The 57,671-nt window shown below is 49.4% G+C and carries 53 protein-coding genes, 1 tRNA gene and 1 pseudogene (2 of these 55 cut by a window edge); 27 read left to right on the forward strand and 28 right to left on the reverse strand.

Annotated elements, in window-relative coordinates; translation table 11 throughout:
• A protein-coding gene (locus tag WG891_RS18255) for a YcbK family protein (RefSeq protein ID WP_337264018.1) crosses the window boundary here: on the forward strand, window positions 1-545 show its 3' portion. The gene continues 4 nt to the left of window position 1, outside the view; the window shows 545 of its 549 coding nt (coding positions 5-549); its start codon lies beyond the left edge, outside the window; the stop codon is at window positions 543-545.
• Between the two features lie 66 nt (window positions 546-611).
• Window positions 612-1,259, forward strand: coding sequence for an MBL fold metallo-hydrolase (locus tag WG891_RS18260; protein ID WP_337264019.1), 648 nt, complete (start codon window positions 612-614; stop codon window positions 1,257-1,259).
• A 73-nt stretch (window positions 1,260-1,332) separates the two neighbouring features.
• Here the strand turns inward: WG891_RS18260 and WG891_RS18265 are convergent, their stop codons facing one another.
• The 5 genes from WG891_RS18265 to WG891_RS18285 all read right to left on the reverse strand — a co-directional run bounded on the left by WG891_RS18265 (window position 1,333) and on the right by WG891_RS18285 (window position 8,988).
• Window positions 1,333-2,523 (reverse strand): amino acid aminotransferase, encoded by a 1,191-nt coding sequence (locus WG891_RS18265; RefSeq protein ID WP_337264020.1) that lies wholly within the window; start codon window positions 2,521-2,523, stop codon window positions 1,333-1,335.
• A gap of 245 nt (window positions 2,524-2,768) precedes the next feature.
• Window positions 2,769-3,860 (reverse strand): porin OmpC, encoded by a 1,092-nt coding sequence (ompC, locus tag WG891_RS18270; RefSeq protein ID WP_337264021.1) that lies wholly within the window; start codon window positions 3,858-3,860, stop codon window positions 2,769-2,771.
• 299 nt (window positions 3,861-4,159) lie between these two features.
• The gene (asnS, locus tag WG891_RS18275; RefSeq protein WP_337264022.1) at window positions 4,160-5,560 is read right to left on the reverse strand and encodes an asparagine--tRNA ligase; all 1,401 of its coding nucleotides are present in this window, start codon (window positions 5,558-5,560) and stop codon (window positions 4,160-4,162) included.
• A gap of 214 nt (window positions 5,561-5,774) precedes the next feature.
• Window positions 5,775-6,980: a nicotinate phosphoribosyltransferase gene (gene pncB / locus WG891_RS18280; protein ID WP_337264064.1), complete on the reverse strand. Its 1,206-nt coding sequence runs from the start codon at window positions 6,978-6,980 to the stop codon at window positions 5,775-5,777.
• Window positions 6,981-7,287: 307 nt separating this feature from the next.
• The gene (locus WG891_RS18285) at window positions 7,288-8,988 is read right to left on the reverse strand and encodes a GGDEF domain-containing protein (protein ID WP_337264065.1); all 1,701 of its coding nucleotides are present in this window, start codon (window positions 8,986-8,988) and stop codon (window positions 7,288-7,290) included.
• 257 nt (window positions 8,989-9,245) lie between these two features.
• Between WG891_RS18285 and pepN the strand changes: the two genes are divergently transcribed.
• Window positions 9,246-11,861: an aminopeptidase N gene (gene pepN, locus WG891_RS18290; protein WP_337264023.1), complete on the forward strand. Its 2,616-nt coding sequence runs from the start codon at window positions 9,246-9,248 to the stop codon at window positions 11,859-11,861.
• A 34-nt stretch (window positions 11,862-11,895) separates the two neighbouring features.
• Here the strand turns inward: pepN and ssuB are convergent, their stop codons facing one another.
• The 5 genes from ssuB to ssuE are packed head-to-tail and all read right to left on the reverse strand — an operon-like array spanning window position 11,896 to window position 16,208.
• Window positions 11,896-12,672: an aliphatic sulfonates ABC transporter ATP-binding protein gene (ssuB, locus tag WG891_RS18295; protein WP_337264024.1), complete on the reverse strand. Its 777-nt coding sequence runs from the start codon at window positions 12,670-12,672 to the stop codon at window positions 11,896-11,898.
• A complete protein-coding gene (ssuC, locus tag WG891_RS18300) occupies window positions 12,672-13,463 on the reverse strand; it encodes an aliphatic sulfonate ABC transporter permease SsuC (RefSeq protein WP_337264025.1) in 792 nt (263 codons plus the stop codon). Before ssuC ends, ssuB begins: the two co-directional genes overlap by 1 nt.
• Before the next feature lie 11 nt (window positions 13,464-13,474).
• On the reverse strand, window positions 13,475-14,623 hold the full coding sequence (gene ssuD / locus WG891_RS18305; RefSeq protein ID WP_337264026.1) for an FMNH2-dependent alkanesulfonate monooxygenase: 1,149 nt from the start codon (window positions 14,621-14,623) through the stop codon (window positions 13,475-13,477).
• Between the two features lie 16 nt (window positions 14,624-14,639).
• Entirely contained in the window at window positions 14,640-15,614 is a 975-nt protein-coding gene (locus tag WG891_RS18310) for a sulfonate ABC transporter substrate-binding protein (RefSeq protein WP_443006172.1), read from the reverse strand.
• Window positions 15,615-15,629: 15 nt separating this feature from the next.
• Window positions 15,630-16,208, reverse strand: coding sequence for an NADPH-dependent FMN reductase (gene ssuE, locus WG891_RS18315; RefSeq protein ID WP_337264028.1), 579 nt, complete (start codon window positions 16,206-16,208; stop codon window positions 15,630-15,632).
• A 153-nt stretch (window positions 16,209-16,361) separates the two neighbouring features.
• Between ssuE and WG891_RS18320 the strand changes: the two genes are divergently transcribed.
• The 3 genes from WG891_RS18320 (at window position 16,362) to WG891_RS18330 (ending at window position 18,471) form a co-directional block, all read left to right on the forward strand.
• Entirely contained in the window at window positions 16,362-16,553 is a 192-nt protein-coding gene (locus tag WG891_RS18320; RefSeq protein WP_337265222.1) for a hypothetical protein, read from the forward strand.
• Window positions 16,554-16,742: 189 nt separating this feature from the next.
• Window positions 16,743-17,753, forward strand: a complete 1,011-nt coding sequence (gene pyrD, locus WG891_RS18325; protein ID WP_076942207.1) for a quinone-dependent dihydroorotate dehydrogenase — start codon at window positions 16,743-16,745, stop codon at window positions 17,751-17,753.
• Between the two features lie 169 nt (window positions 17,754-17,922).
• Window positions 17,923-18,471, forward strand: a complete 549-nt coding sequence (locus tag WG891_RS18330; RefSeq protein WP_337264029.1) for a cell division protein ZapC — start codon at window positions 17,923-17,925, stop codon at window positions 18,469-18,471.
• 2 nt (window positions 18,472-18,473) lie between these two features.
• Here WG891_RS18330 and WG891_RS18335 read toward each other — a convergent pair whose 3' ends face one another.
• Window positions 18,474-19,577, reverse strand: a complete 1,104-nt coding sequence (locus WG891_RS18335) for a YcbX family protein (RefSeq protein ID WP_337264030.1) — start codon at window positions 19,575-19,577, stop codon at window positions 18,474-18,476.
• Window positions 19,578-19,681: 104 nt separating this feature from the next.
• Between WG891_RS18335 and rlmKL the strand changes: the two genes are divergently transcribed.
• From rlmKL to rmf, 6 genes are all read left to right on the forward strand, one after another.
• Window positions 19,682-21,802 (forward strand): bifunctional 23S rRNA (guanine(2069)-N(7))-methyltransferase RlmK/23S rRNA (guanine(2445)-N(2))-methyltransferase RlmL, encoded by a 2,121-nt coding sequence (gene rlmKL / locus WG891_RS18340; protein ID WP_337264066.1) that lies wholly within the window; start codon window positions 19,682-19,684, stop codon window positions 21,800-21,802.
• A 5-nt stretch (window positions 21,803-21,807) separates the two neighbouring features.
• A complete protein-coding gene (locus tag WG891_RS18345) occupies window positions 21,808-23,712 on the forward strand; it encodes an ABC transporter ATP-binding protein (protein WP_156292934.1) in 1,905 nt (634 codons plus the stop codon).
• A 68-nt stretch (window positions 23,713-23,780) separates the two neighbouring features.
• Window positions 23,781-25,097, forward strand: a complete 1,317-nt coding sequence (gene pqiA, locus WG891_RS18350; protein ID WP_337264031.1) for a membrane integrity-associated transporter subunit PqiA — start codon at window positions 23,781-23,783, stop codon at window positions 25,095-25,097.
• The gene (pqiB, locus tag WG891_RS18355; protein ID WP_337264032.1) at window positions 25,084-26,730 is read left to right on the forward strand and encodes an intermembrane transport protein PqiB; all 1,647 of its coding nucleotides are present in this window, start codon (window positions 25,084-25,086) and stop codon (window positions 26,728-26,730) included. The genes pqiA and pqiB overlap by 14 nt, the downstream gene beginning before the upstream one ends.
• Window positions 26,727-27,284 (forward strand): membrane integrity-associated transporter subunit PqiC, encoded by a 558-nt coding sequence (gene pqiC, locus WG891_RS18360; protein WP_337264033.1) that lies wholly within the window; start codon window positions 26,727-26,729, stop codon window positions 27,282-27,284. Before pqiB ends, pqiC begins: the two co-directional genes overlap by 4 nt.
• A 269-nt stretch (window positions 27,285-27,553) precedes the next feature.
• Complete coding sequence (gene rmf / locus WG891_RS18365; RefSeq protein WP_072010836.1) at window positions 27,554-27,721, forward strand: ribosome modulation factor; 168 nt, start codon at window positions 27,554-27,556, stop codon at window positions 27,719-27,721.
• Between the two features lie 66 nt (window positions 27,722-27,787).
• Here rmf and fabF read toward each other — a convergent pair whose 3' ends face one another.
• From fabF to WG891_RS18385, 4 genes are all read right to left on the reverse strand, one after another.
• Entirely contained in the window at window positions 27,788-29,062 is a 1,275-nt protein-coding gene (gene fabF, locus WG891_RS18370) for a beta-ketoacyl-ACP synthase II (protein ID WP_337264034.1), read from the reverse strand.
• Window positions 29,059-29,583: a winged helix-turn-helix transcriptional regulator gene (locus WG891_RS18375; RefSeq protein WP_337264035.1), complete on the reverse strand. Its 525-nt coding sequence runs from the start codon at window positions 29,581-29,583 to the stop codon at window positions 29,059-29,061. Before WG891_RS18375 ends, fabF begins: the two co-directional genes overlap by 4 nt.
• 131 nt (window positions 29,584-29,714) lie before the next feature.
• Complete coding sequence (gene fabA / locus WG891_RS18380) at window positions 29,715-30,233, reverse strand: bifunctional 3-hydroxydecanoyl-ACP dehydratase/trans-2-decenoyl-ACP isomerase (protein WP_337264036.1); 519 nt, start codon at window positions 30,231-30,233, stop codon at window positions 29,715-29,717.
• 67 nt (window positions 30,234-30,300) lie between these two features.
• Window positions 30,301-32,049, reverse strand: a complete 1,749-nt coding sequence (locus WG891_RS18385; protein ID WP_337264037.1) for a Lon protease family protein — start codon at window positions 32,047-32,049, stop codon at window positions 30,301-30,303.
• Window positions 32,050-32,258: 209 nt separating this feature from the next.
• Here WG891_RS18385 and matP point away from each other — a divergent pair, with 209 nt between their 5' ends.
• Window positions 32,259-32,717 (forward strand): macrodomain Ter protein MatP, encoded by a 459-nt coding sequence (matP, locus tag WG891_RS18390; protein WP_337264038.1) that lies wholly within the window; start codon window positions 32,259-32,261, stop codon window positions 32,715-32,717.
• A gap of 73 nt (window positions 32,718-32,790) precedes the next feature.
• Here matP and ompA read toward each other — a convergent pair whose 3' ends face one another.
• Window positions 32,791-33,876 carry a porin OmpA gene (ompA, locus tag WG891_RS18395; protein WP_337264039.1) on the reverse strand — a complete coding sequence of 362 codons (1,086 nt, stop codon included), beginning with the start codon at window positions 33,874-33,876 and terminating at the stop codon, window positions 32,791-32,793.
• A 359-nt stretch (window positions 33,877-34,235) separates the two neighbouring features.
• A complete protein-coding gene (gene sulA / locus WG891_RS18400) occupies window positions 34,236-34,736 on the reverse strand; it encodes an SOS-induced cell division inhibitor SulA (protein WP_337264040.1) in 501 nt (166 codons plus the stop codon).
• A 298-nt stretch (window positions 34,737-35,034) separates the two neighbouring features.
• Between sulA and WG891_RS18405 the strand changes: the two genes are divergently transcribed.
• Window positions 35,035-35,697, forward strand: a complete 663-nt coding sequence (locus tag WG891_RS18405; RefSeq protein ID WP_337264041.1) for a TfoX/Sxy family DNA transformation protein — start codon at window positions 35,035-35,037, stop codon at window positions 35,695-35,697.
• Here WG891_RS18405 and yccS read toward each other — a convergent pair whose 3' ends face one another.
• Both yccS and WG891_RS18415 read right to left on the reverse strand, forming a co-directional pair.
• On the reverse strand, window positions 35,698-37,833 hold the full coding sequence (gene yccS, locus WG891_RS18410) for a YccS family putative transporter (RefSeq protein WP_337264042.1): 2,136 nt from the start codon (window positions 37,831-37,833) through the stop codon (window positions 35,698-35,700).
• A gap of 25 nt (window positions 37,834-37,858) precedes the next feature.
• Window positions 37,859-38,311, reverse strand: a complete 453-nt coding sequence (locus WG891_RS18415) for a YccF domain-containing protein (protein WP_337264043.1) — start codon at window positions 38,309-38,311, stop codon at window positions 37,859-37,861.
• A gap of 144 nt (window positions 38,312-38,455) precedes the next feature.
• Between WG891_RS18415 and helD the strand changes: the two genes are divergently transcribed.
• Entirely contained in the window at window positions 38,456-40,510 is a 2,055-nt protein-coding gene (helD, locus tag WG891_RS18420; RefSeq protein WP_337264044.1) for a DNA helicase IV, read from the forward strand.
• A gap of 32 nt (window positions 40,511-40,542) precedes the next feature.
• Here the strand turns inward: helD and WG891_RS18425 are convergent, their stop codons facing one another.
• A complete protein-coding gene (locus tag WG891_RS18425) occupies window positions 40,543-41,001 on the reverse strand; it encodes a methylglyoxal synthase (RefSeq protein ID WP_337264045.1) in 459 nt (152 codons plus the stop codon).
• Between the two features lie 127 nt (window positions 41,002-41,128).
• Window positions 41,129-41,800, reverse strand: a complete 672-nt coding sequence (locus WG891_RS18430; protein WP_337264046.1) for a DUF2057 family protein — start codon at window positions 41,798-41,800, stop codon at window positions 41,129-41,131.
• A gap of 225 nt (window positions 41,801-42,025) precedes the next feature.
• Between WG891_RS18430 and WG891_RS18435 the strand changes: the two genes are divergently transcribed.
• The gene (locus WG891_RS18435) at window positions 42,026-42,439 is read left to right on the forward strand and encodes a CoA-binding protein (protein WP_337264047.1); all 414 of its coding nucleotides are present in this window, start codon (window positions 42,026-42,028) and stop codon (window positions 42,437-42,439) included.
• Between the two features lie 67 nt (window positions 42,440-42,506).
• Here WG891_RS18435 and hspQ read toward each other — a convergent pair whose 3' ends face one another.
• The gene (gene hspQ, locus WG891_RS18440; RefSeq protein ID WP_076942185.1) at window positions 42,507-42,824 is read right to left on the reverse strand and encodes a heat shock protein HspQ; all 318 of its coding nucleotides are present in this window, start codon (window positions 42,822-42,824) and stop codon (window positions 42,507-42,509) included.
• 62 nt (window positions 42,825-42,886) lie between these two features.
• Complete coding sequence (gene rlmI / locus WG891_RS18445) at window positions 42,887-44,077, reverse strand: 23S rRNA (cytosine(1962)-C(5))-methyltransferase RlmI (protein ID WP_337264048.1); 1,191 nt, start codon at window positions 44,075-44,077, stop codon at window positions 42,887-42,889.
• Between the two features lie 93 nt (window positions 44,078-44,170).
• Between rlmI and yccX the strand changes: the two genes are divergently transcribed.
• Window positions 44,171-44,449 carry an acylphosphatase gene (gene yccX, locus WG891_RS18450; protein WP_076942183.1) on the forward strand — a complete coding sequence of 93 codons (279 nt, stop codon included), beginning with the start codon at window positions 44,171-44,173 and terminating at the stop codon, window positions 44,447-44,449.
• 3 nt (window positions 44,450-44,452) lie between these two features.
• Here yccX and tusE read toward each other — a convergent pair whose 3' ends face one another.
• Both tusE and yccA read right to left on the reverse strand, forming a co-directional pair.
• Window positions 44,453-44,782, reverse strand: a complete 330-nt coding sequence (tusE, locus tag WG891_RS18455; protein WP_076942182.1) for a sulfurtransferase TusE — start codon at window positions 44,780-44,782, stop codon at window positions 44,453-44,455.
• Between the two features lie 111 nt (window positions 44,783-44,893).
• A complete protein-coding gene (gene yccA, locus WG891_RS18460) occupies window positions 44,894-45,553 on the reverse strand; it encodes an FtsH protease modulator YccA (RefSeq protein ID WP_076942181.1) in 660 nt (219 codons plus the stop codon).
• Between the two features lie 230 nt (window positions 45,554-45,783).
• Between yccA and WG891_RS18465 the strand changes: the two genes are divergently transcribed.
• The 6 genes from WG891_RS18465 (at window position 45,784) to WG891_RS18490 (ending at window position 50,107) form a co-directional block, all read left to right on the forward strand.
• Window positions 45,784-45,871 (forward strand) — tRNA-Ser (locus tag WG891_RS18465).
• 87 nt (window positions 45,872-45,958) lie between these two features.
• Window positions 45,959-47,164 (forward strand): site-specific integrase, encoded by a 1,206-nt coding sequence (locus WG891_RS18470; RefSeq protein ID WP_337264049.1) that lies wholly within the window; start codon window positions 45,959-45,961, stop codon window positions 47,162-47,164.
• 237 nt (window positions 47,165-47,401) lie between these two features.
• Window positions 47,402-48,199, forward strand: a complete 798-nt coding sequence (locus tag WG891_RS18475; protein ID WP_337264050.1) for an OB-fold protein — start codon at window positions 47,402-47,404, stop codon at window positions 48,197-48,199.
• A 27-nt stretch (window positions 48,200-48,226) separates the two neighbouring features.
• Window positions 48,227-48,505: a hypothetical protein gene (locus tag WG891_RS18480; RefSeq protein WP_337264051.1), complete on the forward strand. Its 279-nt coding sequence runs from the start codon at window positions 48,227-48,229 to the stop codon at window positions 48,503-48,505.
• Window positions 48,506-48,716: 211 nt separating this feature from the next.
• Window positions 48,717-49,385, forward strand: a complete 669-nt coding sequence (locus WG891_RS18485) for a hypothetical protein (protein ID WP_337264052.1) — start codon at window positions 48,717-48,719, stop codon at window positions 49,383-49,385.
• A 434-nt stretch (window positions 49,386-49,819) separates the two neighbouring features.
• On the forward strand, window positions 49,820-50,107 hold the full coding sequence (locus WG891_RS18490) for a hypothetical protein (protein ID WP_337264053.1): 288 nt from the start codon (window positions 49,820-49,822) through the stop codon (window positions 50,105-50,107).
• 42 nt (window positions 50,108-50,149) lie between these two features.
• Here the strand turns inward: WG891_RS18490 and WG891_RS18495 are convergent, their stop codons facing one another.
• Window positions 50,150-51,718 (reverse strand): DEAD/DEAH box helicase family protein, encoded by a 1,569-nt coding sequence (locus tag WG891_RS18495; protein WP_337264054.1) that lies wholly within the window; start codon window positions 51,716-51,718, stop codon window positions 50,150-50,152.
• 885 nt (window positions 51,719-52,603) lie between these two features.
• Here WG891_RS18495 and WG891_RS18500 point away from each other — a divergent pair.
• A pseudogene (locus tag WG891_RS18500) lies at window positions 52,604-53,154 on the forward strand (recombinase family protein).
• 541 nt (window positions 53,155-53,695) lie between these two features.
• Window positions 53,696-54,445 (forward strand): hypothetical protein, encoded by a 750-nt coding sequence (locus WG891_RS18505; protein ID WP_337264055.1) that lies wholly within the window; start codon window positions 53,696-53,698, stop codon window positions 54,443-54,445.
• Between the two features lie 940 nt (window positions 54,446-55,385).
• Here the strand turns inward: WG891_RS18505 and WG891_RS18510 are convergent.
• Together WG891_RS18510 and WG891_RS18515 are read right to left on the reverse strand one after the other, a co-directional pair.
• Window positions 55,386-55,997, reverse strand: a complete 612-nt coding sequence (locus tag WG891_RS18510) for a hypothetical protein (RefSeq protein WP_337264056.1) — start codon at window positions 55,995-55,997, stop codon at window positions 55,386-55,388.
• A 2-nt stretch (window positions 55,998-55,999) separates the two neighbouring features.
• On the reverse strand, window positions 56,000-56,233 hold the full coding sequence (locus tag WG891_RS18515) for a DUF2188 domain-containing protein (protein ID WP_337264057.1): 234 nt from the start codon (window positions 56,231-56,233) through the stop codon (window positions 56,000-56,002).
• Between the two features lie 456 nt (window positions 56,234-56,689).
• Between WG891_RS18515 and WG891_RS18520 the strand changes: the two genes are divergently transcribed.
• Window positions 56,690-56,947 carry a hypothetical protein gene (locus tag WG891_RS18520; RefSeq protein ID WP_337264058.1) on the forward strand — a complete coding sequence of 86 codons (258 nt, stop codon included), beginning with the start codon at window positions 56,690-56,692 and terminating at the stop codon, window positions 56,945-56,947.
• A 662-nt stretch (window positions 56,948-57,609) separates the two neighbouring features.
• Window positions 57,610-57,671, forward strand: the beginning of a protein-coding gene (gene tssB, locus WG891_RS18525; protein ID WP_337264059.1) for a type VI secretion system contractile sheath small subunit. 439 nt of this gene lie beyond the right edge of the window; only the first 62 of its 501 coding nucleotides appear in the window; its start codon is at window positions 57,610-57,612; the stop codon falls past the right edge of the window.

Genomic DNA, 57,671 nt, shown 5'->3' on the forward strand with positions numbered 1-57,671 from the left:
ACAACATTGATCATCATCGCCGGAAATGGCTAACGCTAGGTAGTGCGGCTATGGGCATAGCTTTGCTCCCCGGGCAAGCCTTTGCCAGCCTTTCTACTGCTCGCCCACGTATTCTGGTACTCAATAACTTGAATACCGGTGAATCTATCAAGGCCGAGTTTTTCAACGGCAAAGGTTACAACCGGGAAGAGTTAGCGCGGTTGAACCATATTTTCCGTGATTATCGTGCCAATAAGGTCAAAACGATCGATCCTCAGTTGTTTGACCATCTCTATCGCCTTCAGGGCTTGCTGGGAACGACCAAGCCGATTCAGTTGATTTCGGGTTACCGTTCCTCATCAACCAATAATGAAATGCGTGAGCACAGCCGTGGTGTGGCTAAACAGAGCTACCATACCAAAGGGCAGGCGATGGATTTCCATATTGAAGGTATCCAACTGAGTAATATCCGCAAAGCGGCGTTAAAGATGCGCGCTGGCGGCGTAGGGTATTATCCGCGTAGCAACTTTGTACACATTGATACCGGCCCGGTGCGGACCTGGTAACACTGTGCACCATGAGTGAATAGCGCCAACCTTGATCGGGTATGGCGCTTTTGTCGTTGGAGCTTTATGAAATACCACATTATCCCCGTCACGGCGTTTAGCCAAAACTGTACTCTGATCTGGTGTGATAAAACACAGCAGGCTGCTTTGGTTGACCCTGGTGGTGAGCCTGAGAAATTGAAAGCTGAAGTAGCGAAGAAAGGCGTGAAGATTAGCCAGATTCTGCTGACGCATGGCCATCTCGATCACGTCGGTGCGGCGGCTGAATTAGCTGAATATTATCAGGTGCCGATTTTGGGGCCGCATAAAGAAGATGCTTTCTTGCTTGAAGGCTTGCCTGCTCAGAGCCGTATGTTTGGCCTGGCAGAATGTGCCCCCTTTACGCCAGCGCAATGGCTGGAGGAAGGGGAGATTGTGCAGGTGGGTGAGATGTCATTGAGGGTGCTGCATTGTCCTGGTCACACGCCTGGGCATGTCGTTTTTATCAACGAGAAGGCACGTCTAGCATTGGTTGGCGACGTGCTATTTTGTGGTGGTGTGGGCCGAAGCGATTTCCCTCGTGGCGATCATCAAACGCTGATTGCTTCGATTCGTACCAAGCTATTACCGCAAGGTGATGATATGGCGTTTATTCCAGGGCATGGACCGATGTCCACTTTTGGGCAAGAACGCCAAACCAATCCTTTCCTGCGGGAAGAACCGGCAGTCTGGTGACGGGATGAACTCCCGGTAAGACAAGAATGGCAAAGGGGCGCAGTGCGCCCCTTTTCAATGCTGAATTTTCAGCTTACAACACGGCGACGATGGCTTCGCACAGCGGTGCCATATTGTCTGGCGTCATGCCTGCCACGTTGACGCGGCCAGAGTTAACGGCATAAACACCAAACTCATCACGCAAGCGGAGAACCTGCTCCTTGGTCAGCCCGCTGAAAGAGAACATGCCATTTTGGTTGATGATAAAGCTGAAGTCTTGCTTTGCCCCTTTCTCCTGCAAGGTATTCACGAACAACTGGCGCATACGGTGAATACGCTGGCGCATGTCCGTCAGTTCCTGCTCCCAAGTGGCGCGCAGTGCTTCGTTACCCAGAATGGTGGCAACTACGGCGGCACCGTGCGACGGTGGGTTAGAGTAGTTGGCACGGATTGCGGCTTTAACATGACTGAATGCGCGATCGGCGGTTTCAGCATCGGCAGCAACCACCGTACAAGCACCAACACGCTCGTTGTAAAGGCCGAAATTCTTCGAGTAAGAACTGGCAACAATCAGTTCCTGATGCTTGGCTGCAAAAATGCGCAGGCCTTGAGCATCTTCCTCTAAACCTTTGGCAAAACCCTGATAGGCAAAGTCGAACAGGGGTAACCAGCCCTTGGCGGCGGAAAGCTCAGCCAACTGGGTCCATTGTGCTTCGGTTGGGTCGATGCCGGTTGGGTTATGGCAGCAGCCGTGGAATAACACCACATCGCCAGCCTCAGCCTGTTTCAGGCTATTGAGCAAGCCATCAAAGTCCAATGCATGGTTGGCGGCATCGTAATAGTCATATTCCAACACTTCCAGGCCAACTGCGCCGAACACATTTTTGTGGTTAGGCCAGGTTGGGTTACTGATCCAGATACGCTTGGCGCTGGTTTGGTTGGCAATAAAGTCTGCTGCTACACGCAGGCCGCCGGTACCACCAGGTGTTTGCGCGGTGCGCGCACGCTTGCTGGCAATAATCGGGCTTTGCTTGCCGAACAATAACTCTTGCGTGCAGCTAGCAAACGCAGGGATACCCTCAATGCCAAGGTAGTTTTTGGTGGTTTCATTTTCCAGCAGGTATTGCTCAGCCTTCTTCACGCTGGTCAATACCGGCGTCTTACCGGTTTCGTCTTTATAGACGCCAATCCCTAAGTTGATTTTGTTCGGACGGGCGTCCGTGCGGAAAATATCGGTCAGACCCAGAATCGGATCGGCAGGTGCTGCGGTGATTTTTTCAAACATGTCAGATTGCTTCCATGGCCTAGAGTTAAGCAGACAGAAGCATCAGGGTAGCGCCAGTTATCGCCTTTGCCAACCGTTTGCGAGAAAAACACATCGATCTTGTGATGGCGGCAGATTCAGCACAAAAAATGACGGAGAAGCGGGAATTGGTAGGATAAAAAACGGCGGAGTAATCAAACAAAAACAGGGCCGAAGCCCTGTTTTTTTAACTTATCTGGCAGCGAACCGCCATTAAGCGTAACAACTTAGAACTGGTAAACCAGACCGGTAGCTACGATGTTATCGGTGTTGATACCGTTAGCATTGTAGAACGCAGAGTCATTGTCGTTCAGCAAGTTGATTTTGTAATCAACATAGGTAGACATGTTTTTGTTGAAGTAGTAAGTAGCACCGATATCAACATACTTAACCAGGTCTTTGTTGTTGCCGTAAACAGTGTTCAGGTCTTTACCTTTAGACTGCAGGTAAGCGATAGATGGACGCAGACCGAAATCGAACTGGTATTGAGCAACAACTTCGTAGTTCTGGGTTTTGTTTGCGATAGTATTAGAACCACTGCCGTATGGGGTCATGTTACGTGTTTCAGCGTACATGGTAGCAAAGTAGACGTTGTTCGCGTCGTATTTAGCACCCAAGGTCCATGTATCAGCAACATTACCACCAGCGGTGGTTTTATTCTTCTGATCAAGAGTACGGTTAGAAGAAGAGTAAGCTGCACCTAAGCTGATGCCGGTATCCATGATGGCATAGCTGGTAGAAACACCTACGCCATCACCGTTAGAAGTTTTAACATCGCTACGATCGTTTTTACCTTGATACTGCAGTGCGAAGTCCCAACCATCAACCAGACCGAAGAAGTTCTTGTTACGGTAAGTTGCTACACCAGTGGCACGCTGAGTCATGAAGTTATCAGTGTTGGTGTAAGTATCGCCGCCGAACTCAGGCAGCATATCGGTCCAACCTTCAACGTCATATACAACGCCATAGTTACGACCATAGTCGAATGAGCCGTAATCAGCGAACTTCAGGCCAGCAAAGCCCAGACGAGTCTTGTTGCCTTTGGTACCTTGGTCTTCGCTGTTGTTAGTTGCGAAGTTATATTCCCACTGGCCATAACCGGTCAGTTCGCTATTGATCTGGGTTTCACCTTTGAAGCCAAGACGAGCGTAGGATTTGTCACCATCGCTACTTTTGTCACTAGAGAAATAGTGCAAGCCAACAGCTTTACCGTACAAATCCAGCTTGTTACCGTCTTTGTTGTAGATTTCTGCTGCGTTTGCTGCACCAGCTGCTAACAGAGCTGGGATTACTACTGCAAGAATATTGCGCTTCATCATTATTACCTCATTGGTGTTATTCGGACACCTTGCCACTGCCGCCAATAATTCTTTTGGAACTATTGTTGATAGTTTGGTGTCGTCCTGTGTCTGAACGCAGTGTTCCATTCACAGCCGGGTTAATCTAGAACGAAAATGCTACTAATGTCGCAATCTGGTTTCAAAAGGAAAGTATGTGTTACTAAATGTAAAAATAAGGGAACTTTGTGACCTGGATCAAGAATAGAAAAGACAAAAGGCCAGCAGTGCTGGCCTTAAAATTGTACAGAAATAGGTTAAAAAACGTTCTCGAAGTCTAACTAGAAGCTGGCATTACGTGGTGTACGAGGGAATGGGATCACATCACGTACGTTTTGCACACCAGTGACATAAGCGATTAAACGCTCAAAACCCAAGCCAAAACCAGAGTGTGGCACGGTACCGTAGCGACGCAGATCGCGATACCACCAGTAATCTTCTTTATTCAGCCCCATTTCCTTCAGGCGCTGATCCAGCACATCGAGGCGCTCTTCACGCTGTGAACCACCAATGATCTCACCAATCCCCGGTGCCAGAACGTCCATCGCCGCGACGGTCTTACCATCTTCATTCATGCGCATATAGAATGCTTTGATATCTTTCGGGTAGTTCTTCACTACCACTGGCGCTTTGAAGTGCTTCTCGGCCAGATAGCGTTCGTGCTCAGAAGAAAGATCGATCCCCCAGGAAACCGGGTTCTCGAAGGTTTGGCCAGAGGCGATCAGAATTTCAACCGCTTCTGTGTAATCCACTTGGGCGAAGTCGGAAGAAACAAAGCGTTTCAGGCGATCAACGGCGTCTTTATCTACGCGTTCTGCGAAGAATTGCATATCGTCAGCACGTTCATCAAGCACGGCCTGGAAGACATACTTCAACATGCTTTCGGCCAGGTCTGCGACGTCATCCAGAGTAGCGTATGCCACTTCGGGTTCGATCATCCAGAACTCAGCCAGGTGGCGGCTGGTATTGGAGTTTTCGGCGCGGAAGGTTGGGCCAAAGGTGTAAATTTTTGACAACGCACAGGCATAGGTTTCGCCGTTCAACTGACCAGAAACGGTCAAGAAAGCTTCTTTGCCAAAAAAATCCTGGCTGAAGTCGACCGCGCCTTTGTCGGTGCGTGGCAGATTCTCCATATCCAGCGTGGATACGCGGAACATTTCACCGGCTCCCTCGGTATCAGAAGCGGTGATCAGCGGGGTCGATACCCAGAAATAACCATTTTCATGGAAGAAGCGGTGAATCGCCTGCGCCAGAGTATGACGAACGCGGGCAACGGCACCGATCAGGTTAGTGCGTGGGCGCAGGTGGGCCACTTCGCGCAGGTACTCAATGCTGTGGCGCTTGGCCGCCATAGGATAGGTATCGGGATCGTCAACCCAGCCAACAACCTTAACCGCCGTCGCCTGCAGTTCAAAGCTCTGCCCCTCGCCTGGAGAGGCAACCACATTCCCGGTCACTTCAACGGAACAGCCGGTAGTCAGATGCAGAACCTCATCCTGATAATTCGGCAGAGAATGATTAACAACGGCCTGTAACGGATCAAAGCAGGAGCCGTCATAAACGGCGAGGAAGGAGATACCAGCTTTAGAATCTCTCCGGGTACGTACCCAACCGCGCACGGTGACTTCACTGTCAACCGCAGCACGACCTTGCAGTACGTCGACTACAGGCACTACGCTCATAGATTTCTCTCTTTATAAGTTTTGGTTCAGGAACGGCTAACAACCCAAGAATTTGGGGATAATGCTATGTTACTTGCCGCGTTGCAGAGCACAAGTAGAAATCATCAGAATGGCGCAACATTTCTTGTGGGCGGGTAAAAGAGGCGGGAATTTTGTTGCTATATAAAGGAAGAAAAAGAAAAGCCGGCTGCAAGGATTCAACCGGCTTACATCATCAACTGGCTTTTTTCACCAGTGGCAGCGCGAAGGCTTTGCGCAAGGCTTTCACGAACGCTTGATCCTGGCAGATGGTTTTGCCTGGGCTATCAGAAAGTTTCGCCACCGGTTTGCCCTTGCATTCAACCAGCTTGATCACAATATTCAGCGGTTTGACGCCGGGAATATCGCAGGTCAGGCGAGTCCCGATGCCAAAGACCAAATTGATGCGCCGATCAAAATGGCGGTAGAGGGCCAGGGCTTTGTCGAGATCCAGATTGTCTGAAAACACCAGCGTTTTGCTCATGGGGTCGATCCCCAATGCCTGATAGTGTGCGATAGCTTTCTCGCCCCAGGCGAACGGATCGCCAGAGTCATGACGCAACCCTTGATAAGGTTGGGCGAACTTCGGGCCGAAGTCGCGCAGGAAGGCATCCATGGTAATACAGTCGGTGAGCGCAATGCCCAACTGATCGGGATATTCATCCAGCCAAGCCTGTAACGCTGCACGCTGGCTGTTGGCAAGCTCCGGGCTGATCTGCTGGTGGGCCTGGAACCATTCATGAGCCTGTGTACCGACCGGCGTCAAGGCCAACCGATGAGCCAGATCGTAGTTACTGGTGCCGACCAGATAGGGGAATTCACGTTTCAGCGTGCTAACGACGGCCTGCTGCACGCCACGTGAGAAACGGCGGCGGGTGCCGAAGTCCATCAGCTTGAAGCGGGAGATATCAATATCTCCGGCCATACGTTTGAACTGTGCCAGCTTACTGCGCAACTGGCTCACGGCCATTTCTGGCGTCACTTGTGGCGAGTGGTGGCGATGCACCACTTCACTGATCACGGCGAGCAGCGGCACTTCCCACATAATCACTTCGAGCCATGGCCCGGCGATGCGGATCTGCAGCTTGCCGTCGCGATTATCGATGGTGACCTGTTGGGGGTCATAACGGAACTCACGCAGCCAGTTCAGGTAATCTTGCTGAAAGAACGGCAAACCGGAAAGGTACTGAAACTCGCCCTCGGTCAGTGCCAACTGACTCATCATGGTAACCTGCGCGCGGATCTCGTCGGCATAGTCACCCAGCAACTCGTCGCCACGGCAACGAAACTCCGCCGCAACGGTAATGGCGGGGTAGCGATGGAACACTGCTTGCTGCATATGAAGCTTGTAGGCATCAGTATCAAGCAGCGAGGTTAAAATCGGGGAGGCGTATAGAGTCATAGCGCGTAACAGCATCCTCTTCAGGCGCGTGTCCAAATCCGGATATCCCTGTCTTATTTGACGCTGCTATCTCGCGGCAACGGCAAATACGTTGGGTACTATCGTAAAAGTGGGGGGAGTATACCCGGATTATCCTGTTATTGAAGCCTCATCACACCACAAATGGCGGGAACGGGTCGAGGATTAAACGTGCCTTTATGGGATTGAGGCAGCGCTGCTGGCAAGAAAAGCCAGATAATCCAATAAGCTGGGCTGTTTAGTCTATTTAATGATAAAAATTATAATGTTAATTATTTTAAACACTGATTCAGATAAACCCGCTTGGCGTGTAGATGCTGACCTTGTTTTTGCCGCTCTTTTTACAGAAATACAGCGCTTCGTCGGCCTGCTTGATGCCCGGGTGCAGTGCTTGGAAGTGGTTGACCGTTGCGATGCCACAACTGGTGGTAAAGCGCACTGTCTTGCCATTGTCCAGCGCCAGGCTGAGTTGACAGGTTTGCTCCCGCAGATTATCCATGATGCTGCGGGCGTTTTCCAACGTACAGTGGTTGAGCAGCACCGCGAATTCTTCTCCGCCGTAGCGGCAGAAGATATCACTGGAACGGAAGGTGTTGCGCAGCAATTGTGCGAACATCACGAGTACTTGGTCGCCAATGTCGTGGCCATAGGTATCGTTGAGCCGCTTGAAGTTATCGACATCAAGCAGGCAAAAAGCGTGTGGATAACTGTTGGCGGCCAACTGCTCACATTCGAGGAAGAATTTGCGACGGTTATAAATGTTGGTTAACGGATCGAAGAAAGATGAGGCTTCAAGCTCTTTTATCAGCTGATGTTTTTCATTTTCCAGCGCAATTTTTTCCTGATGATATTGTTTGAGCTGCGTGATGGCGTCGCTGATGGCGATCAGTTCTTTGCTATAAAACGCCTCGTTGTTATCAATATTCATTTCACCTCGTGACAGGCGCAGAATATTGTTATGGGTCTTGGTCAGCCAGCGGCTGATATTTGAACAGAATATCAGCGAAGGTAACAGCACAAACAATACGATCAGCCAACCGAGCGAAATCATGCCGTAAATAGCGGCCTGGCTGTGGTGCATTTGGGCTTCAGAGGCGGCAATTTCCAGTTCAAAACTACGCTGATATAGCAGTTGAGAAAGTTGGCTCAGCTCTTTGATATACTGGTAGATAACGCCTGAGTTATAGCCGGTGTTATGAGTAATGGCCTGATGCAAATCTTCCGAAATACGGTTAACCCGATCGCTGGAGATCTTTTCCAGAATATCATCCACGGCGGCTGAAATTTGCGCATCGCCGTAGGCCAGTTTCATAAACACCAAGCGGGTGTTAAGGGCATTAAGAGCGCCGGTGAGTTGGATCGCCTTCAGGTAAAGGGTTTTATGCTCCTGCCCACCCAGGTTAATGTCAATAATCTGATCCAGCAATTCGGCCAGGGTCATATTCAGCCGATTATTGAGACGGATCGCTTCCAGAAACAGAAAGGAATCGGCGGTGATCATCCGGGTATCATAGGTATAGCGATAAAAGGTTTTGGTAGCCTGGACGATATAATAGGCGCTGTTGATATTGAATAAATTGGTGTTGGCTTCATTGATCAGCGATATCTGGCGGGAGTCGTTATCCAACAATTTCTCCATCAGGTTGACCATAGAGAGCAGGGCGAATTTCTGCTGAATCCCCAGCCGTTGAGAGATCTCGCTGTCGATATGTGATTTGACGATCGCTATTTTTTGGCGTGCCTGAGCATCATCGTGTTGCCATTGGTCTGCGGTAATCTCTTTATTCACCAGGCTTAATCTTTTTGAACGGTGTGCACGCAGCGCGGCCTGAAAGGCTGCGGACACTTCTTTGGCGCGATGGGTTTTATACAGGTTTTCCTGGCTCTGAAGATAGCTGTCATGCGCCTCGACCAGCCCATCGGAAATAAATATGGCAAAAGAGAACGTTAGGGCAAAAGTGAAAAAATAGATTAGGTATTTTACTTTCATGCCAATCCGTTTCTCCAGCGAGACGAGGGTGAAATTATAACATCGTGTCGAGCGCGTCGCTGCAGTAATGTTGTAGGTGCTGCGCAATTGCGCAGCTATTTCTGTCGCTGGCGCGGCCATCTCTGGGTTTTTTTCGTGGCTGTGATAGAGTTTATTCACTATCGGGCCGCGGAGCTCAACGTTATGCAACAGGCTAAGGCCGGTATGACGTTACTTGAGCCAGTACCGGCAACTTACTGAAACGTCGAAGGGTTTTTATGACACAACAGCCACAGGCGAAGTTTCGCCACGATTATCGCGCACCGGATTACACCATTACCGATATTGATTTGGATTTTGAGCTGGACGCTGAGAACACACGCGTCACTGCCGTCAGCCAGATCAAGCGCCAAGGGGCCGTAGGAACCTCTTTAATCCTCAACGGCGAAGATTTAACGCTGGTGAGTATTCAGATTGACGGGCAACCATGGGATGCCTATCAGCAGCAGGATAATCAACTGGTTATTGATAAACTTCCAGCACAATTTACCCTGACCATCGTCAACGATATCCACCCGGCCAAAAACACCGCGCTGGAAGGGTTATACCTGTCCGGTGAAGCGCTGTGTACCCAATGCGAAGCCGAAGGGTTCCGCCACATTACCTATTATCTCGATCGCCCAGACGTTCTGGCGCGGTTTACCACCCGTATCGTGGCGGATAAAGCGCGCTATCCATTCTTGCTCTCCAACGGTAACCGGATAGCTGAGGGAGAACTGGACGATGGCCGTCACTGGGTGCAATGGCAGGATCCGTTCCCTAAGCCTAGCTACCTGTTTGCCTTGGTTGCTGGCGATTTCGATGTGCTGCGCGATAGTTTTACCACGCGTTCCGGGCGCAAAGTGGCGCTGGAGCTGTTTGTGGATCGCGGCAATCTGGATCGCGCCGATTGGGCCATGACCTCGTTGAAGAATTCAATGAAATGGGACGAAACCCGTTTTGGTCTGGAATACGATCTGGATATCTACATGATTGTGGCCGTGGATTTCTTCAACATGGGCGCGATGGAAAACAAAGGGTTAAATATCTTTAACTCGAAGTATGTGCTGGCCAAGGCCGAAACGGCCACCGACAAAGATTACCTGAATATTGAAGCGGTGATCGGCCATGAATATTTCCATAACTGGACGGGCAACCGTGTAACCTGCCGTGACTGGTTCCAGCTCAGCCTGAAAGAAGGGCTGACAGTATTCCGCGATCAGGAGTTCAGCTCAGATCTGGGTTCACGTTCAGTTAACCGCATCGACAACGTGCGGGTAATGCGCGGCGCACAGTTTGCCGAAGACGCCAGCCCGATGGCGCATGCCATTCGGCCAGACAAAGTGATCGAAATGAACAACTTCTACACCCTGACGGTGTACGAAAAGGGCTCAGAAGTGATCCGCATGATGCACACCCTGCTGGGGGAGCAGCAGTTTCAGGCGGGTATGCAACTGTACTTTGAGCGTCACGACGGCAGTGCCGCAACCTGCGATGACTTTGTTCAGGCGATGGAAGATGCCTCAAATGTCGATCTTTCTCTGTTCCGCCGCTGGTACAGCCAGTCGGGTACGCCACTGCTGACGGTACGCGATGAGTATGACGCGGAGCATCAGCAATATCGCCTGCACGTCAGCCAGAAGACTGCGCCAACTGCCGATCAGCCAGAAAAGCTGCCGCTGCATATTCCGCTGGATATCGAACTGTACGATAGCGAAGGGAAGGTGATCGCCCTGCAGAAAGGCGGTGCGCCGGTAAACAATGTGCTGAACGTGACCGAGGCGGAGCAAACGTTCGTGTTTGACAGCGTTCCCCATCAGCCAGTGCCTTCGCTGCTGCGTGAATTTTCCGCGCCGGTGAAGCTGGATTATCCGTACAGCGATCAGCAACTGACTTTCCTGATGCAACACGCGCGCAATGAGTTTGCCCGTTGGGATGCCGCACAAAGCCTGTTGGCTACCTATATCAAACTCAACGTGGCCAAGTACCAGCAGAAACAGCCGTTGACCTTGCCGTTGCACGTTGCCGATGCGTTCCGCGCCGTGTTGCTGGATGAGAAACTGGATCCGGCCCTGGCGGCACAGATCCTGACGTTGCCTTCAGAGAACGAAATCGCTGAACTGTTTACCACTATCGATCCAGAAGCGATCGCCGCGGTGCATGATGCGATCACCCGTTGTCTGGCACAGGAAATGGCCGATGAGTGGCTGGCGGTGTATCGCGCTAATAAAACGGATGGCTACCGTGTTGAGCACCATGACATTGCCAAACGTGCGTTGCGCAATGTGTGTCTGAGCTATCTGGCATTTGGTGATGTAGAGCAGGCGAATCAACTGGTAATGAAGCAGTTCCAGCAGGCGGACAACATGACCGATTCACTGGCTGCGCTGTCGGCGGCGGTGGGCGCACAATTGCCATGCCGTGATGCCCTGATGAGCGAGTTTGATGAGCGCTGGCATCAGGATGGCCTGGTGATGGACAAATGGTTTGTGCTGCAGGCCACCAGCCCGGCGGCCGATGTGCTGACCAAGGTGCGTACTTTGCTGCAGCATCGCTCCTTCAGCCTCGGTAACCCGAACCGTACCCGCTCACTGATTGGCGGTTTCGCTTCGGCCAACCCGGCGGCGTTCCATGCGGCGGATGGCAGCGGGTATCAGTTCCTGGTGGAAATCCTCAGCGATCTCAACCAGCGCAACCCGCAGGTGGCTGCCCGGTTGATCGAACCGCTGATCCGCCTGAAACGTTACGACGCTTCCCGTCAGGCGTTGATGCGCAATGCGTTGGAGCAACTGAAAGGGTTGGAAAACCTGTCTGGCGATCTGTATGAGAAGATCACCAAGGCGTTAGCGGCCTAAAAAGAGCAGGGACGGGCGATGCCGTCCCTGCAAGCTAACTTGTTGCCACCCGGCGTGCTGTTTCCTGCGCCTGCGGTGGCGACAACACCCTGTCCAGCACTTCAGCTTCCAGCTCAGCCAGCCTGGCCGAACCTTTGCGGCGTGGCCGTGGTAAATCGATAGTCAAATCCAGCCCGATCCGCCCCTCTTCAATGAGCAACACCCGATCGGCCAACGCAATGGCTTCACTGACATCATGCGTGACCAGCAGCACGGTGAACCCCTGTTGCTGCCACAGGCGCTCAATCAGCCCCTGCATCTCGATACGGGTTAACGCGTCCAGTGCGCCCAGCGGTTCATCCAACAGCAATAGGCGAGGGCGATGAATCAGCGCTCTTGCCAGTGCAACACGCTGCTTTTGCCCACCGGAGAGTGCCGTAGGCCAGTCGTTAGCGCGATCGGCCAAGCCGACGGTGGCTAAGGCTTGTAACGCGTCATCACGCCAGTTACCGCGTAGACCAAGCCCGACGTTATCGATCACCTTTTTCCACGGCAGCAGGCGGGCGTCCTGAAACATCAAACGCGTATCGTCTTTGGCACTGCTGAGCGGTGCACTACCGGCCAGCAGTGCGCCACCGTTGGCGCTTTCCAGCCCGGCCAGCAGGCGCAGCAGGGTGCTTTTGCCACAGCCGCTGCGGCCCACCACGGCGATAAACTGGCCCGCGGTGATGCGCAGTTGCAGGTTATCCAGCACGGTGCGGTTGCCATAGCGTTTGGCAATGGATTCCAGGGTGACCGGAATGCCTGGTGGAATACGAGTGGGAGCCGTCATCACGCTTCTCCTGATTTCAGTTGATAGGCCGGATGCCAGCGCAGCCAAAGGCGCTCGAGCCCTTGTGCGCTGGCATCGGCCAGCTTGCCGAGCAGGGCATACAGAATAATGGCCACCACCACCACATCGGTTTGCAGGAATTCACGTGCGTTCATTGCCAGATAACCGATGCCGGAATTGGCTGAAATGGTTTCAGCGACGATCAACGTCAGCCACATAAAGCCAAGGGCGAAGCGCACGCCGACCATGATCGAAGGCAATGCGCCGGGCAGCACCACTTGGCTGAACAAACGGAAACCGTTCAGGCCGTAGCTGCGTGCCATCTCCAGCAGGCCGCGATCGAGATTCTTGATACCGTGATAGGTATTCAGGTAGATCGGGAACAGCGTCCCGAGTGCCACTAAAAAGATCTTGGCCGATTCATCAATGCCGAACCACAGGATCACCAACGGGATCAGCGCCAGGTGGGGCACGTTGCGGATCATCTGGACCGAACTGTCGAGCAGGCGTTCCCCCCAGTGTGATAAGCCGGTGATAAACCCCAGCACCAGCCCGATGCTGCCGCCGATGCTAAAGCCAATCAGCGCGCGCCAACTGCTGATCGTCAGGTGTTGCCACAGTTCACCGCTTTTGGTTAGCGTCCAAAAAGCGGTGATAACCGCGCTGGGGGCGGGCAGGATACGATTTGACAGCCAACCGGCCTCAACGGCTGCCTGCCAGATCACCACCAGTACTACCGGCAAAACCCAAGGAGCGAGCCGTTGCAGGAAACGCTGAGTGCCGATTGCCATCATAATGCTCCTTAGCTTTGCGCCACTTTCTGAGGTGAATAAATATTGGCGACCCTTTCCCCTTGCGGTTTGATCGCCCGCAGCTCTGTTGGTGGTTCGTTTTTCACCAGATCCAGATGCGGGAACAGCAGTTCGCCAACTCGATAGGCTTCTTCAAGGTGTGGATAGCCGGAGAGCACGAAGGTATCGATACCCAGATCGGCGTATTCCTGTATACGCTGCGCCACCGTTGGGCCGTCGCCCACTAATGCCGTACCCGCACCGCCGCGCACCAGCCCGACACCGGCCCACAGATTGGGGCTGATTTCCAGATTGTCTTTCCTGCCGCCGTGCAGTGCTGCCATCCGTTGTTGGCCTACAGAGTCGAAGCGTGCAAAAGCCTTTTGCGCCTCGGCAATGGTTTGGTCATCGAGATGAGAGATCAGACGATCGGCCGCGCGCCAGGCTTCTTCGGTGGTTTCGCGTACGATCACGTGCAGACGTATACTGAAGCGGACTTTGCGCCCAACGGCTGCCGCTTTGGTACGTACTTCCTCGATTTTTTCTTTCACCTGTTCCGGTGTTTCCCCCCAGGTCAGATACAGTTCGACCTGTTCAGCGGCCAGATCTTGTGCGGCGGCGGAAGAGCCGCCGAAGTAAAGGGGAGGGCGCGGCTGTTGTACCGGCGGGAACAGCAGCTTGGCCCCTTTCACGTTAATGTGCTTACCGGCGAAATCAACCGTTTCACCCTCCAGCACTTTGCGCCACACGTGGGTAAATTCGGTAGAGGCTTCGTAACGTTCCGCGTGATTCAGGTGCAACCCCTCTGCGGCTAGCTCTTCTGGATCACCACCGGTCACCAGATTGAACAGCGTGCGGCCATTGGAAAGCCGATCCAGCGTTGCGGCCTGCCGTGCTGCCACGGTCGGCGAAATAATACCGGGACGCAGCGCTACCAGGAACTTCAAGCGCTGCGTGATCGGGATTAACGATGCGGCCACCAGCCAGGAATCCTCACAGGAACGACCGGTGGGGATCAACACCCCGCCAAACCCAAGCCGATCGGCCGCTTGGGCAATCTGTTGCAGATAACTGTAATCGACCGTGCGGGCGCCTTCAGCACTGCCTAGATAGTGACCATCTCCATGGGTAGGTAAAAACCAGAATACGTTGATACTCATAATGATGTGCTCCTGCTTATTGTGAGTTTGTGTGCCAGACACGTTGAGAAATATCCACCTTGACCGGCACCAGCCGGTTGGCGAAGAACAGGTCGGCGGTTTGCTGCTGGGCGGCAATAGTCTTCGCATCCAGCGGTTTGATCGCGGTAATGGGGCGATGATCCAGATAAGAGGCAATCACCGGTTCTGGTAATCCCATCGCATTCGCCAGCAGCGTGACGCTTTTTGCCCGATCGCTACGGGTTAACGCATCGGCCTGCGTCAGGGTATCCAGAACCTGTTGGATGAATGGGCCATTGGCTTCGGTGTAGGGGCGAGCGGCCAGGTAGAATGAACCGGTCTGGTTCAATTGGCTGCCGTCGGTCAGCACCCGGACGCCGCCTTGCAGCAACGCAGCGGAATAGTAAGGCTCCCAGATCGCCCAGGCATCGACGTTACCCTGCAGGAAGGCCGCGCGAGCGTCGGCAGGCGTTAGGTAAATTGGTTTGATATCGGTAAACGTCAGGCCAGCCCGTTGCAAGGCACGTAGCAGCAGGTTGTGCGAACTGGAACCTTTCTGGAAGGCGACTCTGCGCCCTTTCAGCTCGGCAACGCGGTTAATCGGGCTGTTTTCCGGCACCAGGATCACTTCCGCTTGCGGCTTTGGCGGTTCTACGCCGACATACAGCAGATCGGCTCCGGCGGCCTGAGCAAAGATCGGCGGGATATCGCCGGTGCTGCCCAAATCGATACTGCCGACGTTCAGTGCTTCGAGCATCTGCGGGCCTGCCGGGAATTCGATCCAACTGATTTGCGTGCCGGGGAAACGCTTCTCTAGCAATTGGTGCGTTTTTGCCAGCACCAGGCTGACGGAACCTTTCTGATAGCCAATGCGGAACTGGGCTGGGGCATTCTCCTGTGCGCCGGTGGCCTTAGCGGTCGCCAAGGAAAAAATTGCCAGCAGTGCAGCCGTAGTGAACCCGCGGCGAAGAGTTGAGAGTCGCTTCATCATTGTTTCCTTTTATCTTCAGGCGGTTTGCTGGGCTAACAACGAGGAGGGGAGGTTTAATGCAGGGGATTTGCTGCGGCCCAGCGCCCAGTAAAAGCTTTCCAGCGCCTGTTCCAAACGGGTGGAAACAGGGGCAGACAGGGTGAACTGTTCACCGCTGAGTAGGATCTGGCTATCGTCGGCAAAAACGCCGTGCAGCACTTCCTGGGCTTTCAACGCCGCCAACACCGGTTTTAACGCGTAATCCACCGCCAGCATGTGGCCGGGAGAACCGCCGGTTGCCAGCGGTAACACCACCTTGTGGTCTAATGCGCGCTCTGGCAGCAGATCGAGTAAGGTTTTCAATGCACCAGAAAATGAGGCTTTATAGACCGGCGTGGCAATCAGTAGGCCGTCCGCCAGCGCGAGTTGGGCGGCAAAGGCTTTGATGTCAGGGCTGTTGAAATTGGCATACAGCAGATCGTCGGCAGCGAAGTCGCGCAAGGTATAAGCAATCACTTCCACACCCTGTTGTTGCAGCCAGCGTTGGCTCTGATGTAGCAGGGTTGCTGAACGTGACGGAACTCGTGGGCTGCCGGCCAGTGATATAACGCGCATTGCCGCTCCTTATAGCTATACCCTTCATACTTCAAGTTGCATGTGCGTTGGCTTTGTTACTCGGCCCATCCGTGGGCCTCGCCCCTTCGGGGCCGCTGCAAGCAGCGTTCAAATCTGCTCCTGGCAGATTTGTCGCTCACCCCAGGAACGATCTTGAGTAAGCTCCTGGGGATTATGAGCCTCAAAGAGGCTCACCCTGCGGGCCAGCGCAAGCGCTGTTCAAATCGGTCAAAGACCGATTTGTCTCTGCGTCGCCGCCTTCCTGCAACTCGAATTATTTTGGGTATAAAAGTTATCAATGTTAAAATAATGTTTGTTGAGTGTTTTAAAGCTAACAGCAAGTGAGGGCGTTTTTTAAATCTCAATTTCTGATTTTGATATGCGTAAATAGAGGAACGCAGGGGCTTCAAGGGCGGGTTCGGGAAAACGGTGGCGTTAAAAACGTTTTTTTTGCCTTTAATCAATTCCAATTGATGGCAGGATACCGGAGAATATGCCCCCGGCTTGCAACTAACCGGGAAATCAGGAGAGTACATGTACTACCCCCTCATCAGGAAAGCGTTGTTTCAGCTCGATCCCGAGCGTGCGCATGAATTGACCTTCAGTCAGCTCCGCCGGATCACCGGCACTCCGTTAGAGTTTCTTATCCGTCAGTCCGTGCCGACCAAGCCGGTGAACTGCATGGGGCTCTCTTTTAAAAATCCGTTAGGCCTGGCCGCCGGTCTGGATAAAGACGGTGAGTGCATTGATGCTTTTGGTGCGATGGGGTTTGGCTTTGTTGAGGTGGGAACCGTTACCCCACGTCCACAGCCCGGTAATGATAAACCACGCCTGTTTCGCATTGTTGAAGCTGAAGGGCTGATTAATCGCATGGGATTCAATAACCATGGCGTGGATAATCTGGTTGAGAACGTTAAAAAATCCCATTTTGGCGGCATTCTGGGGATTAATATTGGCAAGAATAAAGATACGCCGGTAGAACAGGGTAAAGATGATTACCTGACCTGTATGGATAAAGTGTATCCCTATGCCGGTTATATCGCGATTAATATCTCTTCACCCAATACGCCGGGATTACGCTCGTTGCAGTATGGCGAAGCATTAGACGATCTTTTGCTGGCCATTAAAAATAAGCAGGCCGAATTGCATGCCCGCCATCACAAATATGTGCCGGTGGCGGTAAAGATCGCGCCGGATCTTTCAGAAGAAGAATTGATCCAAATAGCCGACAGTCTGGTGCGGCATAATATCGATGGTGTGATTGCCACTAATACGACCCTCGATCGTAAATTGATCCAGGGCTTGAATTACTGTGAGCAAACCGGCGGGCTCAGTGGTCGCCCGGTACAATTACGCAGCACTGAAGTGATCCGCCGCTTGTCACAGGAGCTACAAGGGCGCTTGCCGATTATCGGCGTGGGGGGAATCGACTCCCTGACCGCTGCGCGGGAAAAAATGGCGGCGGGGGCAACGTTGGTGCAAATTTATTCCGGATTTATCTTCCATGGTCCGCGTTTGATTAAAGATATCGTTACCCATATCTAATATTTTTCCCTTCATTTCTGGCCGGGGGTTTATTTCTGCTCCCGGCTCGTCTATATTTTGTTCGTCAGTCTAAATATCGTTCGTAGAATTAGCGGCTGTAGGGGTGATAAAATCATCTGTTAGGGTATCGCGTTGTTAAGTAGCACGTTGGCAAGAGGGATAAGCAATAATGAAGATAAAACCAGACGATAATTGGCGTTGGTATTTTGACGCTGAACACGATCGAGTCATGCTCGATCTCGCTAATGGTACTCTCTTCCGTTCGCGCTTTCCGGCAAAAATGCTAACGCCGGATGCGTTTGCTGAATGTGCTTTCTGTGTTGACGATGCGGCACTCTATTTTGATTACGAAGAGCCCTGTAAACAGCTGCAGCTCAGCCATGAGCAGCGCGCCGAACTGGTATTGAATGCCCTGGTCGCGTTCCGTTTCCTGAAACCCTTGATGCCAAAGAGCTGGCATTTCACCCAGCAGCATTATCCGCTGCAGCCCAAGAATGGGACATTGGCGGCGGTGAAGGTGATGGATAGCGGCGAAGACGCCCACCTGCTGGTGGTTGAGGCCGGCGATCATGCCAGCCTGTGCCTGCTGGCGCAAAACCAACTGAAGTTAGCAGGCCGCACCATGGTGTTGGGCGATGCTATCAAGGTGATGCACGATCGCCTCAAGCCTTGCATTCTGGATGATTTATCCGCTCCGGCTTACGACAGAGCGGTTTAGCCTCAGGCCAGTTTTACATCGCTTTTGGGAATGCAACTGCAACACAGAACGGTGCCGTCGTTGCCGATGGCGCTCTGCTTCAATGGGGCGACGTCTCCATCAACCAACTGGATCCGGCAACTGCCGCAAATACCCGCCCGGCAGGAGTAAGGAATGCGGATTCCCTGCTGCTCTAACTGCTCCAGCAAGATCTGCTGATTATTACCGGTGAACACTTGCCCGGCGTATTCGATCGTCACGCTGTGCGTGCCGTCTTGCGGTGCCTGCAGGCTGGCTACAACCTTACCCGCGCCATATGGCCGCGGTGGCTTGTTGGACAGCACCTCAACCGTATCCCCTACGCGGATAATACCGCTGTTACGGGCAATCATATTCTGACCGAAATCGATATCGCCATTCTCGGCAGTGCGGAATTTTTGCAGCGTACTGAGCGGTTCGCCGCTCGGGTGCTTGCGGCCACGCTCGGTGCTGACGGTAGTCAGAACACAGCGGCTGCAGGGTTTCACCAGATCAAACATTACCTCGCCGACGCGAATCACCTGCCAACTATCTTCAGCCCAGGCACTGGCTCCGCTGACCACCAGGTTCGGGCGGAACTGTTCCAGCTTGATACTGCCAGGGCAGCGCTGTTGCAGATCCAGGAATGACGCTTCGTTGACCAACAGATACGGATAGCCGTCGGCGAACGACAGTGGAATTTCCGGGTGTTTTGTTACTCTGCGGGTTAATTGCGGCCCAACCCAGCGTAGCTGCACATCACGCTGAAAATAGCCGCTGAGCCAACCGTTGATCGCCTGTGGGGCAATCAGCGCGGTGAAATGGTTACCCCAAACTTCGGTCGGGTGCTCATCGGCGGCAAAATCATGGAAGCGGATCGTAGCACTTTCGCCATCCGGGGCGGTCAGGTACAGGCCATCTGGTAACAAAGCCGGGGTAAACAGCACCATCTGCGGGTATTGGCGGGCCGTAATAAAAGTGCCATCGGGGTCGGTGATCATAAAGCTGCGATCAAAAGCCAGCCCGTGGCTTGCCGCCTGCGCATGAGAAAGCTGTAAACCGCGTAGTGATTTGACCGGATGAACGTAAAGTCGCGAAAGCGTGATCACCGCTGCCTCCATAACGATGATGAAATAGAAGGGAGCAACTTTATGACAAGCGGCCGGGATTAGCTATAATGCGCAACAATTTTCTTTTTGGTGATAAGCACGATATGAACTCTCTGTTTGCCAGCACGGCGCGTGGATTGGAAGAACTGTTAAAAAGCGAACTGGAGCTGCTGGGTGCTCATGCCTGTAAAGTGGTACAGGGTGGGGTACATTTTCAGGGTGACGATCGTCTGCTGTACCAAAGCCTGCTGTGGAGCCGCCTGGCTTCACGCATTCTGTTGCCGCTGAATGAATTCCGCGTGCACAGCGATCTGGATCTGTATCTTGGCGTTCAGTCGATTGATTGGCCAAGTATTTTTGGCGTGGATAAAACCTTTGCCGTCCACTTCAGCGGCGTTAATGAAGAGATCCGCAACAGCCAGTATGGTGCGCTAAAGGTTAAAGACGCGATTGTCGACAGCTTTACCCGCAAAATTGACCAGCGGCCAAGCGTGGCCAAGCAACAGCCGGATATCCGCGTCAACGTATTCCTGCAGCGCGATATGGCCAGCGTAGCGCTCGATCTCAGCGGCGAAGGCCTGCATCAGCGTGGCTACCGCGATCTCACCGGCCAGGCACCGCTGAAAGAAAACCTGGCGGCCGCGATTGTCCAGCGTTCCGGTTGGCAGTTAGGCACGCCGATGCTCGATCCGATGTGCGGTTCCGGCACGCTGTTGATTGAAGCGGCGATGATCGCCTCCGATCGCGCGCCCGGCCTGCATCGCCAGCATTGGGGATTCAGCGCCTGGAACGGCCATAACGTCGAACTGTGGCGCGAAGTGATCACCGAAGCGCAGGTGCGTGCGCGCCGTGGTTTGCAGGAAACCACGTCCCGTTTCTTTGGTTCAGATATCGATCGCCGGGTGATCGAGATGGCACGCGGCAACGCTCGCCGTGCCGGTGTGGCGGAATTGATCACTTTTAATGTTAATGACGTCAGTAAACTGACCAATCCATTGCCGGAAGGCCCAGTGGGCACCGTGATCAGTAACCCGCCTTACGGTGAACGCCTTGAGAGCGAACCGGCGCTGATCGCCTTGCACAATATGTTGGGCCGGATCATGAAGAGCGCGTTTGGCGGCTGGCAACTGTCATTGTTCAGCGCTTCACCTGAGCTGCTGAGCTGCCTGCAACTGCGCGCCGAACGCCAGTTCAAAGCGAAAAACGGCCCGCTGGACTGCGTGCAGAAAAACTATCAGCTGGCGGAAAACCCCCAGGGTTCTGCTGGCGTACAGGTGGCGGAAGATTTCGCTAACCGCTTGCGTAAAAACTTGAAGAAACTGGAAAAATGGGCGAAACAGCAGGGGATCGAATGCTATCGCCTGTACGATGCCGATTTGCCGGAATATAACGTGGCGGTGGATCGCTACGGCAGCAAAGTGGTGGTGCAGGAGTATGCTCCGCCAAAAACCGTTGATGCGCAGAAAGCGCGCCAGCGTCTGTTTGACGTAATTAATGCAACGTTGTCGGTGCTGGATCTGCCTTCCAATCAGCTGGTATTGAAAACCCGCGAGCGGCAGAAAGGCAAAAACCAGTATGAAAAACTGGCGCAAAAGGGCGAGTTTTTGCTGGTGGAGGAATTTAACGCCAAGCTGTGGGTGAACCTGACGGATTATCTGGATACCGGCCTGTTCCTCGATCACCGCATTGCACGCCGGATGCTGGGTGAAATGAGCAAGGGTAAGGACTTCCTCAACCTGTTTGCCTATACCGGCACCGCCAGCGTACATGCCGGGTTGGGCGGTGCGCGCAGCACTACCACGGTGGATATGTCGCGTACCTACCTGGAATGGGCAGAGAAAAACCTGCGGGTTAATGGCCTGACCGGCAAACAACACCGATTAATCCAAGCAGACTGCCTGTCATGGTTGCATAATGCGGACGAACAGTTCGATGTGATCTTTATCGATCCGCCGACCTTCTCCAACTCTAAACGGATGGAGAACTCTTTTGATGTGCAGCGCGATCACCTTGACCTGATGAAAGATTTGAAGCGGTTACTGCGCCGTAATGGAACCATTATGTTCTCCAACAACAAGCGCGGTTTCCAGATGGATCTGGCTGGCCTGAACGCACTGGGTCTGGAAGCGAAAGAAATTACCGCCCAGACCTTGTCGCAGGACTTTGCCCGTAACCGTCAGATTCACAACTGCTGGCTGCTGAACCATGCCGGCGAAGGAAAATAATTACTATGTCGTTAATCAGCATGTCGGGTGCCTGGCTGTCTTTCAGCGATGCACCTTTGTTAGACAACACCGAAATTCATATTGAAGATAACGAGCGCGTGTGCCTGGTTGGGCGCAATGGCGCAGGTAAATCCACGCTGTTGAAGATCCTCGGCAAAGAGGTCCCTTTGGACGATGGCCGGGTGATCTACGAGCAGGATCTGATAGTGGCGCGCTTGCAGCAGGATCCGCCGCGCAATATTGGCGGCACGGTGTTTGATTTTGTCGCTGAAGGCGTGGCCGAGCAGGCCGAGCATCTGAAGGCCTACCATGCGATTTCGCATCAGGTGGAGCTGGATCCCAGCGAAAAGAATCTGGCGCGCATGGCGCAGATCATGGAGATCCTCGATCACCAAGGCCTGTGGCAGCTCGACAGCCGCATCAGCGAAGTGCTGTTGCAGCTTGGGCTGAATGGCGATGCCGAACTGTCTTCGCTTTCTGGCGGCTGGCTGCGTAAAGCCGCGCTTGGCCGTGCGCTGGTCAGTTCACCGCGCGTGCTGCTGCTCGATGAACCCACCAACCACCTGGATATCACCACCATCGATTGGCTGGAAGGTTTCCTGAAAGAGTTCCAGGGCAGCATTGTGTTTATCTCGCACGACCGTTCGTTTATCCGCAATATGGCAACGCGCATTGTCGATCTCGATCGCGGCAAGCTGGTGTCCTGGCCGGGTAATTACGAGCTCTATCTGACAAGCAAAGAAGAAGCGCTGCGGGTGGAAGAGCTGCAAAACGCCGAATTTGACCGCAAGCTGGCGCAGGAGGAAGTGTGGATCCGTCAGGGCATCAAGGCCCGTCGCACCCGTAACGAAGGCCGTGTGCGTGCGCTGAAAGCGCTGCGTAACGAACGTTCGCAACGGCGCGAGGTGATGGGCACCGCCAAGATGCAGGTTGAGGAAGCAGTACGCTCCGGCAAGATCGTGTTCGAAATGGAAGACGTCAATTATCAGATTGGCGATAAAGTGCTGGTGCGCAACTTCAGCGCGCAGGTACAGCGCGGCGATAAAATCGCTTTGGTGGGCCCGAATGGTTGTGGTAAAACCACGCTGTTGAAATTGATGCTCGGTCAACTGAAGGCCGACAGTGGCCGGGTGCACTGCGGTACCAAGCTGGAAGTGGCTTATTTTGACCAGCACCGTGCTGAGTTGGATCCAGAACGCACGGTGATGGACAACCTGGCAGAAGGCAAGCAAGAAGTCATGGTCAATGGCCGTTCACGCCATGTGCTGGGCTATCTGCAGGACTTCCTGTTCCATCCGAAGCGCGCGATGACGCCGGTGAAAGCGTTGTCCGGCGGGGAGCGTAACCGCCTGTTGTTGGCCAAGCTGTTCCTCAAGCCCAGTAATTTACTGATCCTCGATGAACCGACCAACGATCTGGACGTAGAAACGCTGGAATTGCTGGAAGAGATGATCGACAGCTATCAGGGCACGGTGCTGCTGGTGAGCCACGATCGTCAGTTTGTGGATAACTCGGTGACGGAATGCTGGATTTTTGAAGGCAACGGTGTGATCGATACCTACGTAGGTGGCTATTACGACGCTCATCATCAGCGTGCCACCGCGAAGCCAATCCGCCAGGTGGCTGTGGCCCAAGCCAAGCCCGTTGCGGAAAAAAAAGTTGAGCCAGCCAAAAAATCGGTGGCCAAATTAAGTTATAACCTGCTGCGTGAGCTGGAACAGCTGCCGCAGCGTCTCGAAAAGCTGGAGGCAGATATCGAGGCGTTGCAGGCGCAGGTGAGTGATGGGGGATTCTTTTCTCGTCCACACAGCGAAACACAGCAGGTATTGCTCGATCTCGCTACGGCTGAACAGGCTCTCGAAGAGGCTTTCGCCCGCTGGGAAGAGCTGGAAGCGATGAAGAACGGTTGATTGGTAAATACCGGCCCGCACGCTGCTGTGGGCTGGTACTCCGGTGAACAGCGTTGTTAAGGATGAATATGGTGTGTTCCCACGAAAATCATAAGCAGCATAGCCATGAAAATAATGGCGAACGGCAGCAGGATGACCTGATGCTGTGCCCACAATGTGACATGCTGGTGGCGTTACCGCCGTTGGCATTCGGCTCCAAGGCGGTTTGTCCCCGCTGCAAAACCACGCTCAGTTCGCGCTGGGATGAGCCGCGTAAACGACCTATTGGCTATGCTTTCAGCGCATTGCTTATGCTGGTGCTAGCCAATCTTTTCCCGTTCGTTAATATGCGCGTTGCCGGTATCACGAGCGAAATCAAACTGATCCAGATCCCACAGGTGATGGTGGCGGAAAATTACGCCAGCATGGCCACGCTGTTTATGGTGCTGGTTCAGCTTATCCCTGCGTTTTGCATGCTGGCGATTATTCTGCTGTGTGCCAGAGCGCGTATCCCGCTAGGGACGAAGGTGTGGATGGCCAAGGTGCTGTTCCAGTTCAAAACCTGGTGCATGGTGGAGATCTTTCTCGCCGGGGTATTGGTCAGCTTCGTCAAACTGATGGCCTATGGGGATATCGGCATTGGCACCAGTTTTATCCCTTATTGCCTGTTTTGCCTATTGCAGGTGCGTGCATTCCAGTGTGTGGATCGCCGCTGGCTGTGGCAGGACATTGAAGCGGCGCCCCAGCTTGAGCGCCCGGCGCAGGTCGGCCGCACGGGGTTACGGCAGGGGCTGCGTTCCTGTCAGTGTTGTACCGCGATCCTGCCTGCCGAACAGATCCGCTGCCCGCGTTGCCATTCCATCGGGCATGCGCGCCGTCGCCATAGCCTGCAGTGGACGATGTCACTGCTGGTGACGTCGATTATGTTGTATATCCCCTCAATGGCGATGCCGATTATGATCACTGAGGCGTTGGGTAACAAAATGCCTTCGACCGTGATGGCCGGGGTGATCCTGCTGTGGGGGGAAGGGGCTTACCCGGTGGCCATGGTGATTTTTATCGCCAGCGTTATGGTGCCGTCACTTAAGATGCTGGCGATCGGCTGGTTATGCTTAGATGCCAATGGCAAAGGCAAAGATCGTGCCGACAGTGAACGTATGCATCTTATCTATGAAGTTGTGGAGTTTGTTGGCCGTTGGTCAATGATTGATGTATTTGTTATCGCCATATTGTCGGCATTGGTACGTATGGGACAATTGATGAGTATTTATCCTGCCACGGGTGCGTTACTGTTCGCCGGGGTGGTTATCCTCACTATGTTTGCTGCCATGACGTTTGATCCCCGTCTGACTTGGGATCGCGTAAATGAAACAATAAAGAAGGAGCCGCAAGGTGAAGGAAAGTAATCATAGCGTCGCGGACGTTGAAAAGATCAAGCGTTGGTCGCCGGTGTGGATCATTCCCATCGTGACCGCGCTGATCGGCGCATGGATCCTGTTTTACCACTTCAGCCACCAGGGGCCAGAGGTGATGCTGACGACCACCAGCGCCGAAGGGCTGGAAGCGGGCAAGACTAAAATCAAGAGCCGCAGCGTTGACGTGGGCGTAGTAGAAAACGTGACGCTGAGTGAAGATCTGAGCAAAGTGCTGGTGCAGGCGCGTCTGAATTCCGGCATGGAAGCATTGCTGCGCGAAGATTCTGCCTTCTGGGTAGTGAAACCGCAGATTGGCCGTGAAGGGATCTCGGGCTTAGGCACGCTGCTGTCCGGTGCCTATATTGAATTGCAACCGGGGAACAAAGGCAAAGAAGGCAAAGACGACTTCCAATTGCTGGATGCGCCGCCGCTGGCACCACCCGACGCCAAGGGGCTGCGCGTGCTGCTGGACAGTGAAAAGTCCGGTCAGTTGAATGCGGGCGATCCGGTGTTGTTCCGTGGTTACCGCGTCGGCTCGGTTGAAACCAGCTACTTTGATGCCAAAGAGCGTGTGATGCGCTACCAGCTCTTTATTTCGGCCCCTTATGATCAACTGGTAACCAGCAACGTGCGCTTCTGGAAAGACAGTGGCGTGGCGTTTGATATGTCTGCGCAGGGCATGCGCGTAGAGATGGGGTCACTGACGACGTTGTTCAGCGGCGGCGTCAGCTTTGACGTGCCGGAAGGCTGGGAACGTGGTGAGTCGGTCAAAGAGAAGTCGGAATTCCAACTGTTCGACAACGAGCGCAATATTCAAGACTCCTTGTATACCGAGCATACCGATTACCTGATGTTCTTCTCGGATTCGGTACGTGGCCTGCAGGCTGGGGCTCCGGTGGAATTCCGTGGGATCCGCCTGGGTACCGTGGCACAGGTGCCGTTCTATAAGGAAGGCATGACGCAACGTCTGGATTCCGATTACCGTATTCCGGTGCTGATCCGCATTGAACCCGATCGTTTCCAACAGCAGTTGGGCAAAGGCTTTAACATCCAGCAACATCTGAAAGACGCAGAAGGCCGTGGCATGCGTGCTGCCCTGAAGTCTGCCAACCTGTTGACTGGCGCACTGTATATCGATCTGGATTTCTATCCACAGGAAAAACCGTGGAAAGGCCCGAGTGAGATGTTTGGTTATCCGTTGTTGCCAACCACCAGTGCTGGTTTGGCGCAGATCCAGCAGAAACTGATGCAGACGCTGGATAAGATCAATTCGATGCCTTTGACCCCGATGATCAACGAAGCGACCAAAACGCTGGCCGAAAGCCAGAAAACCATGCAGGAAACGCAAAAAACCATGCAGTCGCTGAATGAAATCATCTCAAGCAAAGAGATGAAGGCGCTGCCTGCGGACATGCAAAAAACGCTACAGGAACTCAATCGTAGTATGAAAGGGGTTCAGCCTGGTTCACCGGCCTACAACAAGATGGTTGGCGATATGCAACGCCTCGATCAGGTGTTGCGTGAACTGCAGCCGGTGCTGCGCACCTTGAATGAAAAGAGTAATGCCCTGGTGTTTGAAGCCGCGGGTAGTGACGATCCTCAGCCGAAGAAGGCCAAAAAATGATGAAATGGATTCCGGTAGCTCTGGCGCTGTTGCTGAGCGCCTGTAGCGGCACGCCAAGCAAGACTTATTACCAGTTGCCCGCGTTGGGGGCAACAACTCAGGTGAGCGAAGCCCCAGCATCACGCCAGCTTTGGTTGGAACATGTCAGCGTGGCGGATTTTCTGGCGCAGAGCGGTGTGGTCTATCAGACCAACGACGTGCAGTATGTGATTGCGCAAAACAACCTGTGGGCCAGCCCGTTAGATCAGCAGTTGCAACAAACGCTGGTGAGCAATCTCAGCGGTGCGCTGCCGGGTTGGGTGGTGTCATCACAGCCGATGAGCAGCGATCAGGACGTGCTTAACGTGACGATCAGCGGCTTCCATGGCCGCTATGATGGTAAAGCGATCATTCGCGGCGAATGGGTGCTGAATCATCAGGGGCAGCTGATTAAACGGCCATTTAACCTGGAATTGAAGCAAGAAGAAGATGGTTATGACGCTCTGATTCGTACCCTGGCACAGGGGTGGCAGCAGGAAGCATTGGCTATTGCGGCTCAGGCGACACGTTTTTAGTTATAATCGGTAATAAAATAGTCTAAACCTCTCCCGGTAAAGAATCTGCGCATTCTTTATCGGGATTTTTTTATTAAATTTCATGATGTTATAATCGTCTTTGCTTATCAGCCACTTAGCAGATTCTCCGGGCGTAGCTCACAAATATGACATTGGTGTGGAATGGGTACATTGATCTTCCCGCCATTTGGAGCTATTTCTTAAATGTGGCTGCGCAAAAAGTGGCCATTGTTTTCTTTCCACCAGAGCAAAAATGAGGGAAACGAGGCATGAAGAGACAGAAACGAGATCGTCTGGAGCGGGCTCAATCGCGTGGTTACCAAGCAGGTATTGCGGGGCGTTCAAGAGAGCTTTGCCCCTACCAATCTTTAGATGCACGGGCTAACTGGCTGGGAGGGTGGCGACAAGCCATGGAGGACAGGGCTGTGACCGCTTAAGCGGCTCCCTGTTGTGAAGAAGGAACAACCTCCGCCAAGGCGGAGGTTTTCGTTTCAGGTATAAAATTATTCCTGCCAGCGCTTCAGCAAGATACTCGCATTGACCCCGCCAAAGCCGAAGCCGTTAGATAATGCATAGGTCATCGCCATGGGTTCTGCCTGGTTCGCTACCAAATGCAGGCCCGCCGCGGCAGGATCCGGGTTATCCAGATTCAACGTGGCTGGGGCGATTTGATCGCGCAGCGCCAACGCGGTGAAGATGGTTTCCAAACCACCGGCAGCACCCAGCAAATGGCCGGTGGCCGATTTGGTTGAGGTGATAGCAATACCACCACTGGTACCAAACAGGTGCTTGATGGCATTGATTTCACCCAGATCGCCGACCGGTGTGGATGTGGCATGGGCGTTCAGATGCTGTACCTGTTCGGGGGCCACTCTTGCCTGTTTCAAGGCGATCTTCATTGCCCGATAAGCACCGTCACCATCTTCGGCACCGGAGGTCATGTGATAGGCATCTGCGCTGGTGCCGTAGCCAACAATTTCGGCCAGCGGTGTGGCACCGCGTGCCAGAGCATGCTCCAGAGTTTCGATCACCAACATACCGGCTCCTTCCCCCATCACGAAACCGTCGCGGGCGCTATCGAAGGGCCGCGAGGCGCGGATGGCTGCTTCAGCTGGCGCTGTTGACATAGCGCGTGCGGCGGCAAATCCTCCCAGGCTGACGGTATCAATGGCCGCTTCTGCTCCGCCGCACAGCGCAATATCGGCTTCGCCATTACGCAGCAACCGTACTGCGTCACCGATAGCTTGGACGCCAGCAGCACAGGCGGTGACCGGTGCACCGATTGGCCCTTTGAAGTGATGCTTGATGGAGACATGCCCGGCCGCCAGATTGACCAGAAATGAGGGGATGGTAAAAGGTGAAAGGCGTTTTACCCCACGGCTGTCGGTAGTGCGCACCGCATGGGCAATGGCTGGGAACCCGCCGATGCCAGAGGCGATGACCGTGGCGGTGCGCTCCTGCTTATCTTCACTATCGGCAACCCAACCAGCCTGCTGGATGGCCTCATCAGCTGCCGCCATCGCCAGCAGAATAAAGCGGTCCATCTTTTTTTGATCTTTCGGTGCAACAGAGAGATCGGGATTAAAGCCCGCTTCGGCATCCTGCGCTAACGTAGGAATTTGGCCTGCGATTTTGACCTGCAGATCCGCCACCATTGGCTCGGGTAGCGGGCTGATCCCAGATTGACCCGCCAGTAAGCGCCGCCAGATGGTTTCTACGCCGCAACCCAGAGGAGAGACAGCCCCCATCCCGGTGATAACGATACGATGACTGTTCATAATGACTCCTTGGACGATTCAGTGAGTAAAGCGGAATGTCGTTGCATCCGTTGGGCGCGTGAACGTATGCCTTCGCTGGCTGCCGGGCCCGCTGCCAGCGTCACGTGCTGCAAAGTGACCGGCTGTTGTGTCATGGTGTCGATCAACTGTGGCTGTATCGGTTTACCACTGCGCCGATCCACCAACTGTGCGGCGATGCCATCATCAGCCAGATGCGTATTGCCCCAGTGGAACAACGTGACCAGGACGGGGAAAAAATCTTTGCCACGCTCGGTTAACAGATACTCATAACGCGTTGGCCGCGTTTGATACCGCTGTTTGTGCAAAATCCCGCTTTCCACCAGAAACTTGAGCCGCCGGGTGAGGAGCGAAGGGGATAGCCCCAGGCTTTGCTGAAATTCATCAAATTTGGATATACCATGAAAAGCATCCCGCAATATCAGGATGCTCCACCATTCCCCCACGCGGCCTAAAGAACGGGCGATCGGGCACGGGGTTTCTGCGAAACTGACTTTTTTCATTCTATTCCTTTCCCCTGTAACTACATTTATTGTAGTTACAAAATCACCGTTAACCAAACCCGCTTTATGGTATGAAATAACGCTACTATGGGAAAATAGACGGCGGCCAGGAAGGGCCGCCGTAATGGTGCTTAGAATGCAGCGGCGTCTTTGAACAGGCCCACTTTTAGATCGCTGGCTGTGTAGATTAATTCGCCGTCAACCAGCACTTCACCATCGGCAACACCCATAATCAGTTTGCGGGTGATTACGCGTTTGAAATTGATGCGGTAGGTGACTTTCTTGGCGGTTGGCAGCACTTGGCCGGTGAACTTCACTTCGCCCACACCCAGCGCGCGGCCTTTACCTTCGCCACCCAACCAGCCGAGGTAGAAACCGACCAGTTGCCACATGGCGTCAAGACCCAAACAGCCAGGCATGACCGGATCGCCGATAAAGTGGCAACCAAAGAACCACAGATCCGGATTGATATCGAGTTCGGCTTCTACATAGCCTTTATTGTAGCTGCCACCGTCTTCGGTCATTTTGACCACGCGGTCCATCATCAACATGTTACCTGCTGGCAAAGGTGGGCCACCGGCGCCAAACAGTTCGCCGCGACCAGATGCTTCGAGGTCTTCTTTCGTATAGGATTCGCGTTTATCTACCATGTTTCAGTAAGCCTTATTTTAATGAAGAACGCAGATTAGCTAACACGTGTACGCTGAACAAGTCCGATCAGCCGTGGTTAAACCAGTTAAGCCAACGTAATGGCCATGGCCACTGGCGACGTTCTTGTGGATTGACTTGTGCAATCCGCTCTTGAATGGCTGCCAGCAAGCTAGGTTGTTGCTCATCGGCGTAAGGATATCCAGTTAATAATGGCAGAGCCTCTGCAACACTGTCCACTGCCCACAGGTGGAATTGCTCTTCGCGCACGGCGTCGATCACATCCTGGCGCAGGCAGAGATTGCGCACATTACTGGCAGGCAGAATAACACCCTGTTTACCCGTCAGGCCACGACGCAGACAGACCTCGAAGAAACCTTCGATCTTTTCATTGACTCCGCCAATCGGTTGCACATTACCAAATTGGTCAACGGAGCCGGTTACGGCGATTTGCTGAGTGATCGGCTGTTGTGACAAGGCACTGACCAAGGCACAAAGCTCTGCCAGGGAGGCACTGTCGCCATCCACTTCGCCATAGGACTGCTCGAATACAATCGACGCTGAGAAGGGCTGCTGCTGGTCAAGCTCCAGTTCCGAGATCAGGAAGGCCTGCATAATCATCATGCCCTTGGCATGCAGGTTGCCCCCTAGCTCGGCTTTACGTTCAACGTCGGTAAATTCACCGTCACCGAGATGCACCACGCAACTGATGCGTGAAGGTTCGCCAAAACTGCGTGGATGACCGGGATAATCCAAGACGGACAGGCCATTAATCTGGCCGATGACTTCGCCTTCGGTTTCGATCAGGATTTGGCCTAGCTCTATCTCATCCTGCATGCGCTCTGCGAGATAACTTTCCCGCCATTCGCGCGCGTTTAGCGCTGCTTCCAACGCCTTGGCGGAGATCTGTTCTCCTTCGGCATACAGCGCCGCCTCAGAGAGCTGCTGGCTGACCCACAGCGGTGACAGTGGCAGGTTACCCTGGTCACCAGTATAACGCACCGCCTGCACCATCAGAGGTTGCCAGGCGTCTGCCGCCAAAGGAGGTAACTGTTGTTCAGCAATAACTGCATTGATATAGCTGCACCACTGCACCATGTCATCCGCTTCTGTGAGTTGAAGATCGTCTTCATATTCACCATAGATGGCCTGTTCGCACAGCTCGGGCTCGATGTCATGGAAATCGGCCAAACCGTGGCGATCGCCAACCACGATCAGGCGCAACTCCAGCGGCATAGAGGGGATAGTCACCGGCAGTGGCCGGGTTTCATCCGGGGTAAACCATTGGAACTGGCGCTGCATGATCATTTGCTTTAAGCGCAGCCACAACAAGGGCTGTGCCAGCAATGCACGCACCGACAGGATCAGTACCCCACCGTTGGCCTGGTGGATCAGGCCCGGTTGCAGGGTGATTTCACCGTTGTGCATTCTGACGCAGCCAAACAATTGTTCAGGCTCGATCCAATCCTGGTAGACGCAGGCTCCGCCAGCCGCGAAGGGTTCATCACCACGAACGGCGGACTCCACGCTGATCTTGCTGGCGTCCACCACATAGTGACTGCCTTTAATGGTGCTCTGCGGCTGTAACTTTTCCACCGCTTGGGCAACCAGCGCCAGATACTCACGCGTTTCCTGTGCTTTCAAGAGCATAAAACGGGGTTGGGACAGCGGATGCAGAAATAGCGTCAGCGCATTATCCAAACGGGGCTGGATGGCAGAAAAGGTTGCGGGTGCCAGTTGAGAGGCAGAATCAAATATCGCCTGATAAGGCGTAGCAGCGGGCAACAGAGATTGCCATTCAAGTCGGTTATTGGTCAAAGTGTTAGATGCAATCGTTAAAAAGGGAAAGGGCGATTATACAAGAATAACGCCAGCTTGATAGATGCAGAGTGGTTGTTGGTGGCAGGGAGTTTGACATCATACGAAGACTGTGCAAAAAACAAGCTAAAAGTGGTTTTAATTGCCGAGGAAAATCGGCATAAAGCTGTTATGCTTAATAAAGTTACGCGGTCACAGAAGAGTTCACGATGAAATATCAGCAACTGGAAAATCTGGAGAGCGGTTGGAAATGGAAATACCTGGTCAAAAAGCACCGGGAAGGTGAATTGATCACTCATCACCTTGAAGCCAGCGTCGCTCAGGAAGCTATTGATGAACTGCTGAAGTTGGAAAATGAGCCGGTAAAAGTATTGTCATGGATTGATGCACACATGAATCCGGCGTTGGATAACCGGATGAAACAAACCATCCGAGCTCGGCGTAAGCGCCATTTTAACGCAGAACATCAGCATACTCGCAAAAAGTCTATCGATCTGGAGTTCCTGGTTTGGCAACGTTTAGCTGCTCTGGCGCGCAGGCGTGGGGTAACGCTGTCGGAAACCGTTGTTCAACTGATTGAGGATGCAGAGCGGAAAGAAAAATATGCCAACCAGATGTCATCGTTGAAGCAGGATCTGAAAGCGATTCTGGGTAAAGACGATGGTTAACAGATTGTTTATCAGATAAAAAATGCCGAAAAAAAACCCCGCAACGCGGGGTTTTTTACTAGAAGAGGTAAACTTAGCCCTGAGGCTGAGATACCACTTCTTTGATGCCTTTAACTTCGATCTCTACGCGACGATCTGGAGCCAGACATGCGATCTGTGCTGGGGTAGCACGGCCAGAACGGTAACCACAGGTGTCACCGGTAACTGGGTTAGCTTTGCCCATACCACGAGCGGTGATCTTGTCTGCTGGGATACCTTTAGAGATCAGGTAGTCCACAACGCTGCGTGCGCGTTGCTCAGACAGACGCAGGTTAGCTTCAGCAGAACCTACTGCATCGGTGAAGCCAACAACCACTACTGAACCGTCTTTAGGATCCAGTGAGCTCAGCTGGGTGTACAGTTCGTCCAGAGCGTGCTGGCCTTCTGGCTTCAGAGTATATTTGCCGAAGTTGAACAGAACACCAGAAGACAGGGTGAATTTCTTGGTTTCAACAACTGGAGCTGGGGCTGGAGCTGGAGCAACGACTGGAGCTGCAACTTCATCCTGACCAAAGCGGTAGGAAACACCTACGCTCAACATGGCGTTGTCTGGACGAGCACCAACGGTACCTTTATCACCAATGTTGTTAGTCCACTGGTAATCCAGGCGGGTAGCCCAGTTCTGGGTCAGAGCGTATTCAACACCTACTGCGGCCAGAGGAGAAACGCCAGTATCGTGAGCGCTGATACGATCGCCAGTTGCACCGTAGTAAGCAGTAGAATCTGCACGCCAAACCATACCACCCAGACGAGTGTAAACGTCCAGATCGTTCATGATTGGGTAGCTGAGTTTAGTTGTCAGCTGGATGCCCTGAGCTTTGAAAGCACCATTGTTTACGCTGCCTTTGTAAGGCATGCGGCCAAGCCAGTCATAACCCATTTCAAAACCGAGGTATTGGTTCGCTTGATAACCTACAAACGCGCCTGTACCCAGTTGAGTTCTGTGGGTTGGACCATTGCCGATAGTGCTGTCAAAGCCATTACCGTCGAATCCAGTGTCATAATACTTGGACCAGCCCAGTTTTGCGCCGGTGTACCAGGTGTTATCTTTTGGGGCGGCTTGCGCTACGGTAGCGAAACCTGCCAGTGCCACTGCTAATGCGATAGCTGTCTTTTTCATTTTGCGCCTCGTTATCATCCAAATAGGCAATGAGCTTTAAAGCTGCTTTAAGCCCTTGGTTTAAATTCATTCGCCTAGGTTTGTGCCCTCGTTTGTTACTCTGCCAGTTTTTCTGACGTTATAGAGCAACCTTGGCGATGTAAAGTCTACAACGTGGCGCGAAAGTTACAAGTGTGATGTGATAAAGCTCTAAAAAAAAACATGGAATTGGACATATTCGCTAACATATTACAACCCAAAAAACGGCTTTTTTTTACACAAAAATAGGTGTGAAACCCCAGCCTACCTCGCTTCGTCCATGATCCCATTGGAGTTCCCTTTGAGGGGGTAAAGGCCGGTGGGAAAAATCCTAAATTTACTTAATGATACAAAGTAGAGTGAATTTTTAGCGTAGAACAGTGTCTGTGTGGAACATCTGTGTCACATTGCGGGCGCATGATAAACCCATAAGCGTTACCCAACTCTGCAGCCTGGCTTAATTTCAGGCGATCTTCCTCTGTCAGTTCTGGCAGCCATCCCAGTACAACACTGTAATTACCGGTCAGTAAAGCTCTCTCCATTGCGTCAACGGTGTTCATAGGGTTGATTTGATTCAGTTGTACGATTTTATTCACGGGCAACCGGGCCTGCTGTAGCCACTGCCGGCTGAGTTTCTGCTGTGGGGTAAGCCACAGCAACCAGCGCTGTTGCATGCCTAATTGCTGCAGCAATGGAACCAGAAGCTGTACCACTGCGGGTTGATGTTCGTTGTAAACCAGTTCACTGATGAGGCCATTGCCATTGCGAGGCGTTTTTATCGCCTTGTCTGTTGCCAGAGAGGCATGGCTGAGATGGGGTTGGTAGAGTGATTGAGTACGCATGAAGTATCCCGCCCGTAGTGTTACTGTATGTATATACAGTATAGCTATCCAAACATAAGATCAACCCAAATTTTCGTGACGCTTCGCATATTTGCGATTCTTTTTTATACACCTTGATTTTGTGATTGGCACTGAAGGGGATAATGCGTATTTTCCCTAATTAGTTGTTCCCGTTACGTTTATTTCATTGATGTGACGAATAATTATACCTGATGGATTTCAATAACGAGGCCGGTGGCAAGCGTCCTGGCATGTTGAAAGACATGGGTAAGGCCATTACTCGCTCAAGGAGGTTTTAATGAAAGGCAGATCCGCAGGAAGGGTCGCACAGGCAAAACTCTGCTTTGCTGCATTGGGGAAAATTACCACACGCTCACAATTTGGTGGATATGGCTTGCTGGCCGACGGCACTATGTTTGCCGTTATAGCCGAGGGAGAACTGTACTTACGCGCTACCGAAAGTTTGGAACCAATATTCCGTGGGCGTGGCATGGTGAATATGACCTATCTCAAGCGCGGGGCACCAATGACCATGCGTTATTACTGGGTCGATGAATCTTTATGGCAGGAAAACCGAGAGCTGTTGTCACTTGCCTGGCAGGTGGTGTGCGAAACACGTAAAGAGATCACGTTCAAGACTCGCAGCAACGGTCGTCTGAAAGAGTTGCCGAATATTGATGTCTCGATGGAACGCTTGCTGTGGCGGGCTGGTATACAGAACATTTATGAACTGCGCTTACTGGGGGCTAGGCGCAGCTACCTCAAATTGTTGCAGCAACAGCCAACCCTTAGCGTGAAGGTTCTGATAGCGCTAGCGGGAGCAATGGCAGGCTATCATCACGCTGCATTGCCCAGCACGCAGAGGGAGGCGTTGCTCGAATGGTTCGAAGAAACCATAGTGCCTCCCTGTCTGGAGCCACGTTTAGCGAAAAGGCCTAGCTTTGCGCTCTTTAATGAATGATTAATCTGCTTTACCGATCTGCGCGTTGAGTGCCGTCAGTTCAGGGAGCAGTTCAAGCACTAATCCAATTTGTTGCAACACCAGTTGTTCTTCACTTTCTGGTTCAGGGGTCAACAGTCCAATACGTAGGGAAAGTCTCTCCAAGGCCTGCGTGATACGTTGATGGTCTTGTGCATCCTGGTGCAATGCGCCATCAACATAACATACGGCATCATTGAGCAAATCCAGTACGGCGGAATTATTCAGGCGCTTGCGGTGTGCGCCAAGTGCGGAAATATAGCTCAACAAGGTATGGTTGAGGCATAACAGCCGGAAAGCGGCATCCTGCAGGGTCTTATCCGCGTTGGGATCGGCAGACATGTTAGAGATCACCGAAGCCAGCTCAGCATCGCTGTTGTGCGCATCCCGGCGGGCGATGCGGTAAGGTAGGCTGTTATCCTTACCCTGATGATATTGCACCAGAATCGCATCAAGATAACGGCAGTTGGCATTGAGCGTTTTGCTCACCACGGCGGGCAACTGGCGGAACTTCCAGTCTGGCCAGATAAAACTCACTGCAGCCCAGGCGATAGCACAACCCAACAGCGTGTCGTAAACGCGTGGAGCTGCCACTTCGAACCCCTCGCCAAGCAGGTTAAAGCACAGCAAAACCAGCAGGGTGATAAACATGGTGGCATGGGCATATTGCACGGTACGGAATGCGAAGAACAAGACACCGGAAATGACGATCAGAATCATTTGCCCCTCAAGAGAGGGGACAAAATACAAGATTGGCAGGCCGATCAAGATACCTGCCAGTGTTCCTATGATGCGTAACGCCAAGCGTCGGCGGGTGGCATTATAATTTGGCTGGCAGACAAACAGGCTGGTCAGCAGGATCCAGTAACCGTGTTCCATATGGGTAATCTGGATCAAAGCGTAACCTGCGCATAACACCACCGACATGCGAACGGCATGGCGCAGCAGGGCAGACTGGGGCGTCAGGTGGCGGCTGATGCGCAGGCGAATATCGCTCCAGCCAGTGAGCCGATCGTCTGACAGGCTGTTTTCCTCCGCTTGTCCATTAGCTAGCGCCTGTTCTGACTCAATGTTGGCCAACTGCGCATCGATCGCCCGCAGATTCTTCAATAGATGTGACAGTGCTCCGGTCAGTTCAGGGTGTTCCGTCGTGGCCGCAATTTGAGCCAACGCTTCTTCTATACGGGTGAAGGCCGGTTCAAAACGCGGGTTATGAAGGTATTTCTGGCGCAGCAGGATCGACTGCGCCAACTGCCGGCAGGCACGAGCCTGCATGGTCAACAACCGCTGGAAACGAAACAGAATATCGCTGTGGCGGAACTGTTGGCTCAGCGCCTGATATTGCACGTGAGAGGAACTGGCTCGCTCATGAATATCCTGCGCCACAAAATAATAGTGCAATGTCCTGCGAGTGCCGCGCTGGCCGCGATCGCCTTTCAGGCGGGTGAGCAACGAAGCCTTGGTCTGGTTTAACGTTGCGACCAGCGCACTGTTGGCCATCGCCACATCCATCCAGGGCAAATCCGTATCGTGCTCGGCATCTGGATCGAACAGGTTGGCTTTGGCATCCAGATAGTGGGCTAACTGCTCGTAACTGCGCGCTAGGTTTTCCTGCAGCGGCTTGATGGGAAACAGCAGATGGCCGATCAGCGTCAGCAGGTTGTACCAGACGGCACCCATAATCAGCAGAATAGGTTGCTGATACCAGGCGTCGTACATTGAGGTGCCCAGCATGGTATAAACAGCGATCAATAACGCACCAAAAGCGATGGTGGCATACCGCTGCCCCAGCGCGCCGAGCAGGATGAATCCGCAGGTTGAGGTCATCAACCCAAGGGCAAACCACCAGGGGTAGGGGAACAACAGCTCAATAGACGTTGAAGCCAGAAAAAAACAGACCAGCGTAATCAGCAAATTGCGCAACCTGCCGGCCAGCCTGTCGTCCAGATCGGTTAACGCGGCGGCTACTACCCCTAGCGTTAGCGGGATAGTCAGCGTCGGCACGCCAAGCCACCAGGGCACTGCTGAGGCACCTGCCAAAGCAATGAAGATCCGCAGGTTATACAGCAGATTGCTGTTATAGGCATAACGCCGAATTGCCGGTGCAAAAGAGAGCACAACAGCTCCTTAATCGCAGAGAAAATTAACGTTTCTGGTACTGACGGCGCGCATTTTCTGCCCGCGCCAGTTGAGCCATTTCAACAGAAACCACGCGCCGCCCAACGGGCCAAAGGGCGATGGCTGCAATCTTGAAATTGGCAATGCCGACTGGGATACCGATAATGGTTATACACTGGGCAATCCCGGCCGCGATGTGTGACAGGCACAGCCACCAGCCGAACAGCACCAGCCAGACGATATTCAATAACGAGCCACTGGCCGCAAGCAGCGCATTGCTTTTCTCCGGGTATAATTCATCCACATGAATCGCTTCATTGCCGAATGGCAGGAAGGACAGCTTGGTGATTTCCCAGCAGGAACGGGTTAACGGCAGAGTAAAAATCAGCACTATGCTGAAGAAGGTGGCGATCAACCAACCGAGGGTGGTGAAAAAACCACCCAGCACGAAATTAAGGATATTCAATACGGTACGCATAGGCATCATTCTGCTCTAATAGTGGATAGACCGCAGGGCGGACCAACATACACAGTATTCTACCTTTTTTTTAGCGCTAGAGTGCCACTGCTTATCGCAGGTAAACTGGCGATATCAATCTCATTAGAGTCATGGCGCGAGCATATGGAACTTAAAGCGACATCGTTGGGTAAACACCTGGCGCAGCATCCTTACAATCGTGTGCGGCTGTTGCATGCTGGCGTCGAGGTGAGCGGCGAGAAACATGAATATCTTATCCCTTTCAACCAGTTAATTCAGGTACGTTGCAAACGCGGCATCGTTTGGGGCGAGTTAGAGTTTGAATTGCCTGATGAAAAGGTGGTGCGTTTACATGGCACCGAATGGCAAGAGACGCAGCGCTTCTATCATTATCTGCAGCAATCCTGGCAGCAATGGAGTGCTGAGATGAGTGAGATCAGCGCTGGGGTGTTGCAAGAGCAGGTTGAGCACATTCGTGATATTGAACAGCAGGATAAATGGTTTAAACGCTCTGAATTGAGCAAGTTGCAACAGCAGATCCGCCAGGCGTTCGGGGCGTTACCCATGCCGGTCGCGCGGTTGGACGAGTTTGATAACTGCCGGGAGGATTACCAGCGCTGTCTGCAATGGTTGCAGCACGGGCAGCGCAGCGTCGTGCAGCGTAACCAGCAGTGGACCGAGCGGATGCTGGAAAACCACCATGACTTCTTCCAGACCATAGAAACCTCGCCGCTGAACGTATCGCAAAGCCGTGCGGTGGTAAATGGTGAGGATTCCGTGCTGGTGCTGGCTGGCGCCGGCAGCGGTAAAACGTCGGTGTTGGTTGCGCGGGCAGGGTGGTTGTTGCGTCGTCAGGAAGCTGAACCTGGGCAGATCCTGCTGCTGGCTTTTGGCCGTAAAGCTGCGGATGAAATGAATGAGCGCATTCAGGATCGCCTGGGGAATGTCGCCATTCAGGCTAAGACCTTCCATGCGCTGGCGCTGCAGGTGATTCAGGAAGGGAGCCGCAAAGCTCCCGCGATCAGCAAGCTGGAGACCGACAGCAAAGCACGCCGTCGGCTGTTGATAAAAAACTGGCAGCAGCAATGCACAGAGAAAAAAGCCCAGGCTAAAGGGTGGCGCCAATGGCTGACGGAAGAGTTGGAGTGGGAGGTTCCCGAAGGGGATTTCTGGCATGACAAACGTCTGGCGGAACGCTTGGCCGGGCGTCTTGAACGTTGGCTGGGGCTGATGCGCACCTATGGCGGCAGTCAGGCCGAGATGATCGCGCTGGCCGATGAAGAGATCCGCGATCTATTCGCTAAACGTATCCGATTAATGGCCCCGTTGCTGAAAGCGTGGAAAGCCGCGTTAAAAGAAGAGGGCGCGGTAGATTTTGCCGGGTTGATTCATCAGGCGGTCAATATTCTGGATAAAGGGCGTTTTATCAGCCCGTGGAAACACATTTTAGTGGACGAATTTCAGGATATCTCACCGCAGCGGGCCCAGTTACTGGCGGCATTACGCCGGCAGAATAAGCAGACCTGCCTGTTTGCCGTTGGTGATGATTGGCAGGCTATTTACCGTTTCAGCGGTGCGGAGCTTGCGTTGACGACCGCATTTGCAGCGAATTTCGGGGAAGGTGCCCAGTGTGCCTTGGATACCACTTATCGCTTTAACGATCGTATCGGTGAGGTGGCCAACAGTTTTATTCAACAGAATCCGCATCAACTGAAAAAGCCGCTTAACAGCCTGACTCAGGGCAATAAAAAGTCGGTCGTTATCCTGCCGCAGGAACAGTTGGAGGCTTTGCTAGACAAAATGAGTGGTTATGCAAAACCTGACGAACGTATTTTAGTGCTGGCGCGTTATCACCACCTGCAGCCCGAGGTGTTACTGAAGGCCGCAACGCGTTGGCCGAAACTGAATATTGAGTTTATGACCATACATGCCAGCAAAGGGCAGCAGGCAGAATATGTGATTATTGCTGGGCTGCATGATGGCCATGATGGATTCCCGGCGATTGCGCGTGAATCTTTGATCGAAGACGTGCTGTTACCGCAGCCGGAAGATTTCCCTGATGCTGAAGAACGGCGCTTGCTGTATGTGGCACTGACGCGCGCTAAACACCAGGTTTGGTTATTGCAGGATCGTGAGCGCCCGTCGGTGTTTGTTGAGCAATTGCAGGATATCGGCGTGCCGCTGCAAAGAAAGCCTTGAGCAGGGCCTGGTGGCTGTACCAGGCCGCAAGGTTATTTCAAGCGGGCTTCGAGATATTTTTGATAATCGGGAATGGCGATCTCAATTTCGCGTTTGAACATCGGTGAATCAATCAGGAAATCCGCGGTGGAACGGTTGGTTGCCACCGGGATGTTCCAGACGGTCGCCAAACGCAGCAGTGCTTTTACATCGGGATCGTGCGGTACGGCGTTAAGTGGATCCCAGAAAAAGATCAGCATATCGATCTTGCCTTCGGAAATCAGTGCACCTACCTGTTGGTCGCCCCCCATCGGCCCGCTCAGCATGCTTTGCACCGGGATACCGCTAGCGCGCTGGATCAGGTTGCCGGTGGTGCCGGTAGCATAGAGTTGGTGCTGCGTGAGTATGGCCTTGTGATCTGCAACCCATTGCAGCAACGCGTGTTTACGATGATCGTGGGCAACCAGCGCAATATGCTTGCGTGCGGCGATGGTTCGGGTGGTCTGTTCCATATCGGTATCCTTGGCAAATCAAATGATTTGCCACAGATTACTGAAACTGCTTTTCACTGCCTAGCGTTAACGCCGGAAAATGCGAAGAAAACACCTCTTTGGCTCATAATGAAGGCGCGAATGCATCTCAGTAAGTGACCTGTTGATTTGCCCAGGCGATGAAACGTTTTTGCGTTTCTTTATCTGCCTGCAAAAACCAGTATTGCAGCATCTGTTCTGAGACGTTTCCTCCCTGCAAGGTAATGACTTGCTGGTTGGTTTTCGTGGTGCCCGGCGTGTCAGCAATGGTCGTCGCTCGCAGATGCGCCAGCGCTGGCACAGAGGCTGGGCGATCCTGCGCATTGTAATCGGCAATGACTTTTTCCAGGTTAACGCCAGCAGACAGTGCATGCATCGGCAACACATCACGTTTCAGCGCCAGCGCTTTACCGTTTTTATCAATGATTCTATAGTTCACCGCTTCGTCGAAGTGCCGGCCGTCACGCTCATTTTCGATACGTGGCAGCTCAATGCTTACCGAATCGATCCCCTGGCTATTGAAGACCGCAATCAACGGCTGCGAGGTATACAATACCTGACTGCGTGCATTCTTGCGTACGGGTTTGGTGACTTTGAACAGCAGTTGGTGTTGGCCGCCATCCAGTTCCAGGCTGTCTGCGCCTTTTAATAACGAGCCTGTCATTTTCTTACCATCGACGGCCAGCAAATCGATGTAGGGTGACAGCTTCAGGGTCGTAGCCGCGGCCGATACACTCAGTAAGAGACTGAATAGCCCCGCAACCACCAGACCAAATTTCATCGTTGTTTCCTTTATCCTAGAGCATTGTTATTAGTGTTAAGTACGGTTCAGGTTGTGTCAAAATTTTTCAATGCCACGTGTTATTTACATTTTCACATATTTATAAACGTTTTGAAATTAATGATGCGGCCTAGTCTGAACCCGTTGTGAAGAAATGCTTACTGAGGAAGAGCCTTCGGTTACACTTGAGGGAGGCGTGTCCTTACACAATATCAGGAGCGGAAGATGCAAGATCAAGACATTGCAGACGTACTGAAGCAGGTAAAAACTATTGCCTTGGTGGGGGCCAGTGACAATCCTGGCCGGCCCAGCTATGGGGTTATGGCCTATTTGCAGGCGCAAGGGTATCAGGTGACGCCGGTCAGCCCGAAGCTGGCTGGGCAGACGCTGCTTGGCCAGAAAGTGTATGCCAAGCTGGAAGATATTCCTCATCCTATCGATATGGTTGACGTATTCCGTAACGCTGAGGCGGCTTACGGTGTGGCTCAGGAGGCAATTGCTATCGGCGCTAAAGTGCTGTGGCTGCAGATTGGCGTTATCAGCGAACAGGCTGCGGTGTTGGCCGGGGACGCCGGGCTTAAAGTGATCATGGATCGCTGCCCGAAAATAGAGATCCCCCGTTTGGGGCTGGCGCGCTGAGTCGGCCAAAATAATAAGGGCTTGGCATCATGCCAAGCCCCCGTGCGGGTTTCTCAGGCCTTGGCGCTTAGTTGCGCAGTCGTGGTGCCTGTAGCTGGTGGCGGATGGATTCCGCCAGTTCATCCAGCGATGGTTGCTCTGGATGGGCATCCTGCTCTTCACCCGCCAGCTGTACTTCAGCCAGATAAGTGTGAACCGGTTGGCCTTCTTCATCCTCCATCACCACGTGATACCAGGGAGCGAAGCGCAGCTCATCATTAGCTGCAATCTCGTCAGCTTTGGGTTGCTCCAGAGAGTATTCGGGGTCGATATCAATAACTACGCCCAAATACCCTAGCAGTTTATGACGTACCTGCTGTCCGATACCGAATTTGCTGGCAATCATGATGACCTCCTGAGAAACAGTGTATTGCTCTCTATATGAGGGCAAATACAGCGTATTTCAAGTTACATCACCCGACACGCAAACCCTTTCAAATACAGCCCTTCAGGGTAAGTCGCGATAACCGGGTGATCGGCAGCTTGTCGGAACTGCTCTATAAATTGTACATCACGCCCAGCATCTACAGCGGCATCGGCTAAAATTTTCTGGAATAAATCGGTTGGCATCAGGCCGGAACAGGAGAAGCTAAGTAAAATGCCACCTGGATTCAGCAATTGCAGCGCCAACATATTGATATCTTTATAACCACGGCAGGCGCTGGCCAGTTGATTCTTGTTTTCAACAAACTTGGGCGGATCCATGATGATCAGGTCGAATTTCTCACCCTGCGTCCGATAATTACGCAGCAATTGGAAAACATCGTTGCGCACAAATTCTGCCTTGCTCAGATCCAGTTGGTTTAGCTCAACGTTCTGCTTGGCGATATCCAGCGCTGCCTGTGATGTATCTACGCTGATGACCTGCGTACAGCCGCCCATCAACGCCGCAACTGCGAAAGCGCCGGTGTAAGAGAAACAGTTCAGTACGCGGCGGCCAGCAGAGTAGTTGCGCGCGGCCAAGCGGCTGTCACGCTGATCGAGGTAAAAACCGGTCTTGTGGCCTTGTTGAATATCGACCAGCAGCTTCATACCGTGTTCGGTAATAGGCAGCAGAGCGGGTGGCAGGTCGCCCAGAATTTGGCCTTGCGCCAAAGGCAGGCCTTCTTTTTTACGCACGGCAACGTCGGAACGATCGTAGATAGCGCACTCTGGGTAGCAATGCTGCAGAGCGGAGATCAGCGCCGCACGCTGGTATTCCGCGCCAGCCGAAAGCAACTGCAGCACCAGGAAGTTCTGGAAGCGATCGATGGTGATCCCCGGCATCCCGTCAGACTCACCGGCAATTAAACGATAACCGTCCAGCCCATCACGTTTGGCCACCCAGTCTCGCCAGTTCTGCGCCTGTTGCAGACGACGGATAAAGAACGCAATGTCGATCTCTTCATCGTGCTGGAAAGTCCAGACGCGCGCGCGAATTTGTGATTCTGGTGAATAAGCACCGCGTGCCAGCCATTTGCCCTGGCTGTCGAGAATATCAATGGTTTCACCTGAGAGAGCTTTGCCCTCAATGCGTTGAACGGCACCAGAGAAAACCCATGGATGGCGACGGAGTAAGGATTTTTCACGTCCTTTGGTGAGATAGAGACGTACGGTCATAATTAAGTATGCTGCCAGCTAGATAAAAAAGAGTCACACTCTCTGAGCATCAACGCAGAAAATGCATAAACGAAAATCGATAAGGAGCCGATTATGACACAAGTTTGTATTGCCGCGTATGTCTATGGCGTGGTGCAGGGCGTGGGGTTTCGCTATAACACACAGTATAAAGCGACGGCGTTAGGGCTGACCGGCTATGCACGCAACCTGGATGATGGCAGCGTAGAAGTGGTGGCATGTGGTGAACAACAACAGGTTGAACAACTGGTGGCGTGGCTAAAAAGCGGCGGCCCACGAGGGGCTCGCGTCGATCGTGTGCTGGTGGAGCCGCAGGGAGTAGCGGATTACAAAGGGTTCAGCATCCGCTACTAGGTATTAGATACATTTCACCGGTTTTGGCAGACCTGCGATTTTTGTCGCCTGTTTGGCTGGGCCTTTCGGGAACAGGCGATAAAGGTAACGGCTGTTGCCTTTCTCTTCGCCGTATTTCTGCGCCATGGCTTTCACCAGCATACGGATAGCGGGTGAGGTATTAAATTCCTGATAAAAATTACGGACAAAACGCACCACTTCCCAGTGCGCCTCTGTCAGCTCGATCTCTTCCTGCGCCGCCAGCAGCGGTGCCATGCCTTCTTGCCAGTCGGCGCTGTTTTTCAGGTAACCTTGGGCGTCAGTTTCAATGATCTGGCCTTCAAACTCCAACATATTGCCTCGGTAACAAATAATTTATGGCGGGCATCAGTTTAGCAAATTTTGTTCTCGGCAAAAATAAAGCCCCGCTGGATGAGCGGGGCTAGGATCTCGCCTAACGGACGATCAGTTGCTGCGGGCAAAGCCCAGAATGCTCAGCAGGCTGATGAACATATTGTACAGCGAAACATACAGGCTGACGGTGGCGCGGATATAGTTTGTCTCGCCGCCGTGAATAATATTACTGGTTTCCCACAGCATGGCACCGGCAGAGAACAGGATAAACAGTGCGCTAATCGCCAGGTGCAGGGCAGGGATTTGCAGGAACAGGTTAGCAATCACCGCCACTAACAGCACTACAAAGCCCGCCATCAGCATGCCAGAAAGGAATGACATGTCTTTACGGGTCGTCAGCACATAGGCTGAGCAGCAGAAGAACACCGCTGCGGTGCCGCCCAGCGCCAGCATGATCAGATCGCCTGCGCCAGCATTAAGGAAAGAACTCAGAATCGGGCCAAGGGCATAGCCCATAAAACCTGTGAAGGCGAAAGCAGCAAGAATACCTGCGGGGCTATTTGCCAGCTTGTGAGTCAGGAACATCAGGCCATAAAAGCCAACCAACATTAACAGCAGCCCAGGAGCGGGTAAGCCCAGCATGGTGCTTGCTGTTGCGGTTAATGCAGAGAAGGCCAGCGTGAGGGATAGCAGGAAATAGGTGTTGCGCAATACTTTATGCGTGCTAAGTAATGAGTCGCGCGAGGAGGATGAGACGACAATGCGGTCCATAATGATCTCTCTTATCAGGTCATCACAAAATTGATCACGATCATAGGCAGCATAATCGTTTGATTAAAGAGTGTTTACTCATCTTTACTCATGGGCTGCCGCGCTTGGGTTTTACACCGGTGAAATGGTGATTTCTTCAGCGTAAAGCTGTGATATGCCGGTTTTTCGTTCGGTTGAACGGTTTCAGGCTTTACAAGCGGATCGGCTGTGTTTATAGTTCGCTTCGTTGCGGAGGGGTGGCCGAGTGGCTGAAGGCAACGGTCTTGAAAACCGTCGACGGGAAACCGTTCCAGAGTTCGAATCTCTGCTCCTCCGCCATTTCTTCTAACATCTTGATTTATCAGGGTGTTCTTCAGAGAACTACGCAATTGCTACACAAGGGTGCTACACAACAAGAGAATTGTTATGTGCACTCACTTAGTTAAACGTGGTTCTCGATACTACTTCCGCCGAAGAATCCCTTCATCGTTAATTCCTCATTTTCAACGCGTAGAAATCTTTAGATCTCTTAAGACATCTGCTAGACGGGAAGCTGAAAAGTTAGCTCGTTTGGAAGGCTGTTACTGGGATGCTGAATTTGCACGTCTACAAGGTGAACCTCAACCTGATAACCGTACTATCCACGATGTGGCAATAACTAAGCCTAAAGTAGCTGGGCCTACGCTGTCTGAGCTTTATCAACAGTGGTTAGCTTTTGAAGAAAAAGCCCCTAAAACACGTAATCTCTATCTCCGAGCATTAGAACGATTCAAGGAGATTGCGAACAAAGAATATGCAACTACCATCAATAGGGCTGATTGCCGTCAGTTCAGAGATGCTTTGCGTGAGCAAAATCTCAGTGTTGGTACGGTCAACAGTTATCTTGCTGCCCTGAGTAGCTTACTTTCTCTAGCTGTAGATAACGATTTACTTGAGCGTAACCCGGTTGAAGGATTGAGCCTAAAGCAAGATAGGCACGCCAGAGAGAAACGCTTACCTTTCGATTCAGAATCACTCCGCAAAATCTTTTCATCACCTGTTTACAAAGGGGATAGGCCGAAAGCTGGGTCTGGTGACGCCGCATACTGGTTACCCCTACTAGCTCTTTATACGGGGGCCAGACTGGAGGAAATCGGTCAGCTTCACCCTAAAGATGTTCATGAGGAAAATTACCAAAAGCCTGATGGCAGCAAAAATGTAGCCTGGGTGATTGAAATTGCTGATAGGCAAGATGGACAGCACCTAAAGAATAGTAGCAGCCGTAGGCGTATCCCTCTCCATTCTGAATTGATCAAACTTGGCTTTATCGATTTCGCTAAGAGACAAAAGGGTGATCGAATCTTTCACCAACTGAAAGCTGATGTATTCGGTACATTGACGGGTAACTGGTCGAAGTGGTTCGGTCGATATCTTCGTAAGGTCTGTGGCGTTACAGATAATCGGTTAGTTTTCCATTCATTCCGTCATACCTTCAAGGATATGTGCCGATTGGCTGGTATTGATGAGGCTGTACATGATGCTCTCACAGGCCACTCATCAAGCTCGGTATCCCGCAATTATGGTGGCTTAAGCTACCCTCTAGGGCCGTTAGTCGAAGCAATCAACCGGATTAACATTGATGTTCCCTTGTGAAATGGTGGCTATGATTGGGGTTAAAATCTTTATTATTCATATTGTTATGATTTAACTGTGTCAATCGATCGTTAAAACTGATCAATATGTGGAAACTGATCATTAAAATCTATTTGATTAAAATTTGTTCATATATATCATGTGGTTATTCACCGCATATCGTTCAATTCACTTGCGGCAGATTAGGTTATAATATTTTGAATGTAAAAGATAAATTTCAATTTGAAAGGCGAAATTATGGAACGTCATAAATTAAGGATTGTGCTACTGCTTTTGTTTTTTATATATAATCCTATATTATCAGCTTATGGTGAGGGGATTGGAAAATTAGCGCCAACAAATAAAGTAGCTTTCGAGCAACTAGTGTCTACACGCATCAATGATGATCGTATACTGTCTTTAAGTTATGATCTTCGTGGTTACTTCAGTAATAAAAACAAATTAATTCCAGCAAGGATATCTGAAGTAGTAAAATCCTTTCATAGAAATGAGCTTTATGCAAAAAAAGAATATGGAGATCGATATGTTTGGGTACGGACTAATGTATCAGAAATTGGTGAGGATTTAGCTGGTGATGCTTACATAAAGTCAAATGGTAAAGATGCATTTGAATATATTATAATGAAGGTTGATGGTGAGGATAAAAGAGTATTATCACTGCGAAAAGACAATGTTGTAGATATGGTTTGTAGTATAGGATCGTATGACATGAAAGTATTAATTTTAAAGTCATGTGTTTTTACTGATGATTATGTAATGGATTATTATAACGCACACTTTCCTATTAAGGATATGACTAGTCCTGATTTTATACCAACTAATTCATTGCAGGCTGAAATGCTGCTTGTGTATAATTTAAATAAAGCCGGAATAGATAAGTATTGTGGTAAGGGCTTTGACAAAATGAAATGTTCCAAAGAGCATTTTAAGGCAGTGTCGAAATTTAAAGAAAATAGCCCTGAAATAATATCATCTATGCTTCGTGATATAGATGCGAAAGGAGCAAGTTACATTTTATCTTTAGTAAATTGGTGATCATATTACTCTTAACATGGAGGCATTGTGGAAAACTTATTTTCTAAATTATTTGATTGGATCTTTGGTGTGTTTATATTAATGCTCCTTATCTCCTTTTTTATGAATCCAGATCTAAATGATGTTCGTTGGAGTTCTGAGCCTTTTGCTATCCTTGGCTTCATTATAGAATTTGGTCTGCTATTATTGGCTGGTAAAATAATTAAACTAGTCTTTACCCAAATAGGTAGAATGCTTGATATAACGTTTAATCAAGTGTCAAAAAAACTGCTCAGGAAGATACCTCGGATAATGGGATTGGTATAGCTAATAACGTCAAAAAAAACTATTCAATGAGTGGTATATAGTTGCAGCTGTATTTCTATTCTTATTCTTTGGTGGCGGACGTTTTGTTATTAACGTAGTAAAGAATATGATAACTAGCGAAGATCCAAAAGTTTTTGATCAGAAATATTATTTACGTGACTATAAAAATGATGTCAAAAAGTGATTTAGAATACACATTAAGGAGCAGAGAATGTTAAAGAGGATCCTATTGATATTTCTTGTTGTTGTCATCGTAAAGTCATATTTCATTGATGAGGGTAAATCTATAGTCAGTTCAAATGGTAACAGTGTTGATGATAATATAGAATCCTCAGTGCTCTTTAATGAATCTGTTCCAGATGGTTTCTTACCATTTAATCCACAAGCTCTTTGCAAAGTGTTTTATGGGTCAGGATTTCTATCTAATAGTAGGGGGTGGAATAATAATTCTGGTGGTGGGTATAGTTGCGCTACACCATATCATGATTTTCCATTATCGAACTCAGATAGTGACTATCAACTGAATGATAATATAGCTTTCTATGTGATGGCTGATTCTGATGATGATGGTCACTATGCAAGATATACTACGATAATGCTGAATGTTAATAAGAAAGCCAATGAGAAGATAAGGCGAGAGGATTTCATTAGGGCTGTATCTTTTTTCTATAAAGGTGTTTTTGAAACAGAACTTGATAGCAAGACAAACTCTTTGTTAAGCACTTTTAAAAGTGGTTTTACAAGAGATATAAGTGTTAATAATAAAAAGTTGAAAGTGATATTTAAACGAGAGCCTTTCTCTACAGGTAAAGGGGTAGAGTTTACTATGAGGGTTTATCCTTCGGGGGTAAGTATTCCTGATAGTCACAGAGTTAATTGATTTAGCTAAGAATGTAATAGTGAGAAATGAAAATGTTAAAGACAATATTTAAGTTATTCCTTTGGGGAGTTATGCCTATACTGAGTTTTTTTGGCATGATATGCATAATATCTATCTTAACGATAATAAATTGAACATGGTAGGGGGTTTTTTCAGCTAGTAATAAGCTAGAGATCTCCTTCTGTCACATTCTACTAAAAAACATAATCAGTCTGTACGACATTTTGAGCCACTTTATCCCTTAATTCAGTACCTACTATACGTTTTTTAATTTGTCTCAATAGAGGGCTATACAGAACGTTTTAGATGGGTATGTTCTATGATTGCTGGTGGTTGTATGTTTCAAGGTTCCTGACTCGTTTGAAAAGGAACTATTGAGATGGTTATGGAGGAATCACATTGCTTACTAGTTGGTGCCTGGAAAGGTTCTAACTATGGTATCCGTATTGGGAAGAATATTATTCAAAAGAGAATTGTCATTTATTACTGTGAATATCGATGGGATTGATTATACCTTTAAGCTTACAAATAAATTTTGGAATAGCTGTCCTGAGTTTCGTGATCCTGCCATTACTAATCAGGACAGCGCTATTAAAAATTATATTATTGAATCATGGTTAAAAAACAATTTTGAAATTTTTTGGAAATATAAACACCCACCAAATCTTAAGCTTATGCAATATAAATTTGATGAGCCGAGCTTTAAAATTTTGGCTGAGTAGAACTGAGTTTTATTAAAGGGAAAAAGTTATTCATTAATTTGACTAGTGCATTAAACCTCTTTGTTGCAATTCTGTTCTATGTCTGACTATTGAGCTTCTATAAGTTCCATATCCAATTTCGTTTATCTTACATATTTCTTCTATCGGTAATCTACCTTCACTACGCTTAATTCCTTTCTGTGATTTTTTCATCGTTAAAACTTTAATTACAGACTCAAGGTTTTTAGCATCATTGCTTATCTGCTTTTTTATCTCAATAGCATGATCAAGTTTTATAGTACAATTTGGAGTATATCTACTTACATATTCTGCATGGTCATATGAAGGAACGAAAAACGTAATGTGACTAATTTCTTCACGAAAAGACCGTCTAATAGAAATACGAAATAAGCTCTGTAGACATGCTTCGTAGCAGCGTTGTGTTTGTGCTGCATCTCTCAACCCAGTTATGTGATGCGTATCTTCAATATATTTCAGAGTGTTTTCTTCATCAGGTTTCAGTCTACAAGTGGAAAGGTAAATTGCTACGTTTCTGTCATCCCAACAGTTTAATCCATGAACTGAGTTTGTTATGGGATTGAACCCAGAGAAATTTTTATGATCTTTCTTGTTCGCAATAACTAATGCTGTTTCTTCTTGTTTGAATAAATCGTTTTTGTTCAATTCATGTTTGACGGCTTCAAAAATATCTTTCTTGATATCTGAACTGTAATCTGAATTAGGATCTGATTTTTTCTGGCCTAAATATTTAGTGTAAATATACTCTTCAGGAAGCATTACTTGTATAGTGACTTTATCACCACATTTATAATGAGTTGGTAATCCCCAATCTAGCTTTATCATTTTTACATTGTCCAGTTTACTTAGTGTGCTGACAGATAAAGATTCAACAACGTTATTAGCAAGGATTGTTACTGATTTTGATTGTCTAATCACCCTTAACAAAGCTAAAGCATTACTATAATGAAATGTCTTATGACTACCATTACTTCTAGCATATGCACAACGTCCGCTATTGCTTAGATGATCTAAAAAATCATATATTCCATCTTTCTTATAAATATCTGTTTCATCATAATCTTGAGCATTTTGAAGAAATCGATTAACGTGTTCGTGACATCCATCAGATAGCGTTACTTCTTGTATTGACTGAACACTCTCATCTAAATTTATCCAAGGTTTCCACTCGCAGTCATTTTTATTCCAATTGTGAACTGTTATTGTTTTTGGAGAACAATATTCTTCAGGTAACTCATCAATGAAAATATTGAACTTTGCTAGCAATTGATGCTTATCCCTAGAAGCTATTCTCATCAAGGTATTATGAGTGATTATTAAGATATGTTTATCACTAGAAGCCAACGCATTTGTTAGTGCAATAGTCACTTCTCGATAGACACTATCTGTTGCTTTATCACTGTTTATTATTATAACATTACCTCCATATCCTTGAGATCTAAATTCTTTACAGATACTCTGAGATAAACGAGTGGTAGGAGTCGCAATTATGTAATATGGGTACTCTGAATCGATGATCCTTTTTACCATTTGATGAGTCTTTCCCGAACCACAGATTGCCTCAACATAGTGAAGCTTTAAACCACTATCCATTAACACCTCTATATCCTATTTAATATGAATCAACAGTGCAAATGATAATTATTCTCATTTGTGGTGTCAAGTGGATTTTCAGAGGTACCATCATGCGCTAGTGACTTTTTGCAGATTTCTTCTAAAGACTCTATAGAGATTTTCCGCAAAAACTTATCCAGAGAGTAACTGTAGAGCAATCATCAGAAGTATCACCTTGAGATAGGAATGATCATTAGCTAAAGGTACTACCTAAGGAAGGAAACTGCTCTAAGGGAAATGTAATAACATTTTCTATCTGATCAGATAGATATCTATACATTAAGCTCAAGAGATTCATGAATAGATAATGAAGAGTGAAATCTTATAGGAGAGAACAAATTAAGAAAATAACCTTCAAGAGACTATTCAGCAGATCCTTGAGCAGGGACTGTATAGCTTATCTCTAGAGGGTAATTATGTTTAATTTAGTGATAATGATTCTCATTGTCAAGTGTTTTTTACGAAACTTTACACTAATGCTCAGTGATAGTTATCAGCCTAACAAATGTGACTGCATGGCTATGTCGAGGTGATGAAGCGATAGTGATAGCCCTCTTTAACTTACTAGCTGCCAGATTTACCGATTAATTATCTAAAGTCAGCATGAATACTGTAATGTACAGAATTTGAACAGTATTTTTCAGGTTACCTTTTCAGATTGATAACAAGTAACCGGTGATTCCGATCAGGAGCAGCTAAAGGGTCTGTACAGGTGGTGATGAAGGCTGAGTGTCTTAAAACCACCTCCTTTTGATACCGCTGAAAATATCCTGAAAATGATGATGTTCAAAGTCTCAAAAGATTGATTTTGTATTTTGATACACATATTATTGCGAGACTACCTTTTGAGACAAAAAGGAACACATCATGTCTATCATCGGTTATGTTCGTGTATCAACAAATGAGCAAACTATCGAGAATCAGAAACAACAGATTGCTGAAGCTGGCTATAAGGTCGCTAAGTGGTTTACTGATGAAGGTGTTAGTGGAGGAGTGAAAGCTTCAGATCGCAGAGGATTCGGTGAGCTACTTAGTTACATTCGTGAAGATGATACTCTCATCGTTATTGGTATTGATCGTCTAGGACGTAACACATCGATGTTCTCTCTACGGTTGAGGCTTTACAGGCAAAGGGCGTAAAGGTTATCAGTTTGCGAGAAGGGTTTGACCTATCAACACCTGTCGGAAAAGCTATGCTCACTATGATGGCTGGTCTAGCAAGCCTTGAAAAAGACCTAATAGCAGAGCGGAGAGCTGTAGGAATCAAACGTGCACAATCTGAAGGTATACACTGTGGTAGACCTATTAAGGCCACTTCTGAACAGGTTACTCAAATGGTTGCTTCTGGGATGTCACCTAAAGAGGTTATGACTGCTCTCGATATCAGTAAGGCAACTTTTTATCGCTTAAAATAATTATGTAGTTTCCCCTGTTTATGTGGGTCAGTATGAGTGGATTTATTTTTATGTTTCTGGAAGTCTTTCTAGAGCAGTTTATTTGTATAAGCTCAGACTTGACCTGACGTTTTTCGGGCAGCATACAATCAAATCTGACTGTCGACTTTGAACGAGGACGTTTGCATATCTTAGTCATGGTATTTAATTATATTATGTAAGACTACAACCAACCCATAGAAATTAGTGCCTATTCCTCTAGCGGCTTTATCCTATGGAAATGTATAATCACACCTTAGAGTTGGGGAGTGCAGTATTCAATCTGATCTTCATTGGCGTTGTAGTTGAGGTTGATACTGATAATACCCGCTGCCGTATTCAAACTTTCGGTAATATGCACTAGCTAGCAGTGATAGCGGTCTGCACCGGACGGGGCCTTGCCCCAGTGAACACTTTTTTACATAGTTAAAGTTACTACCAGAATCTCATTTTTTCAATTGACAATTTGATTGTTTATAGTCAAGAATGTAACTAAAGACACAACTAAATTAAGGTGGGTGGCATGAAAATCAAGCTGAATGGAGTAATCAACGGCATGCTTAAAATCGTCACTATAATACTATTCACATTTGCAGTTGGCATTATCTTGATTGCGATTAATAGCCATAATGAAATTAATATGATGCATTTTATAATACCATTTCTAGGTGGTTGTGTTGGTTCATTTATTACAAGTTTCTTAAAGAAAACCGCAGAAATTAATGCAATAAGACATCAGTTTGAAGAAGTGAAAAGGCAGTTAGCCATAACAACAAAAATCACTGAGGATATAAAAGGTGAAATAGGTAGAGGGAATATATCATATCAAATAAAACTATCTGAACTAACCCAGAGGAAAACGAAAGCAATAAGTGAGATATATACATCTCTCTACAAAGCTACATGTTTCATAAAAGAAAATCGTGCTGATGAAGGTGATAATCAAGAGAGGTTTAAGAATATAGTTGCCGATTTTTGGAGTTGCTTTAGTGAGAGTAATATATGGTTGCCAAAAGAGCTATCCGTAGAGGTTGCTGATTACTTCAATATGGTGAGTCATAAATATAAGGAGCATTTTCAAAACGCTATGCAAAGACGAGAAATTTTTTGTCGTACCTCTAATGACGATCCGGAGACTCAAAGAAGAATAGAAGAGGAAGCTCTTAATATCTCACGTAATGATGAAGAGTTCAGAAATTTCATTATGAATGGTTCCAATCAAATCCTATCAAGAATTGAGAGTAAATTTAGAGAAATAACAGAAATAGCGTAATGTTAATAATATTTCAATGCTTCCAAAAAGTTCAGATAGTAAGTGTAATGCTCGGTCATGTGACGATAAAATAGGAGTTGGGGATTGTGAGAGAAAATATCTGAAAATGAAATTTTATCCATTTAGGTTTAGTAAGTTACCCACACATATTTTTGTACTCAGTGATTTATTCGCGCCTTCTATAGCAATGTTCGCCTATGGAACCGGGGAGCATACCAGATTAGGTATAGCTCTATGCTGTAAAAGTATCAGCTCAAATCTCTAAGTCACATACATGTTGTAAAATTGCTTAGAGCCACTCTCATGACCTATTTTGAAATATGTTGATAGTAGCTCAGCAGTTATCATTTCTAGGGTGGTGATATAGTGCATTTACAAACAGGTATCACGGATACTCAAAACTCAATGAAGTAAGTATCGAATACGATAAGAGCCTAGATATTTAGAATTTTGCCAATAGGTAGGTGATCTTTAGTTGTACCTTGCCAAGCAGGTAGATATCTTTTCATTAAAAAGCTAATAAAGTGTATTTGCATTTAATTGTTATTTAAATGTTAAATTTGATTGACATATAATCATTTAGTTGTAATATAAAGATATGGAGTATATGTTTTTCTCCATGATAATATATATCAATTAAGCCCTGAAGGTAATTTATATCTCAGGACTATTTCTATTGGAATAAAATAATGCAAGAAGTTTCTAAAAAGAAAAATGAGTATAAGATTTTTCATCTACATATTGATACACATAAAAAACTAAAGGTTCATTCAGCTTCGTCAGGAATGTCTATGTTAAATTTCATAGCGATGCTTATTGAAGATTATGAAATATGTAAAATAAATGAAAGCATCAAGTTATAGAGTTCCTACTAGTGGTAGAAGTTATTTAATGTGGTGGTAAGTTTCTCAAGTGTTATTTTTCTTAAGACTCAGTCGATTTAATTCATGTTTAACCATTCATCCATCAATCTAATTACTTCTACTATTTCTACATCATCTACAGACTCATGGCCATCTATGTTAACTAGTTCTTCAAAAAGATATGCTTGGAAATCATTAAAATTATTCCATATGACATTGCCACTTGGTGCCCGATTGATTTCAGATGGTACAAACCAGTTTCTGACGGTTTTAATAATTATTAGAGGATCATCATTATGGCTTTTTATATCTGATCCGGATAAATCTGAAAGTGCTCTTTGATAGCGATATTTCTCCTTTTCAAGGATTAATATTTTTTTAGTTCCCCAGATATCTCCCATTAGTTTTTGGCATCCATAATCAATACCAAGCTCAAATGGCATATTCATTCGGAAGTGTTCATCAGGGCCAGTGGCAACAATTCTAGAAAGATCATGGATACCAAATTTAGATTCACGTATAAGCTCTAGTATCTTGTGTATTCTTGTTTCACCAGAGTCACTTCTTTCTAAGGAGAATCTAGGTATAAATCCAAGAGTTTTAATCGTAAAAATTACAGAAATAAGAAGCTGGCGGTAATTATCATCAAAGGGGCAATTAACAAAAACATTTTTATTAAAGTTATCCATAACTATTTTTTATCCTTTGGTGGAAATGGATCTTTTCCGTAACTATTTTTCTCTCTTATTTGCCCATCTTTGCCATGTATATACAACTCAGCTTCTTGATTCTTAGCAACCTCTCTTCCCCAATCGATAGCTTCTTGTTGGGTATCAAAGTGTTTAGTTGCTCTTTGACTGCCACCTTTCTTTACAACCCATCCGCCCTCAGCAGATCTTACGACATGTTGCGATTTTCCACCCATGTTACCTCCTCACAAAGTATAACATTGAATCCCACCAGTTAGGTCTCCAACGTATTGTATATCTAATTATGATTTTTTCAATGTGTTATAGCTCATTATCTAATCTACGATTGATCATCTTAATTGAATGTTTTTTTAAGTAAATTGTTTAGCTAATGTTACAGATGAATGCTTAACACACCTTTTGAAGTGAAAAGCTTTCATCTCCTCATGAGAATAACTGATTAAAACCATGATGTATTCTATGAAAAAAATACCAGTAAAATGCTCTTGGCAACGCTATAACGCACAAGTATACTCGAAATCAACTGCTACATAGAATTGTGACACATGTGGCAAAATGAAAATCAACAGTAGCATCCGAAATTAACAGTTGTGCATGAACGTAGTTAGGCGTAACGAGTTGATTTGCGGAGAAATTGCCGAGAGTTTGAAGATTTCCTTCTTGAAAGGTAAATGGGAATTTACTCCAGCGATAAAATCTCTGCTCCTCCGCCATATTCTGACCCCAAGCTTATGATAAGCTTGGGGTTTTTTGTTTTAGCTGTTTTCAGTATGACATTCAGTAAACACAACTTCTTTGCACATCGTCAGTTGGTCATGCCGGTAACTGTGGTTCAGCGCAAATACCTATTGGTTGTTGCTGACAAAATTGTTGATGACGATTTTCTTGCCGAACAGACAAAAGGAGCTTGTTTCGTAGTTCCAAGATAATGCTTTGAACAGATTGAGTGATAGAACGGTGCATAAAATAGCCATATGTCACTCAGGCACTACCTTGCTTTAGACTGGTCATCGTACGAAGATTTCGAAGTCAATATCATATTCTTGTTACCAGCTCATTACTCCTCTTTTCTCTGCTTCCATTTTACGAATGCGCTATTTTTATAAGTTCTATAATTAAATCCCAAATAAAAAGTCATTAAATATTCATAAACTGTATGAATTGGTTTTTTATAGCAGCCGAATATTCACACCTTTTATCTTCAAATAAACGTTTAAAATGGTTCCTGGTTAGGCCTATATGCTCTTACTTACTCCCCTTTGCCTAAGATATCGTAGGATTTTCTTGTTAATCAGTGTGGTGTGCGGCAGGAGTAGCCGCTCTGTGTAGAAAATATTTTCCTTCCAATCACTTTGCTAATCCTTCTACGCTGCTATTATGGTTGTCTGTCTGGAAGGTGGTATTTCAGATTTTGACCTCGAACACACATGCGTCATGCCATCAGGGATTGAATGTGCTCGCTTGTCACACCCATTTGGGTTTACACCGAACGGTGTAAAGGAAGGGATGTGGTTATCTGGCAGGGTTAGCCATTCTTATTAATTCCTCAGGGCAGACCGTTCTTCATTGTTTCAGTTGAACAGGGATAGCTATGTCCAAATCTTCCTACCAAAATGAAGTGCCTCAAGCACGCGTTAATATCAAACTTGACCT

The sequence above is a fragment of the Serratia sp. MMO-28 genome, assembly GCF_037199905.1.
Taxonomy (GTDB): Bacteria; Pseudomonadota; Gammaproteobacteria; order Enterobacterales; family Enterobacteriaceae; genus Chania; species Chania oryzae.

Coding starts and splice junctions, on each gene's coding strand:
- WG891_RS18260 (WP_337264019.1), top strand. CDS start 612: ATGAAATACCACATTATCCCCGTCACGGCGTTTAGCCAAAACTGTACT.
- ompA (WP_337264039.1), bottom strand. CDS start 33,876: ATGAAAAAGACAGCTATCGCATTAGCAGTGGCACTGGCAGGTTTCGCT.
- WG891_RS18415 (WP_337264043.1), bottom strand. CDS start 38,311: ATGCGTACCGTATTGAATATCCTTAATTTCGTGCTGGGTGGTTTTTTC.
- fabA (WP_337264036.1), bottom strand. CDS start 30,233: ATGGTAGATAAACGCGAATCCTATACGAAAGAAGACCTCGAAGCATCT.
- pqiC (WP_337264033.1), top strand. CDS start 26,727: ATGATGAAATGGATTCCGGTAGCTCTGGCGCTGTTGCTGAGCGCCTGT.
- WG891_RS18425 (WP_337264045.1), bottom strand. CDS start 41,001: ATGGAACAGACCACCCGAACCATCGCCGCACGCAAGCATATTGCGCTG.
- hspQ (WP_076942185.1), bottom strand. CDS start 42,824: ATGATTGCCAGCAAATTCGGTATCGGACAGCAGGTACGTCATAAACTG.
- WG891_RS18515 (WP_337264057.1), bottom strand. CDS start 56,233: ATGGGTGGAAAATCGCAACATGTCGTAAGATCTGCTGAGGGCGGATGG.
- WG891_RS18310 (WP_443006172.1), bottom strand. CDS start 15,614: ATGATGAAGCGACTCTCAACTCTTCGCCGCGGGTTCACTACGGCTGCA.
- WG891_RS18430 (WP_337264046.1), bottom strand. CDS start 41,800: ATGAAATTTGGTCTGGTGGTTGCGGGGCTATTCAGTCTCTTACTGAGT.
- ssuC (WP_337264025.1), bottom strand. CDS start 13,463: ATGGCAATCGGCACTCAGCGTTTCCTGCAACGGCTCGCTCCTTGGGTT.
- WG891_RS18470 (WP_337264049.1), top strand. CDS start 45,959: ATGTGCACTCACTTAGTTAAACGTGGTTCTCGATACTACTTCCGCCGA.
- sulA (WP_337264040.1), bottom strand. CDS start 34,736: ATGCGTACTCAATCACTCTACCAACCCCATCTCAGCCATGCCTCTCTG.
- pqiA (WP_337264031.1), top strand. CDS start 23,781: ATGGTGTGTTCCCACGAAAATCATAAGCAGCATAGCCATGAAAATAAT.
- WG891_RS18345 (WP_156292934.1), top strand. CDS start 21,808: ATGTCGTTAATCAGCATGTCGGGTGCCTGGCTGTCTTTCAGCGATGCA.
- rlmKL (WP_337264066.1), top strand. CDS start 19,682: ATGAACTCTCTGTTTGCCAGCACGGCGCGTGGATTGGAAGAACTGTTA.
- helD (WP_337264044.1), top strand. CDS start 38,456: ATGGAACTTAAAGCGACATCGTTGGGTAAACACCTGGCGCAGCATCCT.
- WG891_RS18490 (WP_337264053.1), top strand. CDS start 49,820: ATGGTATCCGTATTGGGAAGAATATTATTCAAAAGAGAATTGTCATTT.
- rlmI (WP_337264048.1), bottom strand. CDS start 44,077: ATGACCGTACGTCTCTATCTCACCAAAGGACGTGAAAAATCCTTACTC.
- WG891_RS18265 (WP_337264020.1), bottom strand. CDS start 2,523: ATGTTTGAAAAAATCACCGCAGCACCTGCCGATCCGATTCTGGGTCTG.
- WG891_RS18495 (WP_337264054.1), bottom strand. CDS start 51,718: ATGGATAGTGGTTTAAAGCTTCACTATGTTGAGGCAATCTGTGGTTCG.
- ssuD (WP_337264026.1), bottom strand. CDS start 14,623: ATGAGTATCAACGTATTCTGGTTTTTACCTACCCATGGAGATGGTCAC.
- pepN (WP_337264023.1), top strand. CDS start 9,246: ATGACACAACAGCCACAGGCGAAGTTTCGCCACGATTATCGCGCACCG.
- WG891_RS18505 (WP_337264055.1), top strand. CDS start 53,696: ATGAAAATCAAGCTGAATGGAGTAATCAACGGCATGCTTAAAATCGTC.
- pncB (WP_337264064.1), bottom strand. CDS start 6,980: ATGACTCTATACGCCTCCCCGATTTTAACCTCGCTGCTTGATACTGAT.
- rmf (WP_072010836.1), top strand. CDS start 27,554: ATGAAGAGACAGAAACGAGATCGTCTGGAGCGGGCTCAATCGCGTGGT.
- asnS (WP_337264022.1), bottom strand. CDS start 5,560: ATGAGCGTAGTGCCTGTAGTCGACGTACTGCAAGGTCGTGCTGCGGTT.
- WG891_RS18375 (WP_337264035.1), bottom strand. CDS start 29,583: ATGAAAAAAGTCAGTTTCGCAGAAACCCCGTGCCCGATCGCCCGTTCT.
- WG891_RS18475 (WP_337264050.1), top strand. CDS start 47,402: ATGGAACGTCATAAATTAAGGATTGTGCTACTGCTTTTGTTTTTTATA.
- WG891_RS18520 (WP_337264058.1), top strand. CDS start 56,690: ATGGGAATTTACTCCAGCGATAAAATCTCTGCTCCTCCGCCATATTCT.
- WG891_RS18510 (WP_337264056.1), bottom strand. CDS start 55,997: ATGGATAACTTTAATAAAAATGTTTTTGTTAATTGCCCCTTTGATGAT.
- ssuE (WP_337264028.1), bottom strand. CDS start 16,208: ATGCGCGTTATATCACTGGCCGGCAGCCCACGAGTTCCGTCACGTTCA.
- yccX (WP_076942183.1), top strand. CDS start 44,171: ATGACACAAGTTTGTATTGCCGCGTATGTCTATGGCGTGGTGCAGGGC.
- WG891_RS18405 (WP_337264041.1), top strand. CDS start 35,035: ATGAAAGGCAGATCCGCAGGAAGGGTCGCACAGGCAAAACTCTGCTTT.
- pyrD (WP_076942207.1), top strand. CDS start 16,743: ATGTACTACCCCCTCATCAGGAAAGCGTTGTTTCAGCTCGATCCCGAG.
- WG891_RS18330 (WP_337264029.1), top strand. CDS start 17,923: ATGAAGATAAAACCAGACGATAATTGGCGTTGGTATTTTGACGCTGAA.
- tusE (WP_076942182.1), bottom strand. CDS start 44,782: ATGTTGGAGTTTGAAGGCCAGATCATTGAAACTGACGCCCAAGGTTAC.
- WG891_RS18285 (WP_337264065.1), bottom strand. CDS start 8,988: ATGAAAGTAAAATACCTAATCTATTTTTTCACTTTTGCCCTAACGTTC.
- ssuB (WP_337264024.1), bottom strand. CDS start 12,672: ATGACGGCTCCCACTCGTATTCCACCAGGCATTCCGGTCACCCTGGAA.
- yccA (WP_076942181.1), bottom strand. CDS start 45,553: ATGGACCGCATTGTCGTCTCATCCTCCTCGCGCGACTCATTACTTAGC.
- WG891_RS18435 (WP_337264047.1), top strand. CDS start 42,026: ATGCAAGATCAAGACATTGCAGACGTACTGAAGCAGGTAAAAACTATT.
- WG891_RS18485 (WP_337264052.1), top strand. CDS start 48,717: ATGTTAAAGAGGATCCTATTGATATTTCTTGTTGTTGTCATCGTAAAG.
- fabF (WP_337264034.1), bottom strand. CDS start 29,062: ATGAACAGTCATCGTATCGTTATCACCGGGATGGGGGCTGTCTCTCCT.
- matP (WP_337264038.1), top strand. CDS start 32,259: ATGAAATATCAGCAACTGGAAAATCTGGAGAGCGGTTGGAAATGGAAA.
- ompC (WP_337264021.1), bottom strand. CDS start 3,860: ATGATGAAGCGCAATATTCTTGCAGTAGTAATCCCAGCTCTGTTAGCA.